Below are 55,921 nucleotides of genomic sequence, written 5' to 3' on the forward strand. Positions count from 1 at the left end.
ACCGGCGGGCCGGTCTCACTGGGTGCGGTTCTCACCGCGGTAGTACTCGAACACCCAGCCGAAGAGGCCGACCAGCAGAAGCGGCGCCGAGAAGAACAGCAGCCACCAGCCGAAGACGACGCCCAGGAAGCCGAAGGCACCGCCGATCGCCAGCGAGAGCGGCTGCCAGCTGTGCGGGGAGAAGAACCCCACCTCGCCGGCCTCGTCCGCGACGTCGGCCTCCTTGTTGTCCTGCGCCATCGCGTCGACCCGCCGGGCCGTGAAGGCCAGGTAGAAGCCGATCATGAGGCTCAGGCCGAACGCGAGGACCAGCGCGGTGGTGCCGACGGGCTCCTTCGACCACACGCCGTACGTGACGGCCATGACGAGGATGAAGAGCGCCAGACCGAGGAACATCTTGCCCTGGATCTTCACTTGCCCGCCTCCTTGCCGCCGGCGAGGGCCTTGTCACCCTCGGAGGCGTGGTCCAGCTGCTCCAGCGCCGTGATCTCCGGGTGGTGCAGGTCGAACGCCGGGGATTCGGAGCGGATACGGGGCAGCGTGAGGAAGTTGTGCCGCGGCGGCGGGCAGGAGGTCGCCCACTCCAGCGAACGGCCGTAGCCCCACGGGTCGTCCACCTCGATCTTCTTGCCGTACTTGGCGGTCTTCCAGACGTTGTAGAAGAACGGCAGGATCGACAGGCCGAGCAGGAACGAGGAGATGGTCGAGATGGTGTTCAGCGCGGTGAAGCCGTCCGCGGCGAGGTAGTCCGCGTAACGCCGCGGCATGCCCTCCGCGCCCAGCCAGTGCTGCACCAGGAACGTGCCGTGGAAGCCCACGAACAGCGTCCAGAAGGTGATCTTGCCGAGCCGCTCGTCCAGCATCTTGCCGGTGAACTTCGGCCACCAGAAGTGGAATCCGGAGAACATCGCGAACACCACGGTGCCGAAGACGACGTAGTGGAAGTGCGCGACCACGAAGTACGAGTCCGAGACGTGGAAGTCCATCGGCGGCGAGGCCAGGATGACGCCGGTCAGACCACCGAAGGTGAAGGTGATCAGGAAGCCGACCGCCCAGAGCATCGGTGTCTCGAAGGAGAGCGAGCCCTTCCACATGGTGCCGATCCAGTTGAAGAACTTCACCCCGGTGGGCACCGCGATGAGGAACGTCATGAAGGAGAAGAACGGCAGGAGCACACCGCCGGTGACGTACATGTGGTGCGCCCACACGGTCACCGAGAGGCCGGCGATGGAGATCGTCGCGGCCACCAGGCCGATGTAACCGAACATCGGCTTGCGGCTGAAGACAGGGATCACTTCGGAAATGATCCCGAAGAACGGCAAGGCGATGATGTACACCTCTGGATGCCCGAAGAACCAGAAGAGGTGTTGCCATAGCAAGGCGCCGCCGTTGGCCGCGTCGAATACATGGGCCCCGAATTTGCGGTCCGCCTCCAGGGCGAACAGCGCGGCCGCCAGGACCGGGAAGGCGAGCAGGACCAGCACACCGGTCAGCAGCACGTTCCAGGTGAAGATCGGCATGCGGAACATCGTCATGCCGGGCGCGCGCATGCAGATGATCGTGGTGATGAAGTTGACCGAACCGAGGATCGTGCCGAAGCCGGAGAAGGCCAGACCCATGATCCACATGTCGGCGCCGACACCCGGCGAACGGACGGCGTCCGAGAGCGGGGAGTAGGCGAACCACCCGAAGTCGGCGGCACCCTGCGGGGTGATGAAGCCGGCCACCGCGATGATCGAGCCGAAGAGGTACAGCCAGTACGCGAACATGTTCAGCCGCGGGAACGCCACGTCGGGCGCGCCGATCTGCAGCGGCATGATCCAGTTCGCGAACCCGGCGAACAGCGGCGTCGCGAACATCAGCAGCATGATCGTGCCGTGCATCGTGAACGCCTGGTTGAACTGCTCGTTCGACATGATCTGCGTGCCCGGCCGGGCCAGCTCGGCGCGCATGAAGAGCGCCATCAGGCCGCCGATGCAGAAGAAGGCGAACGATGTGACCAGGTACATCGTGCCGATCGTCTTGTGGTCAGTGGTGGTCAGCCACTTGATGACGACGTTCCCCGGCTGCTTGCGCCGGACCGGCAGCTCGTCCTCGTACGAGTCGTCTGCTGCCGCGGCACCCTGAGGTTCGTTGAGGATGCTCACAGTTTGTTCGTCTCCGCATTCCTGGCCGGGTCAGTCTGCTCGATGCCGGCCGGCACGTAGCCCTTCTGGCCCTTCTTCGCCAGCTCCTTGAGGTGCGCCTGATAGCGCTCCGGGGAGACGACCTTGACGTTGAAGAGCATCCGGGAGTGGTCGACGCCGCAGAGCTCGGCGCACTTGCCCATGAAGGTGCCCTCCTGGGTGGGAGTCACCTCGAAGGCGTTGGTGTGGCCCGGAATGACGTCCTGCTTCATGAGGAACGGCACCACCCAGAAGGAGTGGATGACGTCACGCGAAGTCAGAATGAAACGGACCTTCTCCCCCTTGGGCAGCCACAGGGTGGGACCCGGGTTACCGGTGTCCACGTCCTTGTCGCCCGGGATGCCGACGTCGTAGACGCCGTCCGCACCCTTGGGGAAGTCCTTGCGGAACCTGTTCGGGATGGCGTCGAGCTCCTTGGGGACCTCGTTGCCCGTGGCGGCGGAGCCGTCCACGTTCTCGATGTAGTTGAAGCCCCAGCTCCACTGGTAGCCGACCACGTTGATGGTGTGGGCGGGCTTCGGGGAGAGCGTGAGGAGCTTCGTCTCGTCCCGGGCGGTGAAGTAGAACAGCACCGAGACGATGATCAGGGGGACCACGGTGTACAGCGCCTCGATGGGCATGTTGTACCGGGTCTGCGGAGGTACCTCCACCTTGGTGCGGCTGCGCCGGTGGAAGATGACGCTCCACAGGATCAGGCCCCAGACCAGGACGCCCGTGGCGAGCGCTGCCGCCCACGAGCCCTGCCAGAGGGAAAGGATCCGTGGGGCCTCTTCCGTTACCGGCGTAGGCATACCAAGGCGGGGGAAGTCCTTGTACGTGCAACCGGTGGCGGTCGCCAGGATCAGGCCCGCAGTCAGCACCTGCGGCAGCTTCCGCCGCATCGGGCGCCGCGACGAGCGGTCGGAGCCGTTGGGACTCACGTAGCGCCTTCCCGAGAGTCTCGCCCGCACGGTCGGCGCGGCCGTCTCGCTGGTCGGTCGCCGGCCCTGTACGGGCAGGGGTTTGGATGTTTATGCGGACCAAACCCTACTGGACGCTATTTGGGGTCGCGCGGGGAGGGTGCCCAACGCGCCGCCCGACTCCCCGAAGGGGTGGAATTCGCGCCTCCGGCCGCCATCTGACGCCCCCTCCACCTGGCGGAGCGGCCGGTGGCGGGCGATGGGGCGCTCCGGGCTAGCGTGACCGGGTGCCCTACTTCGACGCGGCGTCCGCCGCCCCCCTGCACCCCGTAGCCCGCCAGGCGCTGCTTGCCGCGCTGGACGAGGGCTGGGCCGATCCGGCCCGGCTGCACCGCGAGGGACGCCGCGCCCGGCTGCTGCTCGACGCGGCCCGGGAGGCCGCCGCCGAGGCCGTCGGGTGCCGCCCCGACGAGCTCACGTTCACCTCGTCGGGCACCCGGGCGGTGCATTCCGGAATTTCCGGCGCGCTCGCCGGCCGTCGGCGTGTCGGACGCCGTCTGGTGGTGTCGGCGGTCGAACACTCGTCGGTCCTCCACGCGGCGGCGGACCACGAGGACCGGGGCGGCACGGTCGCCCGGGTCCCGGTGGAGCGGACCGGCGCGGTGGACGCACAGACGTTCGGGCGGGCGCTGACCGAGGACACCGCGCTGGCCTGCCTCCAGTCCGCCAGCCACGAGGTGGGCACCGAACAGCCGGTGGCCGAGGCGGCCGGGCTGTGCCGGGCGGCCGGGGTCCCGCTGCTGGTGGACGCCGCGCAGTCGCTGGCCTGGGGCCCGGTGCCGGAGGGCTGGTCGCTGCTGGCGGGCAGCGCGCACAAGTGGGGCGGGCCGGCCGGGGTCGGGCTGCTCGCGGTGCGCAAGGGGGTCCGGTTCGCGCCCCAGGGACCCGTGGACGAGCGCGAGTCGGGCCGCGCGCCGGGGTTCGAGAACCTGCCGGCGATCGTCGCGGCGGCCGCGTCCCTGCGCGCGGTGCGGGCGGAGGCGGACGCGGAGGGCGCCCGGCTGCGGGCGCTGGTGGACCGGATCCGGGACCGGGTGCCCGTACTGGTGCCCGATGTGGAGGTGGTCGGCGATCCGGTGCGGCGGCTGCCGCATCTGGTGACCTTCTCCTGTCTCTATGTCGACGGGGAGACCTTGCTCGGGGAGCTGGACCGGGCCGGTTTCTCCGTCTCGTCCGGTTCGTCCTGCACGAGCAGCACACTGACGCCGAGCCATGTGCTCAAGGCGATGGGCGTCCTGTCCGAGGGGAACGTCCGCGTGTCGCTGCCCCGGGGCACCACGGACGAGGACGTCGACCGTTTCCTGGAGGTGCTGCCGGGCCTGGTCGCCGGGGTCCGCGAGAAGCTGGACGCGCCGGCCGCCGCGGCCCCCTCCCCCGCCCCGGACGACTCGCTGGTGGTCGACGCGCTCGGGAAGCGGTGCCCGATCCCGGTGATCGAACTCGCAAAGGTGATCGGAGGGGTCCCGGTGGGCGCCACGGTGACCGTGCTCTCCGACGACGAGGCGGCCCGGCTGGACATCCCGGCCTGGTGCGCGATGCGCGAACAGGAGTACGTGGGCGAGGAGCCGGCGGACCGGGGCGCGGCCTATGTGGTCCGCCGGCTCTCCTGAGCGACGCGTCAGACGAGGTGCGCGTGGACCTCGGCGGCGGCCTCGTGGCCGTACGCCTTGGTGAAGCGGTCCATGAAGTGGGTGCGGTGCAGGGTGTACTCCTGGGTGCCCACGGTCTCGATGACGAGCGTGGCGAGCATGCAGCCGACCTGGGCGGCCCGCTCCAGGCCGACGCCCCAGGCGAGACCGGAGAGGAATCCGGCCCGGAAGGCGTCGCCGACGCCGGTCGGGTCGGCCTTGACGTTCTCCTCGGGGCAGCCGACCTCGATGGGCTCCTCGCCGGCCCGCTCGATGCGCACGCCCTGGGCGCCGAGCGTGGTGACCCGGTGGCCGACCTTGCCCAGGATCTCCTCGTCGGTCCAGCCGGTCTTGGACTCGATGAGCCCCTTCTCGTACTCGTTGGAGAAGAGGTACGTGGCGCCGTCGAGGAGGATGCGGATCTCGTCGCCGCCCATGCGGGCGATCTGCTGCGAGAAGTCGGCGGCGAACGGGATGCCGCGCGTCCGGCACTCCTCCGTGTGGCGGAGCATGGCCTCCGGGTCGTCGGCGCCGATGGAGACGAGGTCGAGGCCGCCCACGCGGTCGGCGACGGCCTTGAGCTCGATGAGGCGGGCCTCGCTCATGGCGCCGGTGTAGAAGGAGCCGATCTGGTTGTGGTCGGCGTCCGTCGTGCAGACGAAGCGGGCGGTGTGCAGGACCTCGGAGATCCGCACCGAGCCGGTGTCGACGCCGTGCCGGTCGAGCCAGGCGCGGTACTCGTCGAAGTCGGAGCCGGCCGCTCCGACCAGGATCGGCTTGGTGCCGAGCAGGCCCATGCCGAAGCAGATGTTGGCGGCCACCCCTCCCCGGCGTACGTCCAGGTTGTCGACCAGGAAGGAGAGCGAGACCGTGTGCAGCTGGTCGGCGACCAGCTGGTCGGCGAAGCGGCCGGGGAAGGTCATGAGGTGGTCGGTGGCGATGGAGCCGGTGACTGCGATACGCACGGGGAGACGTCTCCTGCGGAGTCGAAGGGGAACGGATGTCCGCGTCCCAGGGGTGACGTGACAGTTCACGCTACCCGCTCCCGCCGGCCTCGAAGCGGAAAAACTACCCGATAGTAGGGCTTTCTTCGCGGGCTTCAAGGTGCCTACGGTGCCGTTATGCCGAACCACATCGCCCCGCCCGAGTCCGAGACCGGTCTGGCCGAGCTGCGCGGAGACTGCGCACGGATGGCCCCGCACTGGGTGGTCCCCGCGAAGGCCGCCCCCGCCCGGGTCACGCCGGCCCTGATCCACGGCGTCACCGTGCCGCCCGCCTCCGCCCGGCTGCTCGACTCCATGGAGGACAGGCCGTAGCCCCGGCGGGAACCAGGTGCCCCGCCGATCCGTCCCAGCCCTGTCCGCCCCACGCGGCGGACCGTGCGCCGGCCGGGCGCACGGCGGCGATGCAGGCGAAGGAGCGATCCGGTGAGCACCGAGCGACCCGACAACGACGTGACCACCACCCGGCGGCGTTCCCCGCTGGTCGCGGCCTCGGTGGCGGCCGCCGTCCTGCTGGCCGGTGGCGGCGGCGCGTACTGGGCCGCGACCGCGGCGGACGGCGGCGACGGCAGGCGGAGCACGGCGTCCGGCGGTGGCGGGGCTCCCCCGCCCCTGGCCCTGGACGACGCCGGTACGCCGACCGCCCCCTCCCGCGAGGGCATCGCCCCCGGCGAGCCGGACCCGCACGGCGGGCGGCTGGTCTACCGCGCGTCCGGCAAGCTGCCGGACGGGCCGGAGAAGGCCGCCGTCCAGCGCGCCGGAGGCACGGTGACGGCCGCCGAGGTGGCCAGGCTGGCGAAGGCCCTCGGGCTGGCGGGCACCCCGCAGCCGGAGGGCACGTCCTGGAAGGTCGGCTCAGACGGGGACGGCTCGGGTCCGGTGCTGCGGGTGAACAAGCAGGCGCCGGGGAGCTGGACCTTCACCCGCTACGGCTCCGGCGGGACGGACCACTGCAAGAAGGGGGCCGTCTGCTCGGTTGCCCCGGGCGGCTCCGGGGAGCCGGTGGACGAGAAGACCGCGAAGGCCGCTGCCGCGCCGGTGCTGAAGGCGGCGGGCCAGGACGACGCGGCGCTCGACGCGCACCAGCTCATGGGCTCGGTCCGGGTGGTGAACGCCGATCCGGTGGTGGGCGGGCTGCCCACGTACGGCTGGGCGACCGGCATCCAGGTGGGCCCGGACGGCCGGGTGACCGGGGGTGCCGGAAAGCTGAAGGCCCTGGAGAAGGGCGACGCCTATCCGGTGATCGGCGCGGCCGAGGCGCTCAAGCGGCTCAACGCCGCGCAGCCGCCGGCCGGGGAGATCGGCGGGTGCGCCTCGCCGGCCCCGCTGTCGGACGGGGTCGGCTGCGGAGCGAGGACCGGTGCGGAGCGGCCCGCGACGACGGTGACGGTGGAGAAGGCGGTCTTCGGCCTGGCGGTGCACACGACGGGCGGCGAGCAGTTGCTCGTACCGTCCTGGATCTTCTCGGTGAAGCCGGCCGGGGGCGTCGGTGACACGGTCACGCAGGTGGCGGTGGACCCGGAGTACCTGACGCGGGAGCCGGTGCCGGGCACGTCACCGGACGGCGAGGGCACGACGAAGGCCCGGGCGGTCCAGTCGTACAGCGCGGACGGGCGGACGCTCTCGGTGACGTTCTGGGGCGGGGTGTGCAGTACGTACACGGCGGGCGCGCGTGAGGACGGGGACGCGGTCCGGGTGACGGTGACCGAGAAGAAGGACCCGGGCAAGGTCTGCGTGATGGTCGCGAAGGAGCTGACCCGTACGGTCACGCTGGAACGGCCGCTGGACGGCCGGAAGGTCGTGGACGAGGCGTCGGGCTCCGTGGTGCCGCGCGCCTGAGCCGTCCCGTACGACATACGACAGCGGCGGGCCCGGGACCGAAGTCCCGGGGCCGCCGCCTCGACGCTGTGGCGCGACTCAGCTGAAGGAGTCGCCGCAGGCGCAGGAACCCGTGGCGTTCGGGTTGTCGATGGTGAAGCCCTGCTTCTCGATGGTGTCGACGAAGTCGACCGAGGCGCCGCCCAGGTACGGGGCGCTCATGCGGTCGGTGACGACCTTCACGCCGCCGAAGTCCTTGACGACGTCGCCGTCGAGGGAGCGCTCGTCGAAGAAGAGCTGGTAGCGCAGGCCCGAGCAGCCGCCGGGCTGGACGGCGACGCGAAGCGCCAGGTCGTCACGGCCTTCCTGCTCCAGCAGGGCCTTGACCTTGGCTGCGGCGGCGTCGGACAGGAGGATGCCGTCGCTCACGGTGGTGGTCTCGTCCGATACGGACATCTGCTTCTCTCCCGGGTTGTACGGAGACTGCTTGCCGACGTAGCAACCGTCGGGGCCGCGGATTCATTCCGGGCCGAGCGCTTGCCTGTTCCCTTCATGCTCGCACACCCGTCCTGCGGGCGGATGCGTCACATTGACGCTTTCGGCATCGTCAAAGTGACGTGAAGCGGCTATGATAGATAGCGTCAATTAGACGAAAAGGCTTTCTCCGCAGAGAAGTCCGCAGAAGAAAGGGTGCGTGACGTGACCACGGCCCACCCCGTCCAGGATCTCGATGTCCAGCCGTCGCCGCTCGCGCTGCTCCTGCTGGGCCGCGACGCCGACCCCAGGAGCGAGCGCGGTGTCGAGTGCCCCGGCGACCTGCCCTCCCCGTCCGACCCGGACCTGGTGGCGCGCGCCCGCGCGGCCAAGGAGAAGCTGGGCGAGAAGGTCTTCGTCCTGGGCCACCACTACCAGCGTGACGAGGTCATCCAGTTCGCGGACGTGACCGGGGACTCGTTCAAGCTCGCCCGGGACGCCGCGGCCCGCCCGGAGGCGGAGTACATCGTCTTCTGCGGTGTGCACTTCATGGCCGAGTCGGCGGACATCCTGACCACCGACGACCAGAAGGTCGTGCTGCCGGACCTGGCGGCGGGCTGCTCGATGGCCGACATGGCCACCGCGGAGCAGGTCGCGGAGTGCTGGGACGTGCTGACCGAGGCGGGTGTCGCCGAGCAGGTCGTGCCCGTGTCGTACATGAACTCCTCCGCCGACATCAAGGCGTTCACCGGCCGGCACGGCGGCACGATCTGCACCTCGTCCAACGCGAAGCGCGCCCTGGAGTGGGCCTTCGAGCAGGGGGAGCCCTCGGCAGTCAAGGTGCTCTTCCTGCCCGACCAGCACCTGGGCCGCAACACCGCCGTGCGGGACATGGGCATGTCCCTGGAGGACTGCGTCCTCTACAACCCGCACAAGCCGAACGGCGGCCTGACCGCCGAGGAGCTGCGCAACGCGAAGATGATCCTGTGGCGCGGCCACTGCTCGGTGCACGGCCGCTTCTCGGTGGAGTCCGTCAACGACGTGCGCGAGCGCATCCCCGGCGTCAACGTGCTGGTGCACCCCGAGTGCAAGCACGAGGTCGTGGCCGCCGCGGACTACGTCGGCTCGACGGAGTACATCATCAAGGCCCTGGAGGCGGCCCCGGCCGGTTCGAAGTGGGCGATCGGCACCGAGCTGAACCTCGTACGCCGCCTGGCGAACCGTTTCGCCCCCGAGGGCAAGGAGATCGTCTTCCTCGACAAGACGGTCTGCTTCTGCTCCACGATGAACCGCATCGACCTGCCGCACCTGGTGTGGACGCTGGAGTCCCTGGCCGAGGGCAAGCAGGTCAACCGGATCGTGGTGGACCCGGAGACGGAGAAGTACGCGAAGCTGGCGTTGGAGCGGATGCTGGCGCTGCCGTAACGGCCACCCCGTGCGGACGGCCGCCGCGCCCGGAACACCGGCGCGGCGGCCTCGGGGCGGGCCGCCTCCGCCGCCAGCGGTTCAAGCCCCGCCGGTGCCGGCCCCCGCGCCCGCCGCGCACGCCCTGGCTTCCTCGGCCTCCGTGGGCGCGAAGGCCGGAGCCAGCCGGTATCCCCGGCTCTCCGCGATCCGCAGGGCGTCCTGCAACGACTCCGCCAGGCGGACGCCGGTGAACCTCAACTCACGTGTGCCCACGCCCGTTTCGGCCAGCAGCGCCCGCGCCCCGCGCAACACGTACTGGGCCGAGTCGAGTAGGTCCGTCTCCACCTCGTCGGCCAGCCGCGACATCCGGCCACCGGGGTCGTCGCTGCTCAGGTAGCACGGCGTCCCGCTCTCGCCGACCACCGACCACGACTCACTCCCCCGAGCTGAGTTCCGCCCACTGGCGCCGCAGCAGCTACAGCAATTCCAACGGGGGCGAATGCGTCGAGATCAGCGACGACTTCCCCGGCCTCGTCCCCGTCCGCGACAGCAAGAACCCGCAGGGCCCCGCGCTCGTCGTCAAGGCCGCCGCCTGGAGCGGGTTCGTCTCGTCCCTCAAGTAGGGCTCTGGAAGAGCGCATCGGCCTGTCCCGCACGCGCGTGTGGGACAGGCCGTCTCTTTATCACCCGAGCACCGGAAAGAGCCACGTTTGTCCGGACCGGCCCCGGGGCGCCCCATCCGTGCCTACGCTGCTGTCCTCTTCGGCGGCATGAGTTACGGAAAGGCGGGGCGCCGGGATGGCCTATGAGGTGGGAACGGTCGATGGCGGGGAGCGCGAGCCCGTGGGAACGGCGCGGAGTGATCTCGCGGGAGCAGTGGCGCCCGCGCGGGAGGCCGTGGAGATCTGCCGGGAGCTCGCCGCGCGCGACCCGGCCGCCGCGCACCGGCAGGAACTGGCCACGGCACTCCACAACCTGGCGAACCGGCTCTCGGTCACCGGGGACCACGAGGGCGCGCTCGCCCACGCACGCGAGGCCGCGCGAACGTTCGCCGCGCTCTCCCAGGAGCAGCCGGAGGTCTTCCGGCCGGATCTCGCCCGGTCCCTGACATCCATGGCCGACAAGACCGCCGCCACCGGGGACCGCACCACGGCGGTGCTGTTCGCGCGCCAGGCCCTCCAGCTCCAGCGCGAAGTCGTCAAGAGCACCCCCTTGACCGGCCTCCCCGGGCTGGCCGCGATGCTCAGCGACCTCGCGACGCATCTGACCGCCGACGGTGAGCCCGCGGAGGCCCTGACCCACGCCGAGGAGGCCGCCGGGCTCTACGAACGCCTCGCCGCCGAGGACCGGGAGGCGTTCCTCCCGGAATACGCGACGGTCCTCAGCACCGTCGGCAACCACCGCGCACGCCTGGGCGATCTGTCGGGGGCGGTCTCGGCGGGCCTGAAGGCGGTCGCCTTCCGCCGGGAACTCGCCGTACTGCAACCCGCCGTCTTCCGCCCGCAGCTGGCCACCGCGTTCGCCGACCTCGCCGCCCACCTGAACCGGGCCGGGGAGCCGGACGAAGGGCTGTCGGTCGCGAGGGAGGCCGTCGCGCTCCTGCGTGAACTCGTCCCGGAAGCCCTCGTTCTGCGCCCCACCCTCGCGGGAGCCCTCGGCACCCTGGCCCAGAATCTCGCCGACACCGGCAACCCTGCGGAGGCCCTGCCGGCGGCCCGGGAAGGGGTGCGGCTCTGGCGCCTCCTCGCAAAGGAGCAGAGCGGCACCCACCTCCCCGAGCTGGCGCTCGCCCTGCGGAACCTCGGCAAGCTGCGCGGGATGAACGACGACGCCGAAGGCGCCGTGGACACGGCGCGTGAAGCGGTCACCGCCTACCGCGCGCTGGCCGTGGAGAACCCGCGCGCCTTCGCGGACGATCTGGCGCAGGCAGTCGGGGACCTGGCCCGCTCGCTCGCCCGCACCGGCGACCACACCTCGGCGGCCGAGGCGTACGCGACCACCGCGGCCGAGTTCGCCGGGACCCATCCCGTGACCACCCGGCGCCTCGGCGTCGAGCGGAGCATCTTCCTGCTGGACTGCCCCGACCCGCTGCCCTCGGAGGGCGTACGCGCCCTCGTGTCGTTCCTCGGGCGGGACGCCGGCCTCGAAGCGGAGGACGGCCCGGACCTGGTGACCGTACGGGCGCGGCGGGCACTGCGCGCCCACGGCGACCGGGAGGAGGTGCGCGAGGCCTGGGAGGCGGAGACGCACGGCCCCGCGCCCGACTGGCTCTCGCTCTCCGCCGCGACGCTGGAGGCGGTGGGCACCTGGATGTTCGCGCCCGAGTGGACCGCGTCGCGCGATCTCTGGTCCCGGTACGCCGACACGCTCGGCGGTGAGGAGGCGGCGACGGCTCTCGAAGAACTGGCGCTCCTGGACCCGGCCACCGCACAGCAGCACGCCGCGCTCCGCGAGTTCGTCCTCGACCACGGCGTGACCGCCGCCTACGATCCGCTGATCCTCTCGGAGCAGCTGGCCGCGTGGGTGGGCTGCGCGTCCTGGGCCGAGTCGCGGGCGTACCTCCAGGACCACCCGCGTCTGCTCCAGGTCCGGCCGTCCCCGGACACCCCGCTCTCGCACGTCGCCCTCCTCGATGTCTCCCGTGCAGAGGGGATGGACGCCGCCTACCGGCTGGTGGAGGACCGGGACGCGCTCCAGGCGTACGTGGACAGGGCGCTGGAGGCCGGTGACGGCACCTCCCTGATGCACGCGGCCGCCATCGAGGGGCAGGTCTTCGAGGACCGGCTGTCCTCCTTCGCCCACGCGCAGGTGAGCATGGTCCTCTCGGGGGCCGTCCAGGGCGTCGAACCGGAGGAGCTGGCCGAGCTGATCCCGCGCGCCCCGGAGGAGATCCGTGGCCGGCTGGTGCGGGAGATCGCGGGCCTCAGCGTCCGGTACGCGGAGCCGCACGGGGAGCTGTGGCTCCGCATGATCAAGGCGCTCAACGGGGCGGCCTGACGGTCACGGCCGCACGCGAAGGGGCCCGGTCCGCACGCTCGTGCGGACCGGGCCCCTGGTGTTGCCGGGTGAATCAGGCCGGGCCGGTCAGGCCCGCGTCGGCTCCGGTTCGCCGGACTCCTGCGCCTCCGCCGGGGCCGGGACGCCGGTCTTCGCGGCCCGCTTGGCGGCCTTCTTGTTCCGGCGGCGTTCCTTGCGGAGCTCCACCATCGCGTACAGCGTCGGCACCAGGAGGAGCGTCAGCAGTGTCGAGGTGATCAGACCGCCGATGACGACGACGGCCAGCGGCTGCGAGATGAAACCGCCCTCGCCGGTGACGCCGAGCGCCATCGGGAGCAGGGCGAAGATCGTCGCCAGGGCCGTCATGAGGATCGGGCGGAGACGGTGGCGACCACCCTCCACGACCGCTTCGACCACGCCCAGGCCCTGGGCCCGGTACTGGTTGATGAGGTCGATCAGCACGATCGCGTTGGTGACCACGATGCCGATCAGCATCAGCATGCCGATCATCGCCGGGACGCCCATCGGGGTGCCGGTGACGACGAGCAGGCCGATCGCGCCCGTGGCGGCGAACGGGATGGAGACCAGCAGGATCAGCGGCTGGATCAGCGACCGGAAGGTGGCGACCAGCAGCATGAAGACGATCGCGATGGCCGCGAGCATGGCCAGGCCCAGGTTCTTGAAGGCGTCGTCCTGGTCCTCGGAGACACCGCCGATGGTGGCGGTGGCGCCGTCCGGGAGGTCCAGGGCCTTGATCTTCGTCTGGAGCGTGGTGCTGACCGCGCCGGTGTTGTCACCGGTGGGGCGGGCGGTGATGGTCGCGGCGCGCTGGCCGTCGATCCGGGTCATGGAGACCGGTCCGGGGACCAGCTTCACGTCGGCGATGGTGCCGAGCTTCACCTTGCCGAGCGGAAGGTCCTTCAGCTCCTGCATGGTGGTGGCCGGGTGGGCCGACTTCACGACGACGTCGCGCTCGGTGTCGTCCATGATCGCCTTGCCGGACGGGGTGCCCCGCACCGCTCCGGCGACGGCCGCGCCGAGCGAAGCCTGGGTGTAACCGGCGTCGGCGGCCTTCGCGTTGGCCGTCACCGAGATCCGCGGGACGCTCTGCGCCAGGTCGCTCTGGACGTCGGTGACGTCCTTGAGCTTGGCGACCTCGGCGCGGACCTGCTCGGACGCCTTCTTCAGGGCGTCCGCGTCGGCGGCCTTCACCACGACGCTCAGGTCCTGACTGCCGAAGCCGTCGCCCGCGCTGATGGTGGTGTCGCCGATGCCGTCGAGCTTGGCGAGACCCTTCTCGATGCGGTCCTGGGTGGCCTCGAACTCGGCGGAGTCCTTCAGGGTGACCTGGTAGGACGCCTGGTTGGAGCCGGTGCCGCCACCGAAGGCGGCCATGAAGCCGGACGAGCCGACGGTGACCTGGTAGTCCTTGACGCCCTCGTCGTCGCCGAGGAGCTTCTCGACCTTCTTCGCCGCCTCGTCGGCGGCCGTGAGGCTGGTGCCCGGGTCGAGCTTCTGCTTGATGGACAGGACTTCCTGCTCGCCCTGGTCGAAGAAGTTGGTCTTCAGCAGGGGCGCCATGCCGAAAGTGCCGAAGAGAACGACGAAGGCGATGACGACACTGGTGATGCGGCGCCGGGTGGCGAACCGCAGCACCGGCACGTAGATCCGCTGGAGGCGGCTGCGCGCCTCCTTCTCCTCGGCCTCGCGCCGCGCCTTCTCCGGGTCCTCGGCGGTGCCCTTGGGGGCGCGCAGGAACCAGTACGACAGGACGGGGACCACGGTCAGCGAGACCAGCAGCGAGGCCAGCAGGGCCGCGGTGACGGTCAGCGAGAACGAACCGAACAGCTCGCCGACCATGCCGCCGACGAGACCGATCGGCAGGAAGACGGCGACAGTGGTGAGGGTCGACGAGGTGACCGCGCCGGCCACCTCCCTGACCGCGGTGATGATCGCCGACTGGCGCTCCTCGCCGTAGCCGAGGTGGCGCTTGATGTTCTCCAGGACGACGATCGAGTCGTCCACGACCCGGCCGATCGCGATGGTGAGCGCGCCCAGCGTCAGCATGTTGAGCGACAGGTCGCGGGTCCAGAGCACGATCAGCGCGAGGACCACGGAGAGCGGGATGGAGACCGCGGTGACCAGGGTGGAGCGCAGCGAGGCCAGGAAGACCAGGATCACGATGACCGCGAACACCAGGCCGAGGGCGCCCTCGGTGGTCAGGCCGGAGATCGCCTTGGAGACGGCCGGGCCCTGGTCCGAGACGACGGTCAGCTCGGCGCCGGAGCCGAGGTCCTGGCGCAGGTCCGGGAGCTTGTCCTTGACGGCGTCCGAGATGGCGACGGCGCTGCCGTCCTTGTCCATCGTCGCCATGACGGCGAGGCTCGGGCGGCCGTTGGTGCGGGTGATGGAGTCCGCGGCGGCGGCCTCCTGCTTCACCGTCGCGATGTCCCCGAGGCGGACCGGCTTGCCAGGCTTGCCCGTGGCCGGGTTCTGACCGGTGACCCGCAGGTCCTCGATCTGCTTCAGCGTGGTGAAGGCGCCGCCGACCTGGATGGTGCGGCTCTTGCCGGACTCCGAGAAGGCACCGGCCGGGACGGTCGCGCCGCCCGCCTGGAGGGCCTGGGAGAGCGCCGTGGCGTTGAGTCCGGCCGCGGCGAGCTTCCTGTCGTCCGGGGTGACCGTGACCTGGATGTCGCGTACACCGTCGACGGAGACCTGACCGACGCCGTCGATGTCCTCCAGGGCGGGGACGACGGTGCGGTCCAGCTGGTCGGCCAGCGCCTGCTGGTCCTTGTCCGAGGTGACGGCGAGGACGACCGTCGGGATGTCGTCCGTCGAACCGGCGATGACCTGCGGGTCGACGTCGTCGGGCAGCTGGATGCGGGCCCGGTTCACGGCCTGCTGGATGTCGGCGACGAGCTGCTTGGTGCCCTCGTCACCGAAGTCGAAGGTCGCCATGATGACGGCGTTGCCCTCGCTGGCCTTCGATGTGATGCCGGTGACGCCGTCGACGGCCTTGATGGAGTTCTCGAGCGGTTCGACGACCTGCTTCTCGACCACATCGGGGGACGCACCCTGGTAGGGGGCGAGCACCGACACCATCGGGAGCTCGATGGTGGGCAGCAGCTGCTGCTTGAGCTGCGGGATCGCGATCGCTCCGAAGACGAGCGCGACGATCGAGATCAGACCGATCAGGGCCCTTTGCGCGAGGCTGAATCTGGACAGCCAGGACATGGGTGGGTCTCTTTCTGTGGCTTACGCGGCAGGCGGGCGGGGTGCCGGGTCGTGCCCGGGGGACAGATCCCGCCCACCTATACGATCGCCGATCCCCGGGACGAAGTCCTCGGCCCCAGGGTCGCATTCTTACGCCCCGCGTACCGCAGGTGGAGTACGCCCCGGCTGCACCCTCACTCCACCCGGGGGCGCACCAGGCCCGATTCGTACGCGATTACCACCAGTTGTGCACGGTCGCGGGCGCCCAGCTTCGCCATGGCCCGGTTCACATGGGTCTTGACGGTCAGTGGGCTGACGACCAGGCGTTCCGCGATCTCGTCGTTGGACAGGCCGCCCGCGACCAGGGCCAGCACCTCGCGCTCCCGCGTGGTGAGGGCCGCCAGCCGCTCCGAGTACGCGGCCGCCCCCGGCCCCTCGCCGGCCCCGCCGCCCTGCGCGAGGAACGTGGCGATCAGCCCCTTGGTCGCGGCCGGCGAGAGCAGCGCCTCGCCCCCCGCGGCGATCCGGATCGCGTTGAGGAGTTCGTCCGGCTCGGCGCCCTTGCCCAGGAAGCCCGAGGCCCCGGCGCGCAGCGACTGCACCACGTACTCGTCCACCTCGAAGGTGGTGAGCATGACCACGCGGACGTCCGCGAGCTCCGGGTCGGCGCTGATCATGCGGGTGGCGGTGAGTCCGTCCGTGCCGGGCATCCGGATGTCCATCAGCACCACGTCGGGTCGCTCGGCGCGGGCCACCTCCACGGCCTGCGCCCCGTCCGCCGCCTCCCCCACCACCCGCATGTCGGGCTCCGAGTCGACCAGCACCCGGAACGCGCTGCGCAGCAGCGCCTGGTCGTCGGCGAGCAGGACCTTGATGGCCGGTGTCATGCGTTCTCCCCCGTCCGGCCCGCCGCGCCCGGCCGACCGGGCTCCTGCGCGCGGGCCTCGACGGGCAGGATCGCATGGACGCGGAACCCGCCCCCGTAGCGGGGACCGGCGGTGAGGGTGCCGCCCAGGGCGGTGACGCGTTCGCGCATCCCGAGCAGACCGTGGCCGCCGCCGGGGGCGGAGTCGGCGCCTCCGGGGTTCCCGCGGCCGTTGTCCAGGACCATGACCTCGGCCGTGGCTCCGACCCGTACGACGCTCACCTCGGCCTTGGCGCCCGGGCCCGCGTGCTTGCGGACATTGGTCAGCGCCTCCTGGATCACCCGGTAGGCGGCCAGGTCGACGGCCGACGGCAGCGGCGGCTCGCCCCCGGCGGCGCAGGCCACCTCGACGGGCAGCCCCGCCTGGCGGACGCTCTCCACGAGCTGGCCCAGGACCGCGAGGCCGGGGGCCGGTTCGGTGGGGGCCTCCGGGTCGCCGGACTGGCGGAGCAGGCCGACGGTGGCCCGTAGCTCGTTGAGCGCGGACCGGCTCGCCTCGCGGACATGGGCGAGGGCCTGTTTCGCCTGGTCGGGGCGCTTGTCCATGACGTGGGCGGCGACCCCGGCCTGCACGTTGACCAGGGCGATGTGGTGGGCGACGACGTCGTGCAGGTCGCGGGCGATGCGCAGCCGCTCCTCGGCGACCCGGCGGCGGGCCTCCTCCTCGCGGGTCCGTTCGGCCCGTTCGGCGCGCTCCCGGATCGCGTCGACGAAGGCGCGCCGGGAGCGGACCGCGTCGCCCGCGGCCCCGGCCATCCCGGTCCAGGCGAAGACGCCCAGGTTCTCCTGGCTGTACCAGGGCGGCGACCCGAAGAGCATGGCGGCGGCGGTGAGCGCGGCCATGGTGACCAGCCCGACCCGCCAGGTGGTGGGCCGGTCGGTGCGGGCGGCGACGGTGTACAGCGCGATGACGGCGCTCATCACGACGGGGGTCGGCGGGTCCGCGGTGACCAGTTCCACGACGGTCAGCGCCCCGGTGGCGGCGAGCACCGCCATCGGTTCGCGGCGCCGCCGGATCAGGGCCAGCGCGCTGAGCAGCATCAGCAGCAGGCTGCTCGCGGCGGGTGTGCGGGCGCCGAAGGTGGGCCCGTCGTGCCCGCCGGGGTCCACGAACGACGCGAAGACCATGGCCACGAGCACGCCCAGGGCGAGCGCGCCGTCCAGCGCGAGGGGGTGGCCGCGCAGCCAGTCGCGGATGCGCAGGACCCCGGTTCCGAGGGTGGTCACGTCGGGCTACGTTACGGCGTGCCGCGCGCGGGCCGTTCCGGCCCGGAAGCGGCGGGCCTCGACGCGCCTGTGCCCCGCGTCCGTCGGACGGGCGCGGGGCACGGGGTGCTGGAGAGCGGTCGGCGTCAGCCGGGGATCAGACCGTCGTCGCTGAGCATGGCGCGTACCTCTTCGAGGGTGGCGTCCGGCGACGGCAGGATCAGTTCGGACGGTTCCAGGGAGTCGTCCGGCAGGGGTGTGCCGAGTTCGCGCACGCGGGCCAGGAGCGCGTGGAGCGTGGTGCGGAAGCCGGGCCCGTCACCGCGCTCCATCTCGGCCAGCAGGGCGTCGTCGAGCTTGTCGAGCTCGGCGAGATGGCTGTCGGCCAGGACCGCCTGGCCCTCCCCCATGATCCGTACGATCATGACGCCGCCTCAGTTCTTGTCGAATTTGTGCGACTGGCTGTTCTGCTGCTGGGCGTCCTGCCGGCCGCCCTCGATCGCCTGCTGCGAGGAGGAGCCGCCGGCCAGCTCGGCCTTCATGCGCTGAAGCTCCAGCTCCACATCCGTACCACCGGAGATCCGGTCCAGCTCGGCGGCGATGTCGTCCTTCGCCGTGCCGGTCGGGTCGTCCAGGGCGCCGGAGGCCAGCAGCTCGTCGATCGCGCCGGCACGGGCCTGGAGCTGCTGCGTCTTGTCCTCGGCCCGCTGGATCGCCAGGCCGACGTCGCCCATCTCCTCGGAGATGCCGGAGAACGCCTCCCCGATCCGGGTCTGCGCCTGGGCCGCCGTGTAGGTGGCCTTGATGGTCTCCTTCTTCGTCCGGAAGGCATCCACCTTGGCCTGAAGCCGCTGAGCCGCGAGAGTGAGCTTCTCCTCCTCGCCCTGGAGCGTGGTGTGCTGCGTCTCCAGGTCGGTGACCTGCTGCTGGAGGGCGGCGCGGCGCGACAGCGCCTCGCGGGCCAGGTCCTCGCGGCCGAGCGCGAGCGCCTTGCGGCCCTGGTCCTCCAGCTTCGAGGACTGGCCCTGCAGCTGGTTCAGCTGCAGCTCCAGCCGCTTGCGCGAAGTCGCCACGTCGGCGACTCCGCGACGCACCTTCTGAAGCAGCTCCAGCTGCTTCTGGTACGAGTAATCAAGGGTCTCGCGCGGATCCTCGGCCCGGTCAAGGGCCTTGTTTGCCTTCGCGCGGAAGATCATCCCCATACGCTTCATGACACCGCTCATGGGCTTCGCGCGCCCCCTTCTGACTCAACTGGGCTCCAGCACTCCAACAGAACCCACAGTACGGGCCCTGTCTCTATTACCGCACTGTTCGGGCGTGGATGGACTCCTCCCCAAGGACGACTGTGGTCCCGCTCCGCTCCGGCCCAGGGTGTAGGTGATGCCCGTATCGTCCGCTCGTACACCGGCAGGGACGCGGGCCGTTGCCGGATCGTTCCCGGGCGGCCTGCGGGGATCCGGGAGCGACCCCGTACCCTTGGGCCTTGTGTTCCGTAGCCGCTCCAAGGAAGAGAAGGCCCCCACCGACAAGGTGACGGCGGACCTCTCCAAGACGCCCCGCGACCCGCAGGCTCCCAAGGGTCGCCCCACCCCCAAGCGCAGCGAGGCCCAGACGCAGCGCCGTCGTGCCTCCAGTGGCGCGCCGCTCGACCGCAAGGAGGCCGCGAGGCGCCAGCGTGAGGCGCGCCGCGTGGACATGGCCAAGCAGCGGGAAGCGCTCGCCAATGGTGACGAGCGCTATCTGCCCGCGCGTGACAAGGGGCCGGTGCGCCGCTTCGTCCGCGACTTCGTGGACTCGCGCTTCTGCATCGCGGAGTACTTCCTGCCGCTCGCCGTGGTCATCCTGATCCTCAGCGTGATCCAGGTGCAGGGCATCCAGAACATCTCGCTGCTGCTCTGGCTGATCGTGATCGTGCTGATCGTGCTCGATTCGGTCGGGCTCGCGTTGCGTCTGCGCAAGCAGCTGAACACGCGGTTCCCGGACACGCCCAAGCGCGGCGCGGTCGCCTACGGGCTGATGCGTACGCTCCAGATGCGGCGGCTCCGCCTGCCCAAGCCGCAGGTCAAGCGCGGGGAGCGGCCCTGAGCACCGAGTCGTCCGGTCCGGTCGGCGGTCCGTCCGCCGACCGGCCGGCCGGTGCCGTGTCCGGCTTCGCCGGGGCCTCGGCGGCCTGGACCAGGGGTCTGACGGGCCTGCGCAACACCGTGCGCCAGGAACTGGTCGCCCGGCAGCTGGACGAGCAGATCGCGGCCCGCTTCCCGGTCGGACAGCGGCTGCGCATCCTGGACGTGGGCATGGGCCAGGGCACGCAGGCGCTGCGGCTGGCCCGGGCCGGGCACACCGTGACCGGTCTGGAGTCCGACCCGGAGATGCTGCGGACCGCCCGTGAGGCGCTGGGCGGCGAGCCGGCCGGCATCCGCGAGCGGGTGCGGCTCATCGAGGGCAACGGCCAGGACACCGGGGTCCATTTCCTGCCCGGCAGCTTCGACGTGGTCCTCTGCCACGGCGTGCTGATGTACGTCCAGGAGCCGGACGCCATGGTGGCGGGCCTGGCCCGGATGCTGGCGCCGGGCGGGCTGCTGTCCCTGCTCGTGCGGAACGCCGACGCGCTGGCGATGCGGCCCGGGATGGCCGGGGACTTCGCCGGGGCCCTGGCGGCGTTCGACTCCGACCGGTACACCAACCGGCTCGGCCTGTCCGTGCGCGCGGACCGGCTGGAGGCGCTGACGGCCACGCTCGCCTCGATCGCGGCGCCGCTGCACGCCTGGTACGGGGTGCGGCTCTTCACGGACAACGTGAGCAACGACGTGGAGCTGCCGCCGGCCGCGGAGCTGGAGCGCGTGCTCGCGGCGGAGGACCGGGCCGGTCGTACGGACCCGTACCGCGGTGTCGCCGCGCTGCTGCATCTGTGCGGCGTACGGGGCTGAGCTCTTCCCGGTGCCGTCGGGCCCGGGGCATCCGGCGGGCGCCTCGCCCTCGAACGCCGGACGGGCCGAAGGATGGCCCTCAATCGCCGGGCGGGCTTGGTTTTCGGCCGCCCGGCTCTGTCATGTGCGGCACAGCCCCTCCCGATTCACGGCCGCCCGCCCCGCCGTGTGCGGGCTTGACCCGCCGCCCTCCCTGGATGCGCCCAGCGGGCCACCTTTCGCTACAAAAGCAATAATCCGGACATGGATGCCATTCACTCCCGCCGCCGTGCGCGCCGGCTGTTGCTGCCCCTGTCCGCGGGTGTCTGCGCGATCGCGCTGGTGAGCGGTTGCTCCGGATCGAACACCCCCTCCTCCGCGCCGGACGCGACGGCGTCCGGATCGGCTCAGCCGGGCCCGGCCTCCAAGGCCGCCGGTGATCTGCAGAGCGAGTACCAGTCCGTCATCAACAACGTGCTGCCGTCGGTCGTGCAGATCGACGCCTCCGAGAGTCTCGGCTCCGGCGTCGTCTACGACGCCGAGGGTCATATCGTCACCAACGCGCACGTCGTCGGCGACGAGAAGACGTTCAAGGTCACGGTGGCCACCGGCGAGAAGGTCCTGAAGGCGTCGCTGGTCGCCGCCTATCCCCAGCAGGACCTGGCCGTCATCAAGCTGGACAGCGTGCCCGACGGGCTGCGGCCCGCGAAGTTCGGCGACTCGGAGAAGGTCGCGGTCGGGCAGATCGTGCTGGCGATGGGCTCACCGCTCGGCCTGTCCAGCAGCGTCACCCAGGGCATCGTCTCGGCCCTCGGCCGGACCGTGAGCGAAGGCCGCTCGGGCGGCGGCACCGGCGCGACCATCGCCAACATGGTGCAGACCTCGGCGGCCATCAACCCGGGCAACAGCGGCGGGGCGCTGGTGAACCTGGACAGCCAGGTCATCGGCATCCCGACGCTCGCCGCCTCCGACCCCCAGATGGGCGACAGCGCGGCGCCCGGGATCGGCTTCGCCATCCCGGCCTCGATGGTGCGGACGGTCGCGGACCAGATCATCAAGAACGGCAAGGTGACCGATTCGGGCCGGGCGGCGCTCGACATCACCGGCCGCACGGTCGTCAACGACGACTACCGGCCGGCGGGGGTCGCGATCGTCAGCGTGCAGAAGGGCGGCGCGGCCGACGAGGCGGGGCTGCGGGCCGGCGACATCATCGTGAAGGTGGACGACACGAAGGTCACCACGATCACCTCGCTGTCCGAGGCCCTGGCCGGCCACAAGCCGGGCCAGAAGGCGAAGGTGACGTACACGCGCGGAAGCTCGCAGAAGACGGCCGAGGTCACGCTCGGCGAGATCTGAGCGTCCGGAGGCCGCTGCCGCCGGGGAGTCCGCGAGACCCCGCCCGGCGGCAGCCGTGCGCCGTCAGCCGGCCGCGTCCGCCTGGAGGCTCATCGGGCCGTAGATCTTCGTCCCGTCGTCGAAGAGCGTGACCTGGTCCGCCCCGCCGTCCAGGAGTTCCTTCCAGTACTCACCGATCCAGGACTCCGCGTCGCCCTGGGTCGTGAACTCCTCCGGCCGCAGGGCCGGCTCCGTCTCCGTTCCGTCGGACTTCTCGAACCGCCACGTCCACGCCATGTCCGCCTCCTGGATAGGTCGTTCCCCTCGGCAGCCTAGCCCTTCCGACCAGCAAGGGAAGGGCCCCTCCGGTCTGTCCGGCGGATCTTCGCCCCCACGTCGCGCAACCCGTGCGGCGACGCGGGAGGATCGGAACGTGGAACTGACTCTGCTCGGCACCGGAGCCCCCGACGGGCTGCCGCGGCCCGACTGCCCCTGCGCCGCCTGCGCCCTCGCCCGCGGAGCCGGCGGCCGGGCCGCGACCGCCCTCCTGGTCGACGACGCGCTGCTGCTCGACCTCACGCCCGGGGCGGTGTTCGCCGCCGCCCGCGCCGGCCACTCGCTCACCGGAGTACGCCAGGTCCTCCTGACCCACCCGCACGACGGACCGGCCGTCGAGCTGCCCGCCGGGCTGCCTCCCGCGGGCCGGGTGCCGGACGGCAGGGTGCTGACGCTGATCAGCGGGCACCGGGTGCGGGCGGTGCCGATGGACGCGCCCGGTACGGGGTACGAGGTCACCTCGCCGGAGGGCTCCCGGCTGCTGTACCTCCCGCCGGGCGGCGCACCGGCCGGGCTGGCGGACCCCGTGGCACAGCCGTACGACCTGGTCGCCGGGGACGTCGTCGGGCGGCCCGACGCGGTGGCGCGGCTGCGGGCCGTCGAGGCGATCGGGCCCGCCACCGAGCTGATCGCCGTCCACCTGGACCACGACGCGCCGCCCGCCCCCGAGCTGGAGCGCCGGCTGGCCGCCGCCGGGGCGCGGGCCGTGCCGGACGGCACGACGCTGGCGGTCGGCGGCCTCCGCGCCCCGGCCGCCGTCCCCCGGCGCACCCTGGTCACCGGTGGCGCCCGGTCCGGGAAGTCCGTCGAGGCGGAACGGCGCCTGGAGACGTACCCGGAGGTCGTGTACGTGGCGACGGGCGGCACCCGGGACGGGGACGCGGACTGGGCGGCCCGGGTGGGGCTGCACCGGGAGCGCCGGCCGGCCGCCTGGCGCACCGAGGAGACCTGTGAGCTCGCGGAGCTGCTGTCCTCGGACGGGCCGCCGCTGCTCATCGACTGCCTGTCGCTGTGGCTGACGGACGCGATGGACCGGGTGGACGCCTGGGACGACGCGGCATGGGCAAAGGGCGGCGAGCGCGCGCTGCGGGCCAGGACGGCGGAGCTGGTCGCGGCGGTGCGCGGGACGCGGCGCACGGTGGTCCTGGTGACCAACGAGACCGGCTCCGGAGTGGTGCCGGCGACGGCGGCCGGGCGGCGCTTCCGGGACGAGCTGGGCCGGCTGAACGCGGCGGTGGCCGAGGAGTGCGAGCAGGTGCTGCTGGTGGTGGCGGGCCAGGTGCTGCCGCTGCGCGGCTGAGGGACGGCGGGCCCGGGGCGTGGGGCCGTACCGGGCGGGCCCGGAAAACGTGGCGGGTACTGTTCCGCAGGGAGCCCGCCGCCGGGCTCCCCGGACCACTCCCCGTATCGACCCGCGAGGCAGACCCCCGTGAATCTGGACGACTTCTCCGACCTGATCGAACGCCCCGACGGGGGCGTACGGCGCGACGCCGAGGAACGCCGGGAGCGGCTCGTCGTGCCCCCGGGCGCCCTGGGCCGGCTGGACGAGCTGGCCGAGTGGCTGTCGACCGCGCAGCAGGCGTCGCCGGTGCGGACGGTCGAGCAGCCGCGTGTGGTGCTGTTCGCGGGCGACCACGGCGTCGCCGGGCTCGATGTGTCCGGCCGCGCTGCCTCCACCGCGCACGAGCTGGTGCGGGCCACGCTGGACGGCTCGACCCCGCTGGCGGTCCTGGCCCGCCGGTTCTCCGTACCGGTGCGGATCGTGGACGCCGGCCTCGACTGCGATCCGGAGCTGCTGCCCGAGGCGGTGGTCCGGACCCGGGTGCGGCGAGGCAGCGGCCGTATCGACGTCGAGGACGCGCTGACGGCCGAGGAGGCCGAGGCGGCCGTGCGGCTCGGGATCGCGGTGGCCGACGAGGAAGCCGACTCGGGCACCGACCTGGTGGTGCTCGGCGACCTGAGCGTGGGCGGCACGACGGCGGCGGCCACGCTGATCGCGGCGCTCTGCGGCACGGACGCCTCGGTGGTGACCGGGCGCGGCGGTGCCGGGATCGACGACCTGGCGTGGATGCGCAAGTGCGCGGCGATCCGCGACGCGCTGCGCCGGGCCCGGCCGGTCCTGGGCGACCAGCTGGAGCTGCTGGCCACCGTGGGCGGCGCGGACCTGGCGGCGATGACCGGCTTCCTGCTCCAGTGCGCGGTGCGGCGGCTGCCCGTGGTCCTGGACGGGGTGGTCGGCGCGGCGGCGGCGCTGGTCGGCCAGCGGGCGGCGTTCCGGGCGCCCGACTGGTGGCTGGCAGGCCAGGTGAGCGGTGAGCCCGCGCAGGCGAAGGCCCTCGACCGGATGGCGCTCAACCCGCTGCTCGACCACGGCGTCGTGGTGGGCGAGGGATGCGGGGCGCTGCTCGCCCTTCCCTTCGTCCAGGCCGCCGCCGCGCTGGCCGCCGAACTGCCCGAGCGGAAGCCGGAGGCGGCACAGGACGCGGACGACGGCGCGGACGGCGGGAAGGACGACGCGACGGACTGACGCCGCCCCGGCCGCGGGGCGCCCTCTCGCGCGATGCGACGCCCCCTATGATCCCGGGGTGACCTTCGGTCAGGACCTGGGCCGGGCTGCCCGCCGGGAGTGGGGCCCGCTGTGGTCGGCCGTACGGGCGCCGCTCGCCGCCCGGGGGCCGCGGGCCGTGCCGCTGACTCTGGCGTCGGTGGTGCTGACGGCGCTGCTCCAGGTGGCGCAGAACCGGCCCCGGGGCTACGGCCCGGTGCAGACGCTGGGCGCGGTGCGGGCGGACGATCCGCTCTGGGCGGCGCTGCTGCGTACCCCGTTGTCACTGTTCGTACCCGCGCTGGACCTGCCGGTGTGGGGCGCCCTGGCGCAGATGCTGGTGGTGTTCGGGGTCGCGGAGGTCTGCCTCGGCCGGCGGCGGACCCTGCTGATCGCGTACACGGCGACCCTGGCCGGGACGCTGTACGCGCGGATCGGTATCGCGGCCGGGCCCGACGCCTTCCTCGGGCTGCCCGGGTCCGACGCGCGTGTCGTGGACACCGGCCCCTCGGCGGCGGTCGTCGCGCTGGCGGTCTGCGTCTGCTGCGCGTACCGGGCGAGGATCACCGGGGCGGTGGTGATCGCGGCGATGGTGGCCGAGACCGTGGTCAAGGACAACCTGGCGGGCCGGGAACACCTGGCGGCCGTCGCGGCGGCGCTCGCCCTGTGCGCGGCCCCGGTGCTGAGGGGTGGTCAGGGCTTGGAGGGCGGGAGGGGGACCCGGTCCGGTGCCCCGCCGATCAGGTCCTGAAACGTGCGGCGCGGGCCGGCCCAGCGCCTGTCGTGGTGGTAGGCCCGCAGCACCGAGCGGGAGCGGGCCCGGTGCCGGTTGCGGTAGAACCGCCTGGCCCACAGTGAGGTCGGGCGGGCCAGCCGGACCGCGCCGATCAGGGCGACGAACGGGACGAGTGTGCCGACCACCGCCATCCGTGCCTTGCCCTTGAAGAGGGCGATCAGCACGAAGCAGAAGTTGATGACGACGGTGAGCACGGCCCCCAGGCGGCCCTGCTCCTGATCGTCGCTCAGGCCGTCCACGCCGAGCGGCGAGAACCCGCCCAGCACGAGCAGCACCAGGGCCGCGGTGAGCACCACGACCTCCACGCTCCGGCGCCCCTCCTCGGTCCAGTACACGTCGTCCAGGTGCAGGATCAGGGCGAACTCGTCCAGCACCAGGCCCGCGCCCATGCCGAAGACGACCGCGCAGATCCCGGCCGTGACCCCGTGCCGTCCGCCGGCCACCGCGCCGAAGCCGCCGACGACGGTCAGCACCACGCCGGGCACCACGTGGTGGATGTGGACGCCGCCGGGCGCGATGTTGCGGAACGGTCCCTTCCCCGCCCGGATCATCCGGGTCACGAACCGGGTGATCGCGAAGGTGAGCACGAAGGCGGCCAGGGCGAGGAGCAGGGGGAGTTTCCCCGGCTCGACGACGTTGCGATCGAACCAGTGACCCATGCCACCCACTCCCGCTCGTCCGCTTGTGCCCCGTTACGCGGCATTCGGTCAATCTAGCGGCCGTCCGCACCGATTAGCCTGCGCGCCGTGACCTCCCTGAACAGCCACGGCCTGCGTTTCGCCTTCGGCACCCTGACCGTGCTCCCCGTCCGCGTCACCCGCTGGGACCGCGAGACCGCCCGGGCCGGGATGCTGTGCGCCCCGGTGGCCGGGCTGGCCGTCGGCGTCCTCGCGGCGGTTCCCGGCAGCCTGCTGCTGTGGGGCGGGGCGGGTCCGCTGCTCGCCGCGGTCGCCTCGGCCGCCGTGCCCGCCGCGCTCACCCGGGGCCTCCATCTGGACGGACTCGCGGACACCGCCGACGGCCTGGGCAGCGGCAAGCCGGCCGACGACGCGCTGCGGATCATGAAGCAGTCGGACATCGGCCCGTTCGGCGTGATCACCCTGCTCTTCGTACTGCTGGCCCAGGTGGCGGCCCTTCAGCGGCTGTACGCGGAGGGCTGGGCGCAGGGCGCGGTGGCGGCCGTCGCCTCCGCCGCCGTCGCCCGGCTCGTGCTCACCCTGGCCTCCCGGCGCGGCGTCCCGGCGGCCCGCCCGGAGGGCCTGGGCGCGGCCGTCGCCGGGACGGTCCCGGCGGCCGGCGCCTGGGCGGCGGGGCTCGTGGTGGTGGCCGGGTGCGCGGGGGCGGGGGCGCTGCTGGGCGGCTCCGGGGCGCTGCGGTACGCGCTGGCCGCCGTGGCCGGGCCGGTGGCGGCCGGGCTGCTGCTCCGGCACTGCGTGCGGCGGTTCGGCGGGGTGACCGGGGACGTGTTCGGGGCGCTGGCGGAGACGGCGGCGACGGTGACGCTGGTGTGCCTGGCGCTGGGCTGAGGCGGCCCCTCAGCCCGCCGCACAGGTCTCCCGCTCGACGCCGAGCTCGTACTCCTTGCGCAGCGAGCTGAGCCCCAGCGCCCGGGACCGCGCGCAGAACTTCGCCGCCGGCAGCTCGTACTCCACGTGGAAGACCGCCTTGCCCGCCTTCACGAACGGGGTCAGCTCCTCGCACTCCTCGTACTGCGCGCACTGCTCGTTGACGGCGAAGTCGAAGTCCCCGACCAGCTCGGGGATCTGCGGCAGGTCGTTCTTGAGGCCGACGGACATGCCGTGGCGGTGGACCAGGCGGGCGATCAGGCGGTTGTAGCGCAGCTGGTCGGCGGCGGTGAGCGGGAAGCCGCTCCTGTTGCGGTAGCCGTCCATGTTGTCCGGCTCGACCGCGTCGAAGCCCTTCTTCGCGCACATCGCGATCCGGGTCTCCATCAGCGGTTCCAGGACCTCGGTGCGCCGGATGTCGAGCCAGCGCTCGCCCTTCCAGCCGTTGCCCTTCCCGAGGACGGCGGTGGGGAAGCGGGCCGCGTCCGGGCGGAAGTCCTCCCAGGCGCCGGTGGACAGGTAGCAGATGACTTTGCGGCCCTTGCGGTGCAGTGCGGCGACCTCGGCCGCCGTCCGGTCGAAGCCGTCGACGTCGTACACCGGGGCGTCCACCGAGGTGTCGAGCTTCCCGGACAGCTGCCACTGCCAGTCCGTGCCCGGCGCCGGCCGCCAGCGCGCCGGCGAGGGCCGCGCGGAGCCCTCCGCCTTCCCCGCCGGGGCCTTCCCGCCCCCCGGGGAACAGCCCGCCAGCAACGTGATCAGCGCCAGTGCGGTGACGGCGAGAGCGCCGCGCGCCCCGCCCACCGGTGCGGCCGTGCGGTCGCGCATCGTTCCCCCAAGTCCACCGGGACGATCTTCCCGGGACCACCACCGTACGACGGCCGCACACCCCGCGGGCACCGTCTTCGGCCCGCCGCCGTAAGCGGGCAGCAAAGGCGCGCGTAGGCTCATTCCCGGCACATTGCGGCCGCGTCTACGATGCGCCGGGCACGGTCGGCCACCCCTTCCGACCAGCGCAGGCCGAAACAGAACTCAACGGAAGCGAGATTTCACCACCGTGACTGCTCTCACTCTCAGCACTGCCGGTGCGGCGACGCTGCGCGCCGACGCCCTCGTCGTGGGCGTCGCCAAGGGCGCTGGATCCAAGCCTGGGGACCTGGTCCTCGCACCGGGCGCCGAGGCCGTGGACAAGGCGTTCGGCGGCAAGCTCGCCGCCGTCCTGGCGACCCTGGGTGCCTCGGGTGCCGAGGGCGAGCTGACGAAGGTCCCCGCCCCGGAGGGCCTGAAGGCCCCCGTCGTCCTCGCGGCCGGCCTCGGCAAGGCCCCCGAGAAGGACGGCGCGTACGACGCCGAGACGCTGCGCCGGGCCGCCGGTGCGGCCGCCCGCTCGCTGGCCGGCTCCAAGAAGGCCGGCTTCGCGCTGCCGATCGGTTCCGTCGAGGACGCCGAGGCCGTCGCGGAGGGCGCGCTGCTCGGCGCGTACGCCTTCACCGCCTACCAGGCCGGTGAGAACAAGCTGGCCCCCAAGGACGCGAAGCCCGCCGGCGCGAAGCAGGCGCTGGCCGAGGTCGCGGTGCTCGGCGCCAAGCCGCGCGACAAGGCGTTCAAGGCCGCCGCCGAGCGCGCGATCGCCCTCGCCGAGGAGATCAACCGCGCCCGCGACCTGGTCAACACCCCGCCGAACGACCTCTACCCCGAGTCCTTCGCCGCCGTGGCCGCCGCCGCCGGCAAGGAGCACGGCATCAAGGTGCAGGTGCTCGACGAGAAGGCGCTCGTCAAGGGCGGCTACGGCGGCATCCTGGGCGTCGGCCAGGGCGCGGAGCGCGGCCCGCGCCTGGTGAAGCTCGCCTACACGCACCCGAAGGCGGAGAAGACCCTGGCCCTCGTCGGCAAGGGCATCACCTACGACTCGGGCGGCATCTCCCTGAAGCCGGCCGGTCACAACGAGACGATGAAGTGCGACATGGCCGGCGCCGCCGCCGTGTTCGCGACCGTCGTCTCGGCCGCCCGCCTGGGCCTGCGCGTCAACGTCACCGGCTGGCTGGCGCTCGCCGAGAACATGCCGTCGGGCAGCGCCACCCGCCCGGGTGACGTCCTGCGCATGTACAGCGGCAAGACCGTCGAGGTCCTGAACACCGACGCCGAGGGCCGCCTCGTCATGGCCGACGCGCTGACCCGCGCCTCGGAGGAGAACCCGGACGCGATCGTCGACGTGGCGACCCTGACCGGCGCGATGGTGCTGGCCCTGGGCAACCGCACCTTCGGCATCATGTCCAACGACGACGCCTTCCGTACCTCGATCCACGAGATCGCGGAGGAGGTCGGCGAGGCGTCCTGGCCGATGCCGCTCCCGGCCGACCTGCGCAAGGGCATGGACTCCTCGACCGCCGACATCGCCAACATGGGCGAGCGGATGGGCGGCGGCCTGGTGGCCGGCCTGTTCCTGAAGGAGTTCGTGGGCGAGGGCATCGCCTGGGCCCACCTGGACATCGCGGGCCCCGCCTTCCACGAGGGCGCCCCGTACGGCTACACGCCCAAGGGCGGCACCGGCTCCGCGGTCCGCACGCTGGTGAAGCTGGCGGAGCGCACCGCCGCCGGCGACCTCGGCTGACCGGCCAAAAACGCCTCTTCACGGCCCCGGGCATACGTCCGGGGCCGTAGGTGTTTCCCACCGGGACGGACGATCGACCGTCCCGGACACGGGCCCCGCGTCCCGCCCACCGTCAACAAGTGCGAAGATGGGTTCTCGGCAGGACAGGGCCCCCACCACAGGGCCGAAGACAAAGCGGCCGCACACCAGCCGACCGGCCGGTAACACCCCGAGGACGGGGCCCGGCGTACGGCGCACATGCATGGAGGACGTGACGTGGCGAACGACGCCAGCACCGTTTTCGACCTAGTGATCCTCGGCGGTGGTAGCGGCGGGTACGCCGCGGCCCTGCGCGGAGCGCAGCTGGGCCTGGACGTCGCTCTGATCGAGAAGGGCAAGGTCGGCGGCACCTGCCTGCACAACGGCTGCATCCCCACGAAGGCCCTGCTGCACGCCGGCGAGATCGCGGACCAGGCCCGCGAGTCCGCGCAGTTCGGCGTCAAGGCCACCTTCGAGGGCATCGACATGGCGGCCGTCCACAAGTACAAGGACGACGTGATCTCCGGCCTGTACAAGGGCCTGCAGGGTCTCGTCGCCTCCCGCAAGGTGCACTACATCGAGGGTGAGGGCCGGCTCTCCTCCCCCACCTCGGTGGATGTGAACGGCCAGCGCATCCAGGGCCGCCACGTGCTCCTGGCGACCGGCTCCGTGCCGAAGTCGCTGCCGGGCCTGGAGATCGACGGCAACCGCATCATCTCCTCGGACCACGCGCTGAAGCTGGACCGCGTCCCGAAGTCCGCGATCGTGCTGGGCGGCGGCGTCATCGGCGTCGAGTTCGCCTCGGCGTGGACCTCCTTCGGCTCCGACGTGACGATCGTCGAGGGCCTGAAGCACCTCGTCCCGGTCGAGGACGAGAACAGCTCGAAGCTTCTTGAGCGCGCCTTCCGCAAGCGCGGCATCAAGTTCAACCTCGGCACGTTCTTCCAGAGCGCCGAGTACACGCAGGACGGCGTCCGCGTGACCCTCGCCGACGGCAAGACCTTCGAGGCGGAGGTGCTGCTGGTCGCGATCGGCCGCGGCCCGGTCTCGCAGGGCCTCGGTTACGAGGAGGCCGGGGTCGCCATGGACCGCGGCTACGTCCTGGTCGACGAGTACATGCGGACCAACGTGGAGACGATCTCCGCCGTGGGCGACCTGGTCCCGACGCTCCAGCTGGCGCACGTCGGCTTCGCCGAGGGCATCCTCGTCGCGGAGCGGCTGGCCGGTCTCAAGACCGTCCCGATCGACTACGACGGTGTCCCCCGGGTCACGTACTGCCACCCCGAGGTCGCCTCCGTCGGCATCACCGAGGCCAAGGCCAAGGAGCTCTACGGTGCGGACAAGGTCGTCGCGCTGAAGTACAACCTCGCGGGCAACGGCAAGAGCAAGATCCTCAAGACCGCGGGTGAGATCAAGCTCGTCCAGGTCAAGGACGGTGCCGTGGTCGGCGTCCACATGGTCGGTGACCGTATGGGCGAGCAGGTCGGCGAGGCCCAGCTGATCTACAACTGGGAGGCGCTGCCCGCCGAGGTCGCGCAGCTCATCCACGCCCACCCGACGCAGAACGAGGCGATGGGCGAGGCGCACCTGGCGCTCGCCGGCAAGCCGCTTCACTCCCACGACTGACCCGTCGACCGGGCGCGACGACCGACCACTTCCGCATTTTCGTAAGGAGCAACTGAAACCATGTCGGTTTCCGTAACCCTTCCGGCGCTCGGCGAGAGCGTCACCGAGGGCACTGTCACCCGCTGGCTGAAGGCCGAGGGCGAGCGCGTCGAGGCCGACGAGCCGCTGCTCGAGGTCTCGACCGACAAGGTCGACACCGAGATCCCCGCCCCCGCCTCCGGCATCCTGTCGTCCATCAAGGTCGCCGAGGACGAGACCGTCGAGGTCGGCGCCGAGCTGGCCGTCATCGACGACGGCTCGGGCGCCCCGGCCGCCGAGGCCGCTCCGGCCGCAGAGCCGGCCGCGACCCCCGCCCCGGCCGCCGCCGAGGCCCCGACCGCGCCGTCGACCGAGACGCAGGCCCCGGCCGAGGCGCCGAGCGCCGAGGCCACCACCGGCGCCTCCTCCGCCTCCGGCACCGACGTCACCCTGCCGGCGCTCGGCGAGAGCGTCACCGAGGGCACCGTCACCCGCTGGCTCAAGGAGGTCGGCGAGGAGGTCGCGGAGGACGAGCCGCTGCTCGAGGTCTCCACGGACAAGGTCGACACCGAGATCCCCGCCCCGGTCGCCGGTGTGCTGCTGGAGATCGTGGTCGCCGAGGACGAGACCGCCGAGGTCGGCGCCAAGCTCGCCGTCATCGGCGCGCCCGGTGCCGCTCCGGCCCAGGCCCCGGCCCCGGCTCCGGCCGCCCCGGCCCCGGCCGCCCCGGCCCCCGCGCCGGCTCCGACACCCGCCGCGCCCGCCCCGGCCCCGGCCGCCCCGGCCCCGGCCCCGGCCCCGGCCGCTCCCGCCCCGGCCCCGGCGGCTCCCGCCCCGGCTCCGGCCGCTCCGGCGCAGGCTCCCGCCGCCGCCCCGGCCGCGACCTCCGGTGACGACGGCGCGTACGTCACACCGCTGGTCCGCAAGCTCGCCGCCGAGAACGGCGTCGACCTGGGCGCGGTCAAGGGCACCGGCGTCGGTGGCCGCATCCGCAAGCAGGACGTCGTCGCCGCCGCGGAGGCCGCCAAGGCCGCCGCCGCTGCCCCGGCGCCCGCCGCCCAGGCCCCGGCCGCCGCCAAGGCGCCGAAGCTGGAGACCAGCCCGCTGCGCGGTCAGACGGTCAAGATGACCCGCATGCGCAAGGTCATCGGCGACAACATGATGAAGGCGCTGCACTCGCAGGCCCAGCTGACCTCGGTCGTCGAGGTCGACGTCACCAAGCTGATGAAGCTGCGCGCCAAGGCGAAGGACGGCTTCGCGGCCCGCGAGGGCGTCAAGCTCTCCCCGATGCCGTTCTACGTGAAGGCCGCCGCCCAGGCGCTGAAGGCCCACCCGGTCATCAACGCCCGGATCAACGAGGACGAAGGCACCATCACGTACTTCGACTCGGAGAACATCGGCATCGCCGTGGACGCCGAGAAGGGCCTGATGACCCCGGTCATCAAGGGCGCGGGCGACCTCAACATCGCCGGTATCTCGAAGAAGACCGCCGAGCTGGCCGGCAAGGCCCGCGGTGGCGGCCTGACCCCGGACGACATGTCCGGTGCCACCTTCACCATCAGCAACACCGGCTCGCGCGGTGCGCTGTTCGACACCGTCATCGTGCCGCCGAACCAGGCAGCCATCCTGGGCATCGGCGCCACCGTGAAGCGTCCCGCGGTCATCGAGACCGAGGAGGGCACCGTGATCGGTGTCCGCGACATGACCTACCTGTCGCTCTCCTACGACCACCGTCTGGTGGACGGCGCGGACGCCGCCCGCTACCTGACCGCGGTCAAGGCGATCCTGGAGGCCGGCGAGTTCGAGGTCGAGCTCGGCCTGTAACCAGCCTCACGATCGGCGCCCCCGTCCGGAACCCTTCCGGGCGGGGGCGCCGCCGTATTGTCTAGACACCACCGGTCGCCCCGGCCACCGTGCCCGGTGCAGGCGTACCGGTCTGTCCGAAGGAGCCCGTCATGACCCCGCCCGTCGTCCACTCGCTGCGCGAACAGATCCGCGAGCACATCGTGGAGGGGATCGTCAGCGGGCGCTGGAAGCCGGGCGAGCGGATCGTGGAGCGGCGCATCGCCACCGAGCTGGAGGTCAGCCAGACACCCGTGCGCGAGGCGCTGCGGGAGCTGGAGACGCTGCGGCTGATCGAGTCGGCGCCCAACAAGGGCGTCCGGGTCCGCAACCTCACCGCGGCGGACCTGGAGGAGAGCTACCCCGTACGGGCGGGCCTGGAGCAGATCGCGGCCGAGCTGGCGGCCCCCGGGCTCGGCGAGGACTGCTCGCTGCTCGCGCCGCACGTGGCGGCCCTGTACGAGGCGGACCGGCTGGCGGACGGCGAGGCCCAGGTCCGGCACACGGTCGGCTTCCACCGCGCGATGGTGCGGGCGGCGGGGAACGCGGTGCTGCTGCACACCTGGGAGGGCCTGGGCATCGAGGTGTTCACGGCCCTGTCGATCCGCTGGCTGGGGACGGTCCAGAAGTCGTACGCGGAGGAGCACGAGGCCCTCATCGACGCGTTCCTGCGCAAGGACCCGGACATCGGGACGCTGGTCAAGGCGCACGTCCTGGGATGCGCGCCGCGCGCCTGAGGCGCTGCGCAAGTGTCACCCCCGCCGCTCTTCTGTGCAGGTCAGCGCCCGTTTTGACGGGTATATCCCGTCACTCGGTGCCCCATTTCATGGCACCGCATGCCACTTTCTTCATATCGAGAAGTTTTGCCGTTCATCCTTTGATCGATCATCGATCGGCGTCTTACAGTTCACTTCGCGGGCCCACCGGCCCCATCGCCCTGTCCTGCCAGTCAGGGACTTTCTCCACCCCCCTCCTCACCGGAAGGCGGCGATCATGACCGACCCCGTAGGAAAGCTTCCGAGCGAGCTCGACCAGCTCCCGGACCGCGACCCGGAGGAGACCGCTGAATGGGCGGCCTCCCTGGATGCCGTCACCAAGGCCGCGGGCCCGCACCGTGCCGCGTACCTGATGCGGCGCTCGCTCCAGCATGCCGAGGGCGCCGGTCTCGCGCTGCCCAAGCTGCTGGAGACCGACTACGTCAACTCCATCCCGACCGCCGCGGAGCCCGACTTCGCCGGTGACCTGGAGATGGAGTCGAAGATCACCGCGTGGAACCGCTGGAACGCGGCCGCGATGGTCACCCGCGGCGCGCGCTTCGGCGTCGGCGGCCACATCGCCACCTTCGCCTCGGCGGCCTGGCTGTACGAGACCGGCTTCAACCACTTCTTCCGCGGCAAGGAGGGGGACGGCTCCGGCGACCAGCTGTACGTGCAGGGCCACGCCTCCCCCGGCATCTACGCCCGCGCCTTCCTCGACGGCCGGATCAGCGAGCAGCAGCTCGACAACTTCCGCCAGGAGGCGGGCGGCAACGGCCTGCCGTCCTACCCGCACCCGCGGCGGCTGCCCTGGCTGTGGGAGTTCCCCACGGTCTCCATGGGCCTCGGCCCGCTCTCGGCGATCTACCAGGCGCGCTTCAACCGCTACCTCGCCAACCGCAACATCAAGGACACGTCGAACTCGCACGTCTGGGCCTTCCTGGGCGACGGCGAGATGGACGAGCCGGAGTCGACCGCCGCCCTCGCGCTGGCGGCCCGCGAGAAGCTCGACAACCTGACCTTCGTCATCAACTGCAACCTGCAGCGCCTCGACGGTCCGGTCCGCGCCAACTTCCGCGTCGTGCAGGAGCTGGAGGGCGCCTTCCGGGGCGCCGGCTGGAACGTCATCAAGACGCTCTGGGGCAACGCCTGGGACGAGCTGTTCCAGCTCGACACCACGGGCGCGCTGGTCCGCCGCCTCCGCGAGGTCCCGGACGCGCAGTTCCAGACATACGCCACCCGCGACGTCGCGTACATCCGCGAGCACTTCTTCGGCGCCGAGCCCGCCCTCGCCGAGCTGGCGAAACTGCTCACCGACGCGAAGATCGCCGAGTGCTTCTACACCTCGCGCGGCGGCCACGAGGCCCGCAAGGTGTACGCGGCCTACCGCGCGGCCGTCGAGCACAAGGGCGCGCCGACCGTGATCCTCGCCCAGACGGTGAAGGGCTACACGCTCGGCAAGGGCTTCGAGTCCAAGAACGCCAACCACCAGATGAAGAAGCTGTCGATCGACGAGTTCAAGGGCATGCGCGAGCTGCTCGGCCTCCCGATCCCGGACAGCGCCTTCGCCGACGGCCTGGTGCCCTACGGCCACCCGGGCGCCGACTCCCCCGAGGTCCGCTACCTCCAGGAGCGCCGCGCCGCCCTCGGCGGCCCCGCCCCGGCCCGCCGGGTGCACGCGGTGGCGCTGCCGCAGCCCGAGGAGCGCGCGTTCGCCGCGCTCAAGAAGGGCTCCGGCAAGCAGGAGATGGCCACCACCATGGCCTTCGTCCGCCTGGTCAAGGACCTGATGCGGGACAAGCAGACCGGCAAGCGCTGGGTGCCGATCGTCCCGGACGAGGCCCGCACCTTCGGCATGGAGTCGCTGTTCCCCTCGGCCGGCATCTACTCGCCGCTGGGCCAGACGTACGAGCCGGTCGACCGCGACCAGCTGATGTACTACAAGGAGGCCAAGGACGGCCAGATCCTCAACGAGGGGATCACCGAGGCCGGCGCCATGGCCGACTTCATCGCCGCCGCCACGTCGTACGCGACGCACGGCGAGACGATGATCCCGTTCTACATCTTCTACTCGATGTTCGGCTGGCAGCGCACCGGCGACCAGTTCTGGCAGCTCGCCGACCAGCTCGGCAAGGGCTTCATCGTCGGCGCCACCGCCGGCCGTACGACCCTGACGGGCGAGGGCCTCCAGCACGCGGACGGCCACTCGCACCTGATCGCCGCCACGAACCCGGCGTCGCTCAACTACGACCCGGCGTTCGCGTACGAGATCGCGGTGATCGTCAAGGACGGCCTGCGCCGGATGTACGGCCCCGACGCCGAGGACGTCTTCTACTACCTGACGGTCTACAACGAGCCGAAGCCGCAGCCCGCGATGCCGGAAGGCGTCGAGGAGGGCATCGTCAAGGGCCTGTACCGCTTCAAGGAGGGCACGCCCGCCGCCGCGGACGCGCCGCGCGCCCAGCTGCTGGCCTCCGGCACGGCGATCCACTGGGCCCTGGAGGCCCAGGAGCTGCTCGCCGCCGACTGGGGTGTCACGGCCGACGTGTGGTCCGCGACCTCCTGGGGCGAGCTGCGCCGCGAGGCGCTGGAGTGCGACGAGGCGCTGCTCCACGGCGAGCAGCGGGTGCCGTACGTGACGCAGGTGCTGGAGGGCGCTCCGGGCCCGGTCGTCGCGGTCAGCGACTGGATGCGCGGCGTCCCGGACCAGATCAGCCAGTGGGTCGAGCAGGACTGGACCTCGCTCGGCACGGACGGCTTCGGCCTCTCCGACACGCGTGACGCGGCCCGCCGCCACTTCGGCGTCGACGCCCAGTCCGTGGTGGTCGCGACCCTGGCCCAGCTGGCCCGTCGCGGCGAGGTGCCGGCGACCGCCGTCAAGGAAGCCCGGGACCGCTACGGTCTCTGAGTGTGACCCCGGCCCGTCCGGCCGGAGGCTTCGTCCTCCGGCCGGACGGGCCGCTTCTCCGGCCACAATGGCCGCATGCGTGCTGCCCGGCTGATCCGAATGGTGCTGCTCCTCCAGGCCCGCCCCGGCATGACCGCCGCCGAGCTGTCCCGGGAGCTGGAGGTGTCCGAGCGGACCGTCACGCGGGACGCGCAGGCCCTCTCCGAGGCCGGTGTCCCGGTGTACGCGGCACGCGGCCGGGCCGGCGGTTACCGGCTCGTCGGCGGGTACCGCACCGGGCTGACCGGTCTGGCCCGCGACGAGGCGGAGGCGCTGTTCCTGTCCGGGCTGCCCTCCGCACTGCGCGAGATGGGGCTCGCGGACGCCGCGTCGGCCGCCCGGCTGAAGGTCTCGGCGGCCCTGACACCCGCGCTGCGGGACGCCCCGGCGGGCGCGGACCGGCGCTTCCACCTCGACGCGCCCGGGTGGTACCAGGAGCCCGTCACCCCGGAGCTGCTGCCCGCCGTGGCCGACGCCGTGTGGCGCGACCGGCTGCTCCTCGCCCGCTACCGCCGGGCCGGCCGGGACACAGACGTGGAACGGGAGCTGGCGCCGTACGGGCTCGTCCTGAAGGCGGGCGTCTGGTATCTGTGCGCCCGCGCGGGCGACGAGGTCCGGGTCTACCGCATCGACCGGTTCACCGCCGCCACCGTCTCGGACACCCCTTTCGTCCGGGACGAGGGTTTCGACCTGCCCGCCTTCTGGGAAGAGCGGTCCGCCGCGTTCGCCCGCTCCCTGCTGCGCACGGAGGTGACGCTGCGGCTCTCGGAGGAGGCCGTGCGGCGGCTGCCGCACGTCCTGGACCGGGTGGCCACCACGGAGGCGCTGGAGGCGGCCGACCCGCCCGGTGACGACGGCCGGGTCACGGTCACCCTGCCGGTGGAGTCCCTGGACGTCGCCTACGGCCAGCTGCTGGGCCTCGGACCGGAGTTGGAGGTCCTGGAGCCGCCCGCCCTGCGGGAGAGGTTCGCGGCGGCCGCCGCCCGCCTGCACGCGCTGTACGGAGAAACGTTCTGAGGCTTCCTTCGGGCGTCTGGGCGTGCGTCGGCCGCTCCCAGGGCAGATGCTGGACCCGTGATGGACGAGACCGGGTTCTGGGAGCTGATCGACAGCACGCGCGAGGCCGCCGACGGCGACCCCGAGGAGCATGCCGACCTGCTGATCGAACGGCTGGTGCGGCTCGACCCCGAATCCGTGCTGGACTTCGCCCGGCACTTCGAGGCCCGCTTCAACCGCGCCTACCGCTGGGACCTGTGGGGCGCCGCCGCCGTCCTGCTCGGCGGCGCGGACGACGACGCCTTCGACTACTTCCGCTGCTGGCTGATCGGGCAGGGGCGGGAGGTCTTCGAAGGCGCCGTGCACGACCCGGACAGCCTGGCGGAGCTGCTCGACTCGTTCGACGAGGAGCTGGACGGCGACGGCGAGGAGCTGGGGTACGCCGCCGACGAGGCGTACGAGCAGCTCACCGGCGTCGTCGCGCCCGACCTCGGACTGCCGCCTCAGCCCGACGAGCCGGAGGGCACGCCGCTGGACCCGGACGACGACGCGGCCCTGGCGGCCCGGCTGCCCGCGCTCTGGGAGCGGTTCGGCGGCTGAGCGCGCCCGTCACGGGGTGAGCGGGCGGCCCATCATCACGTCGTCCACGTACCGCCCGCTCAGGAAGAACTCCCCCGGCAGGACGCCCTCGACGGTGAAGCCCTCCGCCTCGTACAGCGCCCGGGCGGGGGCGTTGTGGCCGAGGACGCGCAGGGTGATCCGGTTCGCCCCCTCGTCGCGTGCCGCCGCGCAGGCGGCGCGGACCAGGGCGCGTCCGACGCCCCGGCCGCGCGCCCAGTGGGCCACGGCGAGGCCCTGTATCTGCCGGACGTGCGCGTTGCAGGCGAGCGGGGTCGGCGGCACCACGCGTATGTAGCCGGCCGGAGCCCGCTCCCCCGCCTCGTTCACCGCTTCCGCCACCAGGATGTCCCGGGGGGTGTGCCGCTCGTCGAAGAACGGCGCGTACGGAGGCTGCGGGCGCGGCTGCACCGCGTGCAGCGTCGACCAGGTGGCGCGGTCCAGCTCGCCGAGCGCGGACTCGTCCGCGAGAACGGCGCGCCGGACGAGGGGCGCGGCAGGGGCTGTCGATGCGGCGGATTCGGTCATGGCCGCCACTGTGCCACGGCCGCGTACGGCGGCTCCGGTGGGGCAGGATGGACGCCATGCCGCACTCCCGTATCGCCGTCAGCGGATCGACCGGACTCATCGGAGCGGCGCTGGTGCGCTCGCTGCGGGCCGACGGACACGAGGTGGTCCGCCTGGTGCGCCACCCGGCCCGGGACGGCGACGAGGTGGAGTGGGACCCGAAGCGGGGGCACGTGGACGTGGCCGGGCTCGTTGGCTGCGACGCGGTCGTCCACCTCGCCGGGGCGGGGGTCGGCGACCACCGGTGGACCGAGGCGTACAAGAAGGAGATCCGGGACAGCCGGGTGCTGGGCACCGCCGCGATCGCGGACGCCGTCGCCTCGCTCGACACCCCTCCCGCCGTGCTGCTGTCCGGCTCCGCGATCGGCTTCTACGGGGACACCGGCGACCGCCCGGTCGACGAGGAGGCGCCGCCCGGGGACGGGTTCCTGCCGTCGGTCTGCGTGGAGTGGGAGGAGGCCACGGCGGCGGCCGAGGAGGCGGGGGTGCGTACGGTGCACGCCCGCACCGGCCTGGTGGTCGCGCGGGAGGGCGGTGCCTGGGGGCGGCTCTTCCCGCTGTTCCGGGCGGGTCTTGGTGGCCGGATGGGCGACGGGCGGCAGTACTGGAGCTTCATCGCGCTGCACGACCACATCGCGGCGCTGCGGCACATCCTGGACACCCCGGAGCTGTCCGGCGCGGTGAACCTGACCGCCCCGACGCCCGTCACCAACGCCGAGGTGACCGCCGCGATGGGGCGGGTCCTGCGGCGCCCGACCCTCTTCACGGCGCCCGCACCGGCCCTGCGGCTCGCCCTGGGCGAGTTCGCCGGGGATGTGCTGGGCAGTCAGCGGGTGCTGCCCGCCCGGCTGCTGGGCTCGGGCTTCTCGTTCGCCTTCCCCTCCGTCGACGCCGCCATCCGCGCCGCCCTGCGCTGACGGGCGGTGCGACGGCCCGGTTTTTCGGACGCGCGTGCGACCCCGTGCATCGGTGCACCGGTCCGCGCGCGACTGCGCACGATCGGGCCACTCTCCTAGCCTCCTGACGAACTCACGCATTCCGGTGGGCGGTTGAGGGCATGAGCCCCCCACCACTTGCGCCGAACCGGGGAGGGCACGTGCTCAGCACGGCACACCACGCGGACGTCGTCATCATCGGGGCCGGGATCGCCGGCCTGTCGGCGGCCCACCGACTGACCAGCGCCGGGGTCAGTGTCAGCGTCCTGGAGGCCGGCCCCGGCGTCGGCGGCCGGATGGCCACCGACGAGGTGGACGGGTTCCGCCTCGACCGCGTCGGCCCGCTGCTCAACACCGCGTATCCGGAGCTCCGCACCACTCCGGGGCTCGACGGACTCGTCCTGCGCCCCTTCGACCCCGGGGTCCTCGTCCACAGCGAAGGCCGCCGCCACCGGACCGGCGAGACCCCCCGCGTACCGGGCGCACGCGGCGCACGGGGCGCGCTCAAGGCGGCGCGCGCCCTCGCGCACGCCCCCCGGCCGCCGCGCGCGGGCGCCCTCACCGGGGTCATGGGCGGCGCGATCGACCACGCCCGGCTCGGCGTGGCCCTGGCCCGTCTCGCCGCCACGCCGCCGGCCCGCGTCCTCGCCCGGCCCGAACGCCCCGCGCTCGACGCCCTGGCCGGCCGGCTCTCCTCCCGTACGCTCGACGGCTTCGTACGCCCGCTGCTCACCGCACTCCTCAGCGACCCCGACCTCACCACGTCCAGCCGGTGCGCCGACCTCGCCCTGCGGACGTACGCGAGCGGACGGCTGTGTGTGCCCGAGGGCGGGGCGGGTACGCTGCCGGCGCTCCTCGCCGCTTCCCTGCCGCCGGGGACCGTACGCACCGGGGTGCACGTCACCTCCGCCGACATCACCTCCGTACGCACCAAGGAGCACGGCGAGCTGGGCTGTCGCTCCCTGCTGGTGGCCACCGGAGCGAGCGCCGCCGCCGAGCTGCTGCCGGGCCTGCGCCTGCCGTCCTTCCACCCCGTGACGGTGCTCCACCACACCGCGCCCGCTCCCCCGCCCACCGGCGCCTCGCTCGTCCTGGACGCCGACCGTGCGGGACCCGTGTCCCACACCGCCGTGATGAGCGCGGTCGACCCGGCCCGCGCCCCGCACGGGCGGACCCTGATCAGCTCCACGGTCCTCGGCACCCCGCCCGACGACCTGGACCGCACCGTCCGCGCCCATCTCGCCGGGCTCTACGGCGTGCCCACCGACGACTGGGAGCTGCTGGCCGCCCACCACGACCCGGAGGCCGTCCCCGCGATGCCCGCCCCGCACGACCCGCACCGCCCGGTCCGGGTCCTCGCCGGGCTCTACGTGTGCGGCGACCACCGCGACACCGGCACCGTCCAGGGCGCCCTGGCCTCGGGCGCCCGCGCCGCCGCGTCGATCCTCCACGACCTCGGCATCCACCCGGCCGCCGGGGACAGCCCCGCGCTCCCCGAGGCAGCCTGAGACGAGACGGCCCCAGGTCCTGACGGCTCAGCCCAGCGCGGCGACCCGCTCCCGGTAGCCGCGCACGGCGGCGGCGTCCCGGTAGGGCTCCAGCCGCCGTTCGAAGTCCCGCACGTACTCCGTGGCCCGCACCGACCGCATCTCGGCCGCCTGCTGGGCGGCCTCCGCGCCCAGCCGGCACGCCTGGTCCAGCTCCCCCAGGCCCAGCCGGGCGGACGCCAGCACCACCCGGCAGAACAGCCTGCTCCGGGCGTACGCGGGGGCGCGCAGCTGGAGCGCGCGCTCCGCGTACTGGGCGGCCGACCGGTACTGCTGGAGGTCGCGGTGGCAGTGCCCGAACTCGTCGGCGAGCTGCGCCTCGTCGAAGTGGCGCGCCCAGTGCGGCACCTCGTCACCGGGGCGGGCCGACTCCAGCGCGCGTTCCGCCCGGGCGAGCGAGGCCGTGCACGCCTTGGAGTCCCCGAGCACCGCGTGCCCGCGCGCCTCCACCGCGTGCAGCAGGGCCATGACGGTGTGCGGCGCGGACGAGCCGATGCCCTGCTGCGCCACCCGGGCCAGCTGGACCGCCTCCCTGCCGTGGGCGAGATAGACCGCCTGGCGGCTCATGGTGATCAGCACGTAGCTGCCGTACGCCCGGTCGCCGGCCGCCTGGGAGAGCCGCAGCGCCTGGACGTAGTAGCGCTGGGCGAGCCCGTGCGCCGCGATGTCGTACGAGGTCCAGCCGGCCAGCCTGGTCAGGTCGGCGGCGGCCGCGAACAGCCGCCGCCCGGTCGCCTCCCCGTACGTGCCGCGCAGCATCGGCTCCGTCTCGTGCTCCAGGTACCGCACGAGGGCCTGCCGGGCGTGCCCGCCGCCGTAGGCGTCGTCGAGCGTACGGAAGAGCTCGGCCACCGAGCGCAGCGCCGCGACGTCCCCCTCGCCGACCCGCAGCCCCGAGCCCCGCTCGGTCTGCCGCTGCCGGGGCACTCCGGGCCCGGCCGTCGCGCCGCCGGCCGGGGCGCCGGGCGGTGCGGGCACCCCGCCGGGCCGCGACGGCACCGGCCCCCGCACGCCGTGCCGCCCGCTCTGCTCGGGCACGGCGGTCAGGGCCCCGGCGGACAGCTGGGCGCCGGCCGCCCGCACCGCTGCGGACCTGGCCCCGCCGGGCGCCGGGCGGCCGACCCATTCATCGGCCCGGCCGATCAGCCAGTCCCGGCTGGGCACGACGAGACCGGCCGGGGTGAACGCGATTTTCCGCAGCTCGGTGTGGCTGCCGGAGTCCTTGCGCCAGAGCCCGCTGACGATGTCGACCGCCTCGGCGGGCGTGGCGGCGAACTCCAGGCCCGCGTAGACCGGGGCGCAGGCGTCGAGCCCGAGGTCCTGCGCGGAGAGCCGGCGGCCGAGGCGCCGGGTGAAGACCTCGGCGATCAGCGCGGGGGTGGTGCCCCGCGGCTGCTGGCCGCGCAGCCAGCGGGTCACGGAGGTCTTGTCGTACCGCAGGTCGAGTCCGTGTTCGAGGCCGAGCTGGTCCACCCGGCGGGCAAGGCCGGCGTTGGAGAACCCGGCCTCGGTGATGAGCGAGGCGAGCCGGCGGTTGGGCGTGCGCTGCGGAGGTCGTTCGGACATCAGCTGTAGGGTCTCCTGCCTTCGGGGCCGGGCAGCCCTCTGACGAACGGCGCGAATTTAACTGCCTGCGGGGCGGCCTCAGCGCCCTTCGCTCCACATTCATCCGATCGTGTGAGGATTGTGGGCGGCGCTGACGGGAAGACCTGCCCGGCTCACGCGCCGACGCCGGTCGTACAGTGACTGGGGCCTTTCGTGCGGATCAGGCCGGATCAGGGAGCCCGCGAGCCCGGCCTGATCCGGACGAAAGGCTCTGAGCGCGATTCGTGCAGGGTGACGCGGTTCCGGGAAACCCCCGGGCCCACGGCACCGCGAGGAGAAAGGCTGCTGCCGTGAGTGAGCTCCGGTTCGTCCGCATGGGATTCGGCGAGAACGCCGTCGACTACCAGGAGGCGTGGCAGAAGCAGCGCGAGGTGCACGCGGCACGGTTCGAGGACACCGTCCCGGACACCTGCCTGCTCCTGGAACACCCGCCCGTCTACACCGCGGGCCGGCGCACGCAGGACAGCGAGCGCCCCCTCGACGGCACCCCCGTCATCGACGTGGACCGCGGCGGCAAGATCACCTGGCACGGCCCCGGCCAGCTCGTCGGCTACCCGATCCAGAAACTCCCGCGCCCCGTGGACGTCGTCGCCCATGTGCGCCGTCTGGAGGAGGCGCTGATCCGCACGGCCGCCGAGTTCGGCGTCGAGACCAGCCGGGTGGAGGGCCGCAGCGGCGTCTGGGTCCTGGGCGACCCGGTCGAACAGCGCCCCGCTCTCGGCGGCCTCACCCTCGACTTCGACCCGCGCCTGGCGGACGAGGAGTTCGACCCCCGGCTCAACGGTCCGCAGTACGCCCCCTCCAACGCCGGACAGCGCCGCGAGGACCGCAAGCTCGCCGCGATCGGCATCCGCGTCGCCAAGGGCGTCACCATGCACGGCTTCTCGTTCAACGTGAACCCCGACAACACCTGGTTCGACCGCATCGTGCCCTGCGGCATCCGGGACGCCGGCGTCACCTCCCTCAGCTACGAACTGGGCCGCGACATCACCATCGCCGAGGTCCTTCCGGTCGTCGAGAAGCACCTGCGGGACATCCTGGAGAACGCCGAGCTCGCCCCCCGTACGATCGAGCGCACCGCCGACGCCGTGGCCACCGCGTGACCCACGGAACACGCTTCCGGGAATAGGCCCTGCCTGCCCCAGGTTGGGCAGACGTACAACCGAATGAACCACGGGCGTACCCTGGTGTTCGCCGAAGAATCCAATGCAGTGAAAGCAAAGGGGAGTGCCGGAGTGTCTGTCGCACCCGACGGGCGCAAGATGCTGCGCCTTGAGGTCCGGAACAGCCAGACCCCCATCGAGCGCAAGCCCGAGTGGATCAAGACCCGGGCGAAGATGGGCCCCGAGTACAACCAGCTGCAGAAACTCGTCAAGAGCGAGGGGCTGCACACGGTGTGCCAGGAGGCCGGCTGCCCCAACATCTTCGAGTGCTGGGAGGACCGCGAGGCCACGTTCCTCATCGGCGGTGACCAGTGCACCCGGCGCTGTGACTTCTGCCAGATCGACACGGGCAAGCCGCAGGCCCTGGACCGGGACGAACCCCGCCGCGTCGGCGAGTCCGTCGTCACGATGGACCTCAACTACGCCACCATCACCGGCGTCGCCCGCGACGACCTGGAGGACGGCGGCGCCTGGCTGTACGCGGAGACCGTGCGCCAGATCCACGCGCAGACGGCGGACCGGGCAGCCGGCCGCACCAAGGTCGAGCTGCTGATCCCCGACTTCAACGCCGAGCCCGCCCAGCTCGCGGAGGTCTTCTCCGCGCGCCCCGAGGTACTCGCGCACAACGTCGAGACGGTGCCGCGCATCTTCAAGCGCATCCGCCCCGGCTTCCGCTACGAGCGGTCCCTGGAGGTCATCACCCGCGCCCGCGAGGCCGGCCTGGTGACCAAGTCGAACCTGATCCTCGGCATGGGCGAGACCCGCGAAGAGGTCAGCGAGGCGCTCCAGGACCTGTACGACGCGGGCTGCGAGCTCATCACGATCACGCAGTACCTGCGGCCCTCGGTGCGCCACCACCCGGTCGAGCGCTGGGTGAAGCCCCACGAGTTCGTGGAGCTCAAGGACGAGGCCGACGCGATCGGGTACTCCGGCGTCATGTCCGGACCGCTCGTCCGCTCCTCGTACCGCGCGGGCCGCCTCTTCCAGCAGGCGATGGACCGGCGCGAGGCCCAGGCCCCGGTGCCGTCCGCGTAACCCGCACCCGCCCGACGCGGTCCGTCCCGTCCCGCAGGCCCGAGAGGCCCGGGGGCGCGGACGGACCGCGTCGGCGTGCGCCGGGCCGGTATCGAGGTTTCATTGGTGTTTGACCGACCGGTCACGCGCTGGTAACACCGAACGGTGACGCTGGATGCACGCGCGGCGCGGTGGCGCACACCGCCACCGCCGTTCCCGCGCCCCGTCTCCAGTCCGCGCAGCACACGTACATCGTTTCCGAGGGGACTTGCCACGATGCAGGCCGCGCCGGTACGCGCCACCGTCATCCCGACCGTCACCAACACCCTCCGCGCCGTGGAGTCGCTGCTGCTGGGCAGCGGCCAGCGCACCGCCCGCCGCAACGCCTGGACGGCCGTCCTGGAGGACCGCCGCCGGGCCAAGGACCGGGCCGCGTCCGGCTACGTGCCGGAACGGGAGGCCGTGGCCGCCCGCCGTTCGAAGGCCACGTAAACTTCATTGCATGGCGAGGAAGGCAAACACCACTGAAGGCGCGGACAGCGCCGAGAACGCGGGGCGGCTCAAGCAGATCGCTCTGACCTACAAGATGACCAAGCGGACCGACTCCAAGATCGGTCTTGTGGTCGCGGGTGTGGGAATCGTCACCTTCGGTGTCATCCTCGCGATCGGTTTTCTGATCGATCACCCGATCTATCTGGGCATCCTGGGCTTCGTGCTCGCGCTCCTCGCGATGGCGATCGTCTTCGGACGCCGCGCCGAGCGCGCCGCCTTCGGGCAGATGGAGGGCCAGCCGGGCGCGGCGGCGGCGGTGCTGGACCGGGTGGGCCGCGGCTGGACGACGACCCCGGCGGTCGCGATGAACCGCAACCAGGACGTCGTGCACCGCGCCGTCGGCAAGGCGGGCATCGTGCTGGTCGCCGAGGGCAACCCGAACCGGGTGAAGAGCCTGCTCGCGGCCGAGAAGAAGAAGATGGCCCGCATCGTGGTGGACGTCCCCGTCCACGACATCATCGTCGGCAACGGCGAGGGCCAGGTGCCCCTGAAGAAGGTCCGCACCAAGATGCTGAAGATGCCCCGCGTCCTGACCGGCCCCCAGGTGACGGCCGCCAACGACCGGCTCCGCGCGATGGGGGACCTGATGAGCAACATGCCACTCCCGAAGGGGCCTATGCCGAAAGGCACGCGGATGCCTCGCGGCGGCAAGATGCGCTGACCGGACCTCGTCCGGAGAACGCGGAGGGCGGGCGGTGAACCCTGGGGTTCACCGCCCGCCCTCTTTGCGTTTCCTACGCCTCAGACGCGGATCTGGACCGCGCGGGCCAGGCGGTCGTGGAGGCCGCGGCCGTCGCGGTCCCAGACGAGGGCCGGGATCGCCAGGCAGAGCAGGACGCTGCGGATCAGGACCCGGAGGAGGCCGAGGCGGCCGCCGTCCTCGGCGACGACCCGGGTGCCCACGAGGCGCTTGCCGGGGGTGCAGCCGATCGTGCCGACGGTGAGCACGCTCATCACGAGGAAGATGCCGAGCGCCCAGTTCCCGGACGCCTGCTGGTCACCGCGAGCGAACAGTCCGTATGCGATCAGCATGCACAGGGCCCAGTCGATGAAGAGGGCCCCGAAGCGCCGGCCGAGCGGGGCGATCGCCCCGGGGCCCTGCTCGGGGAGGCCGAGCCGCTTGCCCCGGTAGCCGAAGTCGGCGCCCATGTCCTCGGCGGCCGCACGCGGCCCGGAGAGCCACGATCCGATTGCTTGCCTATTGTCCACCCGACCACGGTACTGCGCCGGGCCGCAGGCCTTCCCCGGCGGGTGCCGTCCCACACGTCGTCCCACTCCTCGGACGGTACTTTGATACGGCCGGGAGCCCCGTAGGACCACGCCAAAGGGGCGGTCCGGGACCCGTGCGACCGCTCCCCGCGCTCGCGCCGGTTAACTTCGGCGAAACAAATGGGTCATGCTTGAGAAATCCGGTCTGCCTATGGTCGGGTCCAGCGTGTGCCACCGCACTGGTCACACAACGAGCTGCAACCCCGTCCCTCCCGGGCCGGGAGTAGGAGGAGTTGGATGTTCCAGAACGCCGACGACGCGAAGAAGTTCATCGCCGACAACGACGTCAAGTTCATCGATGTCCGGTTCTGTGACCTGCCCGGTGTGATGCAGCACGTCACCGTGCCGGCGGCGACCTTCAACCCGGCCGACGAGCTTGCCTTCGACGGCTCGTCGATCCGCGGCTTCCAGGCCATCCACGAGTCCGACATGGCGCTCCGCGCGGACCTGTCGACCGCCCGGGTCGACCCCTTCCGCCGTGACAAGACCGTCAACATCAACTTCTTCATCCACGACCCGATCACCGGCGAGCAGTACAGCCGTGACCCGCGCAACGTGGCCAAGAAGGCGGAGGCGTACCTCGCCTCGACCGGCTTCGCCGACACCGCGTACTTCGGTCCCGAGGCCGAGTTCTACGTCTTCGACAACGTGCGCTTCCAGACGTCGGCGAACGAGAGCTTCTACCACATCGACTCCGAGGCCGGCGCCTGGAACACCGGTGCGGTCGAGAACAACCGCGGTTACAAGGTCCGCTACAAGGGCGGCTACTTCCCGGTCTCCCCGGTCGACCACTTCGCGGACCTGCGCGCCGAGATGTCCCTGGAGCTCCAGAACAGCGGCCTGCAGATCGAGCGCCAGCACCACGAGGTCGGCACCGGCGGCCAGGCGGAGATCAACTACAAGTTCAACACGCTGCTCGCCGCGGCCGACGACCTGATGCTCTTCAAGTACATCGTGAAGAACGTCGCCTGGCGCAACGGCAAGACCGCGACCTTCATGCCGAAGCCGATCTTCGGCGACAACGGCTCGGGCATGCACGTCCACCAGTCCCTGTGGGCAGGCGGCGACCCGCTGTTCTACGACGAGCAGGGCTACGCGGGCCTGTCGGACATGGCGCGCTACTACATCGGCGGCATCCTCAAGCACGCCCCGTCGCTGCTGGCCTTCACCAACCCGACGGTGAACTCCTACCACCGCCTGGTCCCGGGCTTCGAGGCCCCGGTCAACATGGTGTACTCGCAGCGCAACCGCTCCGCCGCGATGCGCATCCCGATCACAGGCTCCAACCCGAAGGCCAAGCGCGTCGAGTTCCGCGCCCCGGACCCGTCGTCCAACCCGTACCTGGCCTTCTCGGCGCTCCTGATGGCCGGCCTGGACGGCATCAAGAACAAGATCGAGCCGGCCGAGCCGATCGACAAGGACCTGTACGAGCTGGCTCCCGAGGAGCACGCCAACGTCCAGCAGGTCCCGACGTCCCTCCCGGCCGTCCTGGACGCCCTCGAGGCCGACAACGAGTACCTCCAGGCCGGCGGCGTCTTCACGTCCGACCTGATCGAGACGTGGATCGACTACAAGCGCACGCACGAGATCGCCCCGATCCAGCTGCGCCCGCACCCGCACGAGTTCGAGCTGTACTTCGACCTGTAGATCGCGGGTCGCGCACACGCCGGGCCGGGCCCGCTCCTCCTTGACGGAGGGGTGGGCCCGGCCCGTTTCCGTGCGGGCCCAGGGGCTCAGGGTCGGTGCCGGTGGATGCTCAGGTACGCGTAGCTCTCCCCCGGGCGCGGTGCGCGGGTCCAGGAGCGGGTGGGGAAGCTGTGGAGGGCGCCGCGGGAGAGGGCGAAGCGGGGCAGGGAGAGGTTCAGTTCGGTGTGGAGGGCGGTCAGGAAGCGGCGTTCGTTGGCGAGGGGGGTGTCCTCGGGGCGGATGAGCCGGTCGGGGTCCAGGGCCTCGGGTATCGATCCGAAGCGCTGGATCCCGGCGCCCCGGACGGTGAACGCGTAGAGCTCGCGCCCCTGTTCGGCGACGGAGAGGTGGAAGGCGGAGCGGGCGGGATCGGGGTCCTCGCGTCGCGGGTCGTTCCAGACCACGACCGCCCTGCCGGTGGCTGAGGCGGCCGCGGAGGGCGGAGCAAGGCGGTCGCCCGGCAGGTGGGACTCACCGTCGAAGGCGAAGGCCCAGCCCTCGGCGGTGCGGCCGACGCTCACCGTGGCCCGGCTTTCCCACGGCTCGGCGTCGTCGAGCCCCTGTCGGTCGCGTCGGTGGTACGCGGTCATGCGGACGTTCATGGGGGCGCCGAGAGTGGCGCCCTCCGCGCCGAGGAGTGCGGGCAGGCGGTCCGGGGACACGTCCTCCACCCAGATGCAGCGGTAGCCGGAGAAGGACGGCCGGTAGGTGTCGGGCTCGGTGAGCCAGAGGAGGCCGGGCGGGTCGAGGTCCGGCACGGGGGCGGGGGCGGGGCCGCGCTCGCCGGAGCGGGGGGTGGCGAGGAGTTCGGCGCCGCGCTCCGGGGTGAGCAGCGGGCCGAGGTACGGGTCGGCGACCAGGCCGACCGGGGCGATCAGCGAGGGACCGGTGGTCTCCCACTCCGGGAGGCCGGCGCGCAGCGTGCGCCAGGCGGAGTCCGTCGCACCCCAGCGGGCCTCGTCCCGGGCCCGGGCGACGGCCCGGCCCCAGGCGCCGTCGGGTGCGTAACGGTGGCTGCCGTCCCGGACGGCGCCGAGGAGGGCCTCGGCCGTCTCGCGGGGGACGCCCCGTGCGGTGATCATCCCGAGCCAGCGGTTGTCCCCGCCCAGCCGCCAGGTGTCGCGGCCGGGCTCCAGGGCCTGCACGGGCAGGAACTCGGACAGGTAGCGGGGGTCGCCGACCAGCATGCCGTAGTCCTGGTGGCCGCTCGGGGCGAGGAACTGCCGGATCTGCTGGAGCAGCACACGGCTGTGCGGCCGGCCGAAGGACTGCGCGTCCTCCAGCAGCGGCACGGCCTCCTCGTACCGTCCGCGCAGGGCCAGCCGCCTGGCCTCCTCGACACCGGCGTCCTGGGCGCGCGTGGTCGCGTTCACGAAGCCGGGCTGTGCGGCGCGGTCGCTGTGGAAGTGCCGGTACATGTCCTCCATGAACGCGCGGAACGAGGCGTAGCGCTCCGGGTACTCACCGCCCCAGCCCTTGTAGACGTACAGGGCCCATTCGCCGTCCTCGTCAGTGTCGCCCGGGTCGAGGAGGGCGTACGACATGTCGGAGTCGGTCTCCAGGCGCAGGGCGCGGGTCCACATTCCGGCCATCAGGACGTCCTCGGGGCGTGGGTTCTCGCCGAGGTTCTCCTCGTACACCGGGGTCATACCGAAGGGGTCCCCGAACCACTCGATGTCTTCGGCGCCGCCGAGCCGGTAGATCCCGGCGGTCTGGTCCACCTGCCATCCGTTGCTCACGGCCAGGAACGCCCGGTACGAGGACGGAAGCCGCTGTCCGAGGCGGGCCTCGGCGGCGGCGATCACAACCTCGGTCGCCCCCTGTACGCCTAGCGGGCGCGGCGCCTGCCCGCCCGCCTCCTCGTCGTCCTCGTCTTCGGCCGGGGTCCACTCGTCCTGCCAACGCCCCAGGAATTCGTGCCAGTCAAGAGATCCTCTGCTCATGACCGGATGGTTTCATCCGGCACCGACAACGACGCCGCCACGCCAGTTCGGGCGGCGGTTCCGCTGGACGAGCGGGGGGCGCGGGAAGGGCCCGGAGCGCCCGCGGACCTGGGTGGACGAGCAGAATCGCGTCGGCCCTCGCAACCTTGGCCCGCCGGCCCTTCAGCGGCATCACCGCCGAACGCGCGGGAGCGATGCTGCCGGGGGTCTTGAGCGCCACCCGCCAAGCGTGGCAGCGCTCGTGCTAGCTCTCTCGCAGCGTCCTGACCATGACCGCGTACAGCGGGGAGTCGTCCGAAGGCCTGGCCTCGTCCCGCTTTTCGTAGCCCCACTTCTCGTACAGGGCTTGCACCCTCGGGTGGGTGGAATCGACCAGGAGTGTCACGAAGTCGACCTCGACCGAACGGATCAGCGCGTCGTGGATCTGCCGCGCCCGGCCGGTCCCCTGCCACCGGGGCACCACCATCAGCTCGGACAGAGCGAAGATGCGGCCACGCACACCCCTGGGCCGGTCCGCTCCCTTCCACCAGCCGCCCGGCTTGAACCTCGAACCGTACGCGTATCCGACCGCTCCGCCGCCCTCCCAGCCCGAGACGCACAGCCAGTCCTCGCGCCCGGACCACAGATCGACGTAGTACGAGAACCGCTCGCGCGAGTGGAACGGGTCGGGCTCGTTCGCGTAGACCTCGTCGTGTATGTCCAGAAGCAGGGAGCGCACGTCCGGGGCGTCGGCGTGCGTGTACGTATTCAGATCCATCGGCGTGACTCCTCGATCCAGCTCACGACCTCGGGCGCCTTCGTGCCTGTGGCCTCGATGACTTGGCGAGTGACGGCGAGCGTCCTCGTCGTGCGCAGCGATCCGGACGCCGGCGGCAGCATCTCGTACGCGCGGCGTCCTGTTCCAGCGGCGAGCTCCACCTCTCCCTGCCTCGCCCGGGCGAGCGACAGGTGCGCCGTGTAGAGGGCTCTGTTGCGGACCATGTCGTCGGGGATCGCCGCAAGAGTGCGGTGGAGGCAGGACTCGGCCCGCTCGTGTTCTCCCAGTGCGGTCCAGACGTACGACGACAGGGCGTCGAATTCGGCTCGGTTGTAGAACGAGATCCATGCGGAGGGCTCTACGCCGTCGGCGCGTCCGAACGTCCTCTCCGCGAAGCTCATGGCACGCAGGGATTCGGTGGGCCGATGCAACCTGGCCAGGGCATTGGCGTGCCGCATGTGTCCCAGCGACGCGTACAACGGGTCGCGCCGAGCGGTCGACGACCTCTTCATGACCTCGGCACCGGCCGCCGCCTCGGCGTGGTTCTCGCGTTGGCTGGAGGTGAGCATCAGGTGGTCCCACACGCGGTACATGGCCTCCCCCTCGCGCGCCAGGCCCGCAAGCGGGAGGGCCTGGTCGAGGTGGGAGCGGGCACGCCGCGGAGCACGGGCGTCGATGGCGGCGAAGGCCGCCAGACACGTGGCATCGGAGGCGAGCCGGTACAGCTGGCGCCTCACGCGGTCCGAGGCGCCACCGCCGGCGAGCGACGACCGGATGCGCGACGCGAGCTCGATGGCCTTGTTCTCGATCTTCCTGCCCCGCCGAGCCGCGCGTCACCGCGCAGCAGCTCGGTGTACTCCAGACGAAACCGGTCGGCGTCGGCCTGCCCCAGCCGCGTGAGGCGTGGCGGGGCAGCGGCGGCGACGGCGGTTCCGGTCGCCGCGACAAGGAAGTTACGGCGGTGCACTGGGTCCTCCGCTCGTACGGCGGTGCGTGGTGGGACGAACCCTAAATCCGCTGCGGGGCACCCGAATACCGCTTCGAGCGCGGCGCATGTGCGGCCGATCGGCCTGCGGGTGCTGCCGTTGAGAAGATTGCGCACCGTCCGCGCCGACACATCCCCCGGCTTCCCCCCGATCTTCCGGGTCTTCGCCGACAAGGACGAACTGATGCAGGCGTGTGTGGCCGAGGCGCTGTCCCCCGAGCACGCGATCCGCGAGCTCGACGCGATCGACCTGACCCAGCCTCTGCCCGACCGGCTCGTGGAGGCGGCCGAGGCCCTTCAGGCGCACCTGTCCAGGATGGGCGCGATCCTCGGGTCGCTGGGGCATGGGGGCGGCAAGCACCCCGGGCCGGTGCGCGGGGCGGGGCGTAACGAGTCGTCGGCCCTTGTCCGGGCGGCCGTGGCGGAGTTGCTGGAGCCCGACCGGGCCACCCTGCGCCGGACCCCGGAGCAGACCGCGGCGCTCTTCTTCGGGCTGCTGTTCACGCAGCCGCGTACGGACGACGAGCCGGACCTGACCCCGCGGGAGCTGGTGGACGTCTTCCTGCACGGGGCCGTCGCGGGGTAGGCGCGACGAGGGGCCCGGCGGCCCGGGGCCGGGGGCCGGGGGCCGCTCCCCCCGGCCGCCCACCCCAGGCACCGCGTCGCGCTCAGTGCCCGCCCGTCAGCTCGCCGCTCAGCGTGCGGTGCAGGGCCGCGCTCGGCTGGTTCAGGCCCACGATCTCCACCGTCTTGCCGCGCGCGGCGTACTTCGTCTCGATCGCGTCCAGGGCCGCGACCGACGAGGCGTCCCAGATGTGGGTGGCGGTGAGGTCGATGACGACCTTGTCGGGGTCGGTGGCGTACGCGAAGCGGGTGACCAGGTCGTTGGAGGAGGCGAAGAAGAGTTCGCCGGTGACGGAGTAGACGACCTGGCCGCCGTCCGGGTCCACGACCGCGGTGACGTCGGCCAGGTGCGCGACGCGGCGGGCGAAGATCACCATCGCGGTGACCGAGCCGACGACGACGCCGATCGCCAGGTTGGACGTGGCGACGACGATGGCGACGGTGATGACCATGACCGCTGTCTCGCCCACCGGCATGCGGCGCAGGGTCTTCGGGGCGATGGAGTGCCAGTCGAACGTGGCGAAGGAGACCATCACCATCACCGCGACCAGCGCCGCCATCGGGATGTCGGAGACGATCGGGCCGAAGACGATGCAGAGCACCATCAGGAACGAGCCCGCGAGGAACGTGGAGAGGCGGGTGCGGGCTCCGGAGACGCGGACGTTGATCATCGTCTGGCCGATCATGGCGCAGCCGCCCATGCCGCCGAAGAAGCCGGTGACGATGTTGGCGATGCCCTGGCCGACCGACTCGCGGGTCTTGTTGGAGCGGGTGTCCGTGATGTCGTCGACCAGCTGGGCGGTCATGAGGGATTCCATGAGGCCGACCAGCGCCATCGCCAGGGCGTACGGGGCGACGGTCGTCAGGGTGTCCAGGGTGAACGGCACGTCGGGCAGGCCGGGCACGGGAAGCGAGGAGGGCAGGTCGCCCTTGTCGCCCACGGTCGGGACCGCGATGCCGGCCGCCACGGTGATGACGGTCAGGATCACGATGGAGACCAGGGGGGCCGGGACCACCCGGGTGATCTTCGGGAAGAAGACCATCAGGAGCAGTCCGCCGGCGATCAGCGGGTAGACCGCCCAGGGCACGTCGTGCATCTCGGGCACCTGGGCGATGAAGATCAGGATCGCCAGGGCGTTGACGAAGCCGGTCATCACGGAGCGCGGCACGAACCGCATCAGCTTGGCGACGCCCAGGGCGCCCAGCGCGATCTGGAAGACGCCCGCCAGGATCACGGTGGCAACCAGGTAGCCGAAGCCGTGTTCGCGGTTGACCGGGGCGATCACCAGGGCGACCGCGCCGGTCGCGGCGGAGATCATCGCGCGGCGCCCGCCGACGATCGAGATGGTGACCGCCATCGTGAAGGCGGCGAAGAGGCCGATCGCGGGGTCCACCCCGGCGATGATCGAGAAGGAGATCGCCTCCGGGATCAGAGCAAGGGCGACGACCAGTCCGGCCAGGACCTCGGTGCGCCACACCTTGGGGTCGGAGATCCAGTCGGGTTTGAGGGCGCGCAGCCGGAACGCAGGGGCGGACGCGGGCGAGGGCGGTGCAGAGGACAAGAGGGCGTACCTGTCGGTCGGGCGCGCCCGTGGGAGAGGGCGTGCGGGGTAGACAGCGGGGAAGGCGGGGTCCGGCGGGCGCGTGGGTACGCGCGGTGTCCCGGGGGGGGTGGCCGGGGGCGGGCCCGGCGGGTCGGCGCGCGGACGGGCCCGGAGGCTCAGGGCTGAGGGGTCACGGCGGGCAGGCAGCGGTGCGGGGCGTCGTCATGCGCATCCGCTCGCTCGCTCTCTGTCCACCGGAGTCCGGGGTGCTCCCCGATGCGCACACCGTGTGCGCGGGACCCGTGCAGGCGTGCGCACGCTGCCGGGTGCCCGAACCACTGTACCTTCCCGCCCGGCCCCCGTAGGGTCGTGCCCGTGAACACCGGACCGGCGATACGCCACGCACGGAACGGCTGCCCGGTGGTGGGCTGAGCCCCCGCCGGACGTGCCCCGCCGGGTGTCCCGTATGCCTGGCGCGGGGGCCTCCCCCGGCTCGTACACCGTACGAAATCACTGTGTCGAGCCGAAGAGATCACGAGGTCGTCAGCCATGTCCGTTTCGTTCAACCACACCATCATCGCCGCCGTGGACCGCCATGCGTCCGCGCGGTTCTTCCGGGAGCTGCTGGAGCTGGACGAGGCCCCGTCCTGGGGGCCGTTCGTCAATGTCCGGCTGGAGGACGGCGTGCTGCTCCAGTTCGCGGAGCCGCCGGTGGAGATCCAGATGCAGCATGACGCGTTCCTCGTGGACGACGCGATGTTCGACCGGGCCTACGGGCGGCTGGTCGAGGGAGGGATCGAGCACTGGGCCGATCCCCGGATGAAGCGGCCCGGGGAGACCAACACCGAGCACGGTGGGCGGGGGGTCTACTTCAAGGACCCGGCCGGGCACGCGATCGAGCTGATCACCCGGCCGTATCTGTAGGCGGAGCAGCCTGACGGACGCCCAGGGGTCGCGGTGCGGGGCCGGAGCGCGGAGGCTGGGGGGATGAGTGAGCAG

Annotated in this window: 51 protein-coding genes (1 of these 51 running past the window's edge); 30 read left to right on the forward strand and 21 right to left on the reverse strand. The window is 72.2% G+C overall.

What is annotated here, in order from left to right:
* Positions 1 to 15: 15 nt before the first annotated feature.
* From ACLQ2N_RS19980 to coxB, 3 genes are read right to left on the reverse strand one after another with little or no spacing between them, the layout of a single operon-like run.
* The gene (locus tag ACLQ2N_RS19980; protein WP_164399458.1) at positions 16 to 414 is read right to left on the reverse strand and encodes an aa3-type cytochrome oxidase subunit IV; all 399 of its coding nucleotides are present in this window, start codon (positions 412 to 414) and stop codon (positions 16 to 18) included.
* The gene (gene ctaD / locus ACLQ2N_RS19985; protein WP_425814812.1) at positions 411 to 2,147 is read right to left on the reverse strand and encodes a cytochrome c oxidase subunit I; all 1,737 of its coding nucleotides are present in this window, start codon (positions 2,145 to 2,147) and stop codon (positions 411 to 413) included. The genes ACLQ2N_RS19980 and ctaD overlap by 4 nt, the downstream gene beginning before the upstream one ends.
* Positions 2,144 to 3,106, reverse strand: a complete 963-nt coding sequence (gene coxB, locus ACLQ2N_RS19990) for a cytochrome c oxidase subunit II (RefSeq protein WP_425814814.1) — start codon at positions 3,104 to 3,106, stop codon at positions 2,144 to 2,146. Before coxB ends, ctaD begins: the two co-directional genes overlap by 4 nt.
* Positions 3,107 to 3,372: 266 nt before the next feature.
* Here coxB and ACLQ2N_RS19995 point away from each other — a divergent pair, with 266 nt between their 5' ends.
* The gene (locus ACLQ2N_RS19995; protein WP_425814816.1) at positions 3,373 to 4,755 is read left to right on the forward strand and encodes a cysteine desulfurase/sulfurtransferase TusA family protein; all 1,383 of its coding nucleotides are present in this window, start codon (positions 3,373 to 3,375) and stop codon (positions 4,753 to 4,755) included.
* An 8-nt stretch (positions 4,756 to 4,763) separates the two neighbouring features.
* Here the strand turns inward: ACLQ2N_RS19995 and ACLQ2N_RS20000 are convergent, their stop codons facing one another.
* A complete protein-coding gene (locus tag ACLQ2N_RS20000; RefSeq protein ID WP_425814818.1) occupies positions 4,764 to 5,738 on the reverse strand; it encodes a carbohydrate kinase family protein in 975 nt (324 codons plus the stop codon).
* Between the two features lie 156 nt (positions 5,739 to 5,894).
* Between ACLQ2N_RS20000 and ACLQ2N_RS20005 the strand changes: the two genes are divergently transcribed.
* Positions 5,895 to 6,089: a hypothetical protein gene (locus tag ACLQ2N_RS20005; protein WP_425814820.1), complete on the forward strand. Its 195-nt coding sequence runs from the start codon at positions 5,895 to 5,897 to the stop codon at positions 6,087 to 6,089.
* A 111-nt stretch (positions 6,090 to 6,200) separates the two neighbouring features.
* A complete protein-coding gene (locus tag ACLQ2N_RS20010; protein ID WP_425814822.1) occupies positions 6,201 to 7,613 on the forward strand; it encodes a hypothetical protein in 1,413 nt (470 codons plus the stop codon).
* 78 nt (positions 7,614 to 7,691) lie between these two features.
* Here ACLQ2N_RS20010 and ACLQ2N_RS20015 read toward each other — a convergent pair whose 3' ends face one another.
* Positions 7,692 to 8,048, reverse strand: coding sequence for an iron-sulfur cluster assembly accessory protein (locus tag ACLQ2N_RS20015; RefSeq protein ID WP_014045490.1), 357 nt, complete (start codon positions 8,046 to 8,048; stop codon positions 7,692 to 7,694).
* Between the two features lie 234 nt (positions 8,049 to 8,282).
* Here ACLQ2N_RS20015 and nadA point away from each other — a divergent pair, with 234 nt between their 5' ends.
* A complete protein-coding gene (gene nadA / locus ACLQ2N_RS20020) occupies positions 8,283 to 9,491 on the forward strand; it encodes a quinolinate synthase NadA (protein WP_425814824.1) in 1,209 nt (402 codons plus the stop codon).
* Between the two features lie 81 nt (positions 9,492 to 9,572).
* Here the strand turns inward: nadA and ACLQ2N_RS20025 are convergent, their stop codons facing one another.
* Positions 9,573 to 9,896 carry a hypothetical protein gene (locus ACLQ2N_RS20025; protein ID WP_425814826.1) on the reverse strand — a complete coding sequence of 108 codons (324 nt, stop codon included), beginning with the start codon at positions 9,894 to 9,896 and terminating at the stop codon, positions 9,573 to 9,575.
* Positions 9,897 to 9,919: 23 nt separating this feature from the next.
* On the opposite strand from ACLQ2N_RS20025, the gene ACLQ2N_RS20030 reads away from it, so the two are divergent.
* A complete protein-coding gene (locus tag ACLQ2N_RS20030) occupies positions 9,920 to 10,096 on the forward strand; it encodes a DUF397 domain-containing protein (RefSeq protein WP_425815044.1) in 177 nt (58 codons plus the stop codon).
* 175 nt (positions 10,097 to 10,271) lie between these two features.
* Entirely contained in the window at positions 10,272 to 12,470 is a 2,199-nt protein-coding gene (locus ACLQ2N_RS20035; protein ID WP_425814828.1) for a tetratricopeptide repeat protein, read from the forward strand.
* A gap of 87 nt (positions 12,471 to 12,557) precedes the next feature.
* Here ACLQ2N_RS20035 and ACLQ2N_RS20040 read toward each other — a convergent pair whose 3' ends face one another.
* The 5 genes from ACLQ2N_RS20040 to ACLQ2N_RS20060 form a co-directional block, all read right to left on the reverse strand.
* The gene (locus ACLQ2N_RS20040) at positions 12,558 to 15,707 is read right to left on the reverse strand and encodes an efflux RND transporter permease subunit (RefSeq protein ID WP_425814830.1); all 3,150 of its coding nucleotides are present in this window, start codon (positions 15,705 to 15,707) and stop codon (positions 12,558 to 12,560) included.
* Between the two features lie 173 nt (positions 15,708 to 15,880).
* Positions 15,881 to 16,573, reverse strand: a complete 693-nt coding sequence (locus tag ACLQ2N_RS20045) for a response regulator (RefSeq protein ID WP_425814832.1) — start codon at positions 16,571 to 16,573, stop codon at positions 15,881 to 15,883.
* Entirely contained in the window at positions 16,570 to 17,838 is a 1,269-nt protein-coding gene (locus ACLQ2N_RS20050) for a sensor histidine kinase (protein WP_425814834.1), read from the reverse strand. The genes ACLQ2N_RS20045 and ACLQ2N_RS20050 overlap by 4 nt, the downstream gene beginning before the upstream one ends.
* A 125-nt stretch (positions 17,839 to 17,963) precedes the next feature.
* Complete coding sequence (gene pspAA, locus ACLQ2N_RS20055) at positions 17,964 to 18,242, reverse strand: PspA-associated protein PspAA (protein WP_425814836.1); 279 nt, start codon at positions 18,240 to 18,242, stop codon at positions 17,964 to 17,966.
* Positions 18,243 to 18,251: 9 nt separating this feature from the next.
* Positions 18,252 to 19,028: a PspA/IM30 family protein gene (locus tag ACLQ2N_RS20060; protein WP_365685271.1), complete on the reverse strand. Its 777-nt coding sequence runs from the start codon at positions 19,026 to 19,028 to the stop codon at positions 18,252 to 18,254.
* Between the two features lie 274 nt (positions 19,029 to 19,302).
* Between ACLQ2N_RS20060 and ACLQ2N_RS20065 the strand changes: the two genes are divergently transcribed.
* The 3 genes from ACLQ2N_RS20065 to ACLQ2N_RS20075 all read left to right on the forward strand — a co-directional run bounded on the left by ACLQ2N_RS20065 (position 19,303) and on the right by ACLQ2N_RS20075 (position 22,079).
* Positions 19,303 to 19,902, forward strand: a complete 600-nt coding sequence (locus ACLQ2N_RS20065) for a DUF3043 domain-containing protein (protein WP_425814838.1) — start codon at positions 19,303 to 19,305, stop codon at positions 19,900 to 19,902.
* Between the two features lie 107 nt (positions 19,903 to 20,009).
* The gene (locus ACLQ2N_RS20070) at positions 20,010 to 20,744 is read left to right on the forward strand and encodes a class I SAM-dependent methyltransferase (protein ID WP_425815046.1); all 735 of its coding nucleotides are present in this window, start codon (positions 20,010 to 20,012) and stop codon (positions 20,742 to 20,744) included.
* A 243-nt stretch (positions 20,745 to 20,987) separates the two neighbouring features.
* Positions 20,988 to 22,079, forward strand: a complete 1,092-nt coding sequence (locus ACLQ2N_RS20075; protein ID WP_425814840.1) for a S1C family serine protease — start codon at positions 20,988 to 20,990, stop codon at positions 22,077 to 22,079.
* A gap of 63 nt (positions 22,080 to 22,142) precedes the next feature.
* On the opposite strand, the gene ACLQ2N_RS20080 is transcribed toward ACLQ2N_RS20075, so the two are convergent.
* A complete protein-coding gene (locus ACLQ2N_RS20080; protein ID WP_073863269.1) occupies positions 22,143 to 22,355 on the reverse strand; it encodes a hypothetical protein in 213 nt (70 codons plus the stop codon).
* Between the two features lie 136 nt (positions 22,356 to 22,491).
* Here ACLQ2N_RS20080 and ACLQ2N_RS20085 point away from each other — a divergent pair, with 136 nt between their 5' ends.
* The 3 genes from ACLQ2N_RS20085 to ACLQ2N_RS20095 all read left to right on the forward strand — a co-directional run bounded on the left by ACLQ2N_RS20085 (position 22,492) and on the right by ACLQ2N_RS20095 (position 25,690).
* Entirely contained in the window at positions 22,492 to 23,694 is a 1,203-nt protein-coding gene (locus ACLQ2N_RS20085; RefSeq protein WP_425814842.1) for a bifunctional adenosylcobinamide kinase/adenosylcobinamide-phosphate guanylyltransferase, read from the forward strand.
* 129 nt (positions 23,695 to 23,823) lie between these two features.
* Positions 23,824 to 24,921: a nicotinate-nucleotide--dimethylbenzimidazole phosphoribosyltransferase gene (gene cobT / locus ACLQ2N_RS20090; RefSeq protein ID WP_425814844.1), complete on the forward strand. Its 1,098-nt coding sequence runs from the start codon at positions 23,824 to 23,826 to the stop codon at positions 24,919 to 24,921.
* A 58-nt stretch (positions 24,922 to 24,979) separates the two neighbouring features.
* Complete coding sequence (locus ACLQ2N_RS20095; RefSeq protein WP_425814846.1) at positions 24,980 to 25,690, forward strand: hypothetical protein; 711 nt, start codon at positions 24,980 to 24,982, stop codon at positions 25,688 to 25,690.
* Here ACLQ2N_RS20095 and ACLQ2N_RS20100 read toward each other — a convergent pair.
* Positions 25,633 to 26,394 (reverse strand): hypothetical protein, encoded by a 762-nt coding sequence (locus ACLQ2N_RS20100; RefSeq protein ID WP_425814848.1) that lies wholly within the window; start codon positions 26,392 to 26,394, stop codon positions 25,633 to 25,635. The two genes, ACLQ2N_RS20095 and ACLQ2N_RS20100, sit on opposite strands and share 58 nt — an antisense overlap.
* Positions 26,395 to 26,481: 87 nt before the next feature.
* Here ACLQ2N_RS20100 and ACLQ2N_RS20105 point away from each other — a divergent pair, with 87 nt between their 5' ends.
* Positions 26,482 to 27,261: an adenosylcobinamide-GDP ribazoletransferase gene (locus tag ACLQ2N_RS20105; RefSeq protein ID WP_425814850.1), complete on the forward strand. Its 780-nt coding sequence runs from the start codon at positions 26,482 to 26,484 to the stop codon at positions 27,259 to 27,261.
* Between the two features lie 9 nt (positions 27,262 to 27,270).
* Here ACLQ2N_RS20105 and ACLQ2N_RS20110 read toward each other — a convergent pair whose 3' ends face one another.
* Positions 27,271 to 28,128, reverse strand: a complete 858-nt coding sequence (locus ACLQ2N_RS20110; protein WP_425814852.1) for an endo alpha-1,4 polygalactosaminidase — start codon at positions 28,126 to 28,128, stop codon at positions 27,271 to 27,273.
* A 229-nt stretch (positions 28,129 to 28,357) separates the two neighbouring features.
* Here ACLQ2N_RS20110 and ACLQ2N_RS20115 point away from each other — a divergent pair, with 229 nt between their 5' ends.
* The 7 genes from ACLQ2N_RS20115 (at position 28,358) to ACLQ2N_RS20145 (ending at position 38,713) form a co-directional block, all read left to right on the forward strand.
* The gene (locus tag ACLQ2N_RS20115; protein WP_425814854.1) at positions 28,358 to 29,911 is read left to right on the forward strand and encodes a leucyl aminopeptidase; all 1,554 of its coding nucleotides are present in this window, start codon (positions 28,358 to 28,360) and stop codon (positions 29,909 to 29,911) included.
* A gap of 255 nt (positions 29,912 to 30,166) precedes the next feature.
* Complete coding sequence (lpdA, locus tag ACLQ2N_RS20120) at positions 30,167 to 31,555, forward strand: dihydrolipoyl dehydrogenase (protein WP_177154075.1); 1,389 nt, start codon at positions 30,167 to 30,169, stop codon at positions 31,553 to 31,555.
* A 60-nt stretch (positions 31,556 to 31,615) separates the two neighbouring features.
* Positions 31,616 to 33,397, forward strand: a complete 1,782-nt coding sequence (gene sucB, locus ACLQ2N_RS20125; RefSeq protein WP_425814856.1) for a 2-oxoglutarate dehydrogenase, E2 component, dihydrolipoamide succinyltransferase — start codon at positions 31,616 to 31,618, stop codon at positions 33,395 to 33,397.
* Positions 33,398 to 33,528: 131 nt separating this feature from the next.
* The gene (locus ACLQ2N_RS20130; protein ID WP_073965535.1) at positions 33,529 to 34,152 is read left to right on the forward strand and encodes a GntR family transcriptional regulator; all 624 of its coding nucleotides are present in this window, start codon (positions 33,529 to 33,531) and stop codon (positions 34,150 to 34,152) included.
* A 256-nt stretch (positions 34,153 to 34,408) separates the two neighbouring features.
* Positions 34,409 to 37,078, forward strand: a complete 2,670-nt coding sequence (gene aceE, locus ACLQ2N_RS20135; RefSeq protein WP_425814859.1) for a pyruvate dehydrogenase (acetyl-transferring), homodimeric type — start codon at positions 34,409 to 34,411, stop codon at positions 37,076 to 37,078.
* Positions 37,079 to 37,153: 75 nt separating this feature from the next.
* Positions 37,154 to 38,134: a helix-turn-helix transcriptional regulator gene (locus ACLQ2N_RS20140; RefSeq protein WP_425814861.1), complete on the forward strand. Its 981-nt coding sequence runs from the start codon at positions 37,154 to 37,156 to the stop codon at positions 38,132 to 38,134.
* Positions 38,135 to 38,194: 60 nt separating this feature from the next.
* Positions 38,195 to 38,713, forward strand: a complete 519-nt coding sequence (locus tag ACLQ2N_RS20145; protein WP_425815048.1) for a DUF4240 domain-containing protein — start codon at positions 38,195 to 38,197, stop codon at positions 38,711 to 38,713.
* A gap of 9 nt (positions 38,714 to 38,722) precedes the next feature.
* Here ACLQ2N_RS20145 and ACLQ2N_RS20150 read toward each other — a convergent pair whose 3' ends face one another.
* Positions 38,723 to 39,259: a GNAT family N-acetyltransferase gene (locus ACLQ2N_RS20150; RefSeq protein WP_425814863.1), complete on the reverse strand. Its 537-nt coding sequence runs from the start codon at positions 39,257 to 39,259 to the stop codon at positions 38,723 to 38,725.
* Positions 39,260 to 39,315: 56 nt separating this feature from the next.
* Here ACLQ2N_RS20150 and ACLQ2N_RS20155 point away from each other — a divergent pair, with 56 nt between their 5' ends.
* Together ACLQ2N_RS20155 and ACLQ2N_RS20160 are read left to right on the forward strand one after the other, a co-directional pair.
* The gene (locus tag ACLQ2N_RS20155) at positions 39,316 to 40,215 is read left to right on the forward strand and encodes a TIGR01777 family oxidoreductase (protein WP_425814865.1); all 900 of its coding nucleotides are present in this window, start codon (positions 39,316 to 39,318) and stop codon (positions 40,213 to 40,215) included.
* Between the two features lie 179 nt (positions 40,216 to 40,394).
* Complete coding sequence (locus ACLQ2N_RS20160) at positions 40,395 to 41,741, forward strand: NAD(P)/FAD-dependent oxidoreductase (RefSeq protein WP_425814867.1); 1,347 nt, start codon at positions 40,395 to 40,397, stop codon at positions 41,739 to 41,741.
* A gap of 27 nt (positions 41,742 to 41,768) precedes the next feature.
* Here ACLQ2N_RS20160 and ACLQ2N_RS20165 read toward each other — a convergent pair whose 3' ends face one another.
* Positions 41,769 to 43,346 (reverse strand): regulator, encoded by a 1,578-nt coding sequence (locus ACLQ2N_RS20165; protein WP_425814869.1) that lies wholly within the window; start codon positions 43,344 to 43,346, stop codon positions 41,769 to 41,771.
* A gap of 329 nt (positions 43,347 to 43,675) precedes the next feature.
* Between ACLQ2N_RS20165 and lipB the strand changes: the two genes are divergently transcribed.
* The 4 genes from lipB (at position 43,676) to ACLQ2N_RS20185 (ending at position 46,775) form a co-directional block, all read left to right on the forward strand.
* Positions 43,676 to 44,488, forward strand: a complete 813-nt coding sequence (gene lipB / locus ACLQ2N_RS20170; RefSeq protein WP_425814871.1) for a lipoyl(octanoyl) transferase LipB — start codon at positions 43,676 to 43,678, stop codon at positions 44,486 to 44,488.
* A 159-nt stretch (positions 44,489 to 44,647) separates the two neighbouring features.
* A complete protein-coding gene (gene lipA, locus ACLQ2N_RS20175) occupies positions 44,648 to 45,583 on the forward strand; it encodes a lipoyl synthase (protein WP_143623035.1) in 936 nt (311 codons plus the stop codon).
* Between the two features lie 255 nt (positions 45,584 to 45,838).
* On the forward strand, positions 45,839 to 46,054 hold the full coding sequence (locus ACLQ2N_RS20180) for a hypothetical protein (protein ID WP_425814873.1): 216 nt from the start codon (positions 45,839 to 45,841) through the stop codon (positions 46,052 to 46,054).
* Between the two features lie 10 nt (positions 46,055 to 46,064).
* On the forward strand, positions 46,065 to 46,775 hold the full coding sequence (locus tag ACLQ2N_RS20185) for a DUF4191 domain-containing protein (RefSeq protein ID WP_143622983.1): 711 nt from the start codon (positions 46,065 to 46,067) through the stop codon (positions 46,773 to 46,775).
* Between the two features lie 80 nt (positions 46,776 to 46,855).
* Here ACLQ2N_RS20185 and ACLQ2N_RS20190 read toward each other — a convergent pair whose 3' ends face one another.
* Positions 46,856 to 47,323: an RDD family protein gene (locus tag ACLQ2N_RS20190; protein WP_425814875.1), complete on the reverse strand. Its 468-nt coding sequence runs from the start codon at positions 47,321 to 47,323 to the stop codon at positions 46,856 to 46,858.
* A 297-nt stretch (positions 47,324 to 47,620) separates the two neighbouring features.
* Here ACLQ2N_RS20190 and glnA point away from each other — a divergent pair, with 297 nt between their 5' ends.
* Positions 47,621 to 49,030, forward strand: a complete 1,410-nt coding sequence (gene glnA, locus ACLQ2N_RS20195) for a type I glutamate--ammonia ligase (RefSeq protein ID WP_402327777.1) — start codon at positions 47,621 to 47,623, stop codon at positions 49,028 to 49,030.
* A gap of 86 nt (positions 49,031 to 49,116) precedes the next feature.
* Here glnA and ACLQ2N_RS20200 read toward each other — a convergent pair whose 3' ends face one another.
* The 3 genes from ACLQ2N_RS20200 to ACLQ2N_RS20210 all read right to left on the reverse strand — a co-directional run bounded on the left by ACLQ2N_RS20200 (position 49,117) and on the right by ACLQ2N_RS20210 (position 52,506).
* Positions 49,117 to 51,012 (reverse strand): SMI1/KNR4 family protein, encoded by a 1,896-nt coding sequence (locus tag ACLQ2N_RS20200; RefSeq protein ID WP_425814877.1) that lies wholly within the window; start codon positions 51,010 to 51,012, stop codon positions 49,117 to 49,119.
* Positions 51,013 to 51,256: 244 nt separating this feature from the next.
* Positions 51,257 to 51,769: a GNAT family N-acetyltransferase gene (locus ACLQ2N_RS20205; RefSeq protein ID WP_425814879.1), complete on the reverse strand. Its 513-nt coding sequence runs from the start codon at positions 51,767 to 51,769 to the stop codon at positions 51,257 to 51,259.
* Positions 51,760 to 52,506 (reverse strand): XRE family transcriptional regulator, encoded by a 747-nt coding sequence (locus ACLQ2N_RS20210; RefSeq protein WP_425814881.1) that lies wholly within the window; start codon positions 52,504 to 52,506, stop codon positions 51,760 to 51,762. The genes ACLQ2N_RS20205 and ACLQ2N_RS20210 overlap by 10 nt, the downstream gene beginning before the upstream one ends.
* A gap of 348 nt (positions 52,507 to 52,854) precedes the next feature.
* On the opposite strand from ACLQ2N_RS20210, the gene ACLQ2N_RS20215 reads away from it, so the two are divergent.
* Positions 52,855 to 53,340 carry a TetR family transcriptional regulator gene (locus tag ACLQ2N_RS20215; RefSeq protein ID WP_425814883.1) on the forward strand — a complete coding sequence of 162 codons (486 nt, stop codon included), beginning with the start codon at positions 52,855 to 52,857 and terminating at the stop codon, positions 53,338 to 53,340.
* Positions 53,341 to 53,422: 82 nt separating this feature from the next.
* Here ACLQ2N_RS20215 and ACLQ2N_RS20220 read toward each other — a convergent pair whose 3' ends face one another.
* Positions 53,423 to 54,940, reverse strand: a complete 1,518-nt coding sequence (locus ACLQ2N_RS20220; RefSeq protein WP_425814885.1) for a SulP family inorganic anion transporter — start codon at positions 54,938 to 54,940, stop codon at positions 53,423 to 53,425.
* A gap of 531 nt (positions 54,941 to 55,471) precedes the next feature.
* On the opposite strand from ACLQ2N_RS20220, the gene ACLQ2N_RS20225 reads away from it, so the two are divergent.
* A complete protein-coding gene (locus tag ACLQ2N_RS20225) occupies positions 55,472 to 55,846 on the forward strand; it encodes a VOC family protein (RefSeq protein ID WP_425814887.1) in 375 nt (124 codons plus the stop codon).
* 63 nt (positions 55,847 to 55,909) lie between these two features.
* On the forward strand, positions 55,910 to 55,921 hold the start of the coding sequence (locus tag ACLQ2N_RS20230) for a hypothetical protein (RefSeq protein WP_425814889.1). 426 nt of this gene lie beyond the right edge of the window; 12 of the gene's 438 nt are visible here — the first part of the coding sequence; it begins with the start codon at positions 55,910 to 55,912; its stop codon lies beyond the right edge, outside the window.

It is taken from the genome of Streptomyces sp. DT224, assembly GCF_049844595.1.
Lineage (GTDB): Bacteria > Actinomycetota > Actinomycetes > Streptomycetales > Streptomycetaceae > Streptomyces.

Coding starts and splice junctions, on each gene's coding strand:
- ACLQ2N_RS20005 (WP_425814820.1), top strand. CDS start 5,895: ATGCCGAACCACATCGCCCCGCCCGAGTCCGAGACCGGTCTGGCCGAG.
- ACLQ2N_RS20015 (WP_014045490.1), bottom strand. CDS start 8,048: ATGTCCGTATCGGACGAGACCACCACCGTGAGCGACGGCATCCTCCTG.
- ACLQ2N_RS20035 (WP_425814828.1), top strand. CDS start 10,272: ATGGCCTATGAGGTGGGAACGGTCGATGGCGGGGAGCGCGAGCCCGTG.
- ACLQ2N_RS20040 (WP_425814830.1), bottom strand. CDS start 15,707: ATGTCCTGGCTGTCCAGATTCAGCCTCGCGCAAAGGGCCCTGATCGGT.
- ACLQ2N_RS20045 (WP_425814832.1), bottom strand. CDS start 16,573: ATGACACCGGCCATCAAGGTCCTGCTCGCCGACGACCAGGCGCTGCTG.
- pspAA (WP_425814836.1), bottom strand. CDS start 18,242: ATGATCGTACGGATCATGGGGGAGGGCCAGGCGGTCCTGGCCGACAGC.
- ACLQ2N_RS20060 (WP_365685271.1), bottom strand. CDS start 19,028: ATGAAGCGTATGGGGATGATCTTCCGCGCGAAGGCAAACAAGGCCCTT.
- ACLQ2N_RS20075 (WP_425814840.1), top strand. CDS start 20,988: ATGGATGCCATTCACTCCCGCCGCCGTGCGCGCCGGCTGTTGCTGCCC.
- ACLQ2N_RS20080 (WP_073863269.1), bottom strand. CDS start 22,355: ATGGCGTGGACGTGGCGGTTCGAGAAGTCCGACGGAACGGAGACGGAG.
- ACLQ2N_RS20100 (WP_425814848.1), bottom strand. CDS start 26,394: ATGGGTCACTGGTTCGATCGCAACGTCGTCGAGCCGGGGAAACTCCCC.
- ACLQ2N_RS20110 (WP_425814852.1), bottom strand. CDS start 28,128: ATGCGCGACCGCACGGCCGCACCGGTGGGCGGGGCGCGCGGCGCTCTC.
- sucB (WP_425814856.1), top strand. CDS start 31,616: ATGTCGGTTTCCGTAACCCTTCCGGCGCTCGGCGAGAGCGTCACCGAG.
- ACLQ2N_RS20130 (WP_073965535.1), top strand. CDS start 33,529: ATGACCCCGCCCGTCGTCCACTCGCTGCGCGAACAGATCCGCGAGCAC.
- aceE (WP_425814859.1), top strand. CDS start 34,409: ATGACCGACCCCGTAGGAAAGCTTCCGAGCGAGCTCGACCAGCTCCCG.
- ACLQ2N_RS20140 (WP_425814861.1), top strand. CDS start 37,154: ATGCGTGCTGCCCGGCTGATCCGAATGGTGCTGCTCCTCCAGGCCCGC.
- ACLQ2N_RS20145 (WP_425815048.1), top strand. CDS start 38,195: ATGGACGAGACCGGGTTCTGGGAGCTGATCGACAGCACGCGCGAGGCC.
- ACLQ2N_RS20150 (WP_425814863.1), bottom strand. CDS start 39,259: ATGACCGAATCCGCCGCATCGACAGCCCCTGCCGCGCCCCTCGTCCGG.
- ACLQ2N_RS20155 (WP_425814865.1), top strand. CDS start 39,316: ATGCCGCACTCCCGTATCGCCGTCAGCGGATCGACCGGACTCATCGGA.
- ACLQ2N_RS20165 (WP_425814869.1), bottom strand. CDS start 43,346: ATGTCCGAACGACCTCCGCAGCGCACGCCCAACCGCCGGCTCGCCTCG.
- lipA (WP_143623035.1), top strand. CDS start 44,648: ATGCTGCGCCTTGAGGTCCGGAACAGCCAGACCCCCATCGAGCGCAAG.
- ACLQ2N_RS20180 (WP_425814873.1), top strand. CDS start 45,839: ATGCAGGCCGCGCCGGTACGCGCCACCGTCATCCCGACCGTCACCAAC.
- ACLQ2N_RS20185 (WP_143622983.1), top strand. CDS start 46,065: ATGGCGAGGAAGGCAAACACCACTGAAGGCGCGGACAGCGCCGAGAAC.
- glnA (WP_402327777.1), top strand. CDS start 47,621: ATGTTCCAGAACGCCGACGACGCGAAGAAGTTCATCGCCGACAACGAC.
- ACLQ2N_RS20200 (WP_425814877.1), bottom strand. CDS start 51,012: ATGAGCAGAGGATCTCTTGACTGGCACGAATTCCTGGGGCGTTGGCAG.
- ACLQ2N_RS20205 (WP_425814879.1), bottom strand. CDS start 51,769: ATGGATCTGAATACGTACACGCACGCCGACGCCCCGGACGTGCGCTCC.
- ACLQ2N_RS20225 (WP_425814887.1), top strand. CDS start 55,472: ATGTCCGTTTCGTTCAACCACACCATCATCGCCGCCGTGGACCGCCAT.